Consider the following 57,671-nt stretch of genomic DNA (forward strand, 5'->3'; position numbering starts at 1 on the left):
GGCGGCAAGCTGCTCCTGGGAAGCTGCGGACATCGTTTGGGTGCCATCCACCGTTGTATTGGCTACATGCACGAGTTTTTCCATAGCTTCAACAATCAACTTGGAGTTCGCCGACAACTGACGTACGGTGTCCCCGACGTTTTCAACAGCTTCGGCGGAGTTTTTGGTGGACTTTTGAATCTCCTCGAACGATTTTCCGGCATTGCCGACAAGCTCGGCTCCCAGCTTCACTTCATGGGTAGCCGATTCCATCGTATCTGCGGTCAATTCCATCTGATTAATGATGAAGGTGATAAGTGCGGCGATCTGCTTGGCCGATTCCGCGGACCGCTCCGCGAGCTTCCGGACGGAGGAAGCGACGACTGCAAAGCCGCTGCCTTGTTCCCCGGCCCGGGCGGCTTCGATGGCGGCATTGATCGCAAGCAAATTCGTTTCTGCGGCGATCTCGGTGATGATATCGACAATACTCTGGATTTCCTTGGAGTGGCTGCTTAGTTGCTGTATGCCCGAGGAGAGCGTCACGATTTTATCCTCGATGGTATTCATTTGTTTTACGCCGAGATGAATCGATGTTACCCCTTCTTTTGCGGCGGATGCGGAAATTTGCGCTTCTTCCGACACGTTGTCGGTAGTGGCTACGATCCGGCCGATAAAAGAGGACATCTCCTGCAGTGCGGCGGAGCTTTCTTCCAGACTTTGCAGCTGTTTCTCGGCACCTCCCGCAAGTTCCTGGGTAATGTAAACGGTTTGCTCGCTGGCTTTTCCCGTTTGTTCGGCACTAGCGGACAGTTCTTGGGAAGAAGATGCCACCTGCATGGACGTTTCGTTGACCTCGGTAATCAGTTGGCGCAAGCTTATGGTCATATTGCCGAAGTCCCGCGCCAAGGTGCCCACTTCATCTTTACTGGAGATGGTCAAAGGCTGTACGGTCAAATCCCCTTGGGCGACCAGATTAACTTGGCGGGACAATCGCTCGATTGGGCCGACCATCCGGTGAATAAACAGATAGACGGCAACAATTGCCAGCAGGAAAACAATCCCGCCAATGATGAACGGCAGTGCGATAATATCCCAGACTCGTTCCTGGATGATGGAGGCATCGAAGTTGATTGCCATCAGCGCTACGATTTCCTTGGTCGGATCATGGTCTTTATAAATAGGGCCATAGCCTGTCAGGAGGCCGACTCCATCATAGGTGTATACTTTTGTATAAACGGAATGCTTCATGTGCATAATCATATCGCGATCTTTTTCGGCAAAATAGAATTCATCGCCGGCTTTGTAGCCGCGTTTCTTTATATTTTGGTCTGCTGCGAGGATTTTGCCGTCTAATGAAAGAATAAATACTTCCTTGAACAGCGATTTGTGATTCACTGTCCAATTGAGGCGTTCCTCAAGCGCTCCCAGATCGGAGGCATCGCCTTGAGCCAAACGTTCGATGGCTTCCGGATCCACAAGACCTGTCGTGATGTTGGCGCATCCTACCGTTTCGACGCCGACGGCCTCTTCCACTTGACGGTAGGCTGTTTGGTAGCTGAATACACCAATGATCGCACTGACAAGTAGGAGTACCCCTATAATGCCGGCGGTTATTTTTCTAGCGAATCCCATAGTCATTCCCCAATCATATTAGGTTTGTTGCCGTTACCTGCTGTAAGGTCTAAATCACATTATAGCTTACGAGTGTTTTGGGACTTTATTACCTTAATCATTCAAAATGTGACAAAAGGATGAATTATTCTATCAATTACTACATAAGAGGTGATGTTTTGTGGAAAATATTATCGAAACTTGGCGTATTTTTATAGCCGTCCCACTCCCTGGGGCTGTTAAACAAGCACTATCGGACTGGGTAGAAAAACAAAAAGTCGCTTTGAAATTCACCAAATGGGTAAATCCCGCAGATTACCATATTACGGTCCAATTCCTTGGCGATGTTACGCCGAACAAGTTCGATGACTTGAAGCAGCAATTGACGGAGACGGCCAAAAGGGTGAACGGTTTTAGCCTTCAAGCCAAAGAAATCGGCATGTTTGGACGTCCTTCCAACCCGCGCGTTCTTTGGGCCGGCATAGATGGAGACCAAGACAAGCTTAAATCGCTGTACCGGAGCGTGACGGAGGGGAACCGGGGATTGGGTTTCATTCCCGAGGAACGTCCGTATCATCCGCACATCACCCTGGCGCGCAAATATCGGGAGGATGCCAAGCTCGATCCGGAACCCTTGAACCTAAGTTCTCCGGACTTTGGTGAGTGGTCCGTAGACGCCATCGTCATTTATCGTACGCGAATGGGCAAAACGCCTATGTACGAAGAAGTATTCAGAACTCCATTAACTTCCCGCTAGCCTGTATACCGGGTATTTTCAACCCCGGCCTCTCCAAGCCTTCCGTCCTTCGGAAGGCTTATTTTGCTGAAAAAATAACTTTAAGTTATTCAAACGTCATTATTTCGGTTACATAGATGAAAGAATATGTCATCTCGCGTGAAGTACCAAGAAAATGCACATTAATAGAGAGAATTGTCGGGTAGGAGGTCAGTTATGTATATTTTTCGGCAAAACCGTTACGTCGCGCTCCTTGTAGGAGCCATTCTAGTTTGTCTTGGTGCGATTTGCTTGCTTGGGCAAAATTCCGAACCGGAGAGCAAGGGAAATCGGCAATTTTCCCAAAGTCGGCAGAATCTTCTGAAAGCGGACCTTGCGGCGAAGACCGTTTCATTTGCGCAGAGCGGAGCAGCGACGCAGAATGAGAGGCTTGGCAAGCAGTTTCTGCCTTTTTTAAACACGTTGGAGTTAAAAAAACAGAGCCTTGATACCGGCATCAGCAGCTCGGAACAGCTTCATGAACTTGCCGCTGAGGTAATTTGGCTCCGTAATCAGGCAGCGCAAACAATAACGGAGCCTGCTCCGGATAAATTCAATCCCCCCACCCAATTATTCTTCACGCGTACAGAGCTGCTAAGCCATGAGGACAAGGAAGAGGCCACATGGACGTACGCTTTGAACGAAGAAGAGCTGCTTCTCCTGCAAAAAATCGTCATGGCAGAAGCAGAAGGCGAACCGTACGAAGGCAAAGTGGCAGTTGCCAACGTTGTCTTAAACCGGCTGCGGTCCGCCAATTATCCCGATACCATTAAGGATGTCATTTATCAGAAATCCCAGTTCAGTCCGGTCCGCAACGGCCGGTTAAAGAAGGTTAAACCGAGCAAGGATACGATTCATGCGGTGAATGAAGCGCTGAACGGGAGAAAAGAAGTATCGGATGATACTTACTATTTCCTGTCCCTGAAACTCGCAAAGGATCTTACGATTGCCCGGACCAAAGACAAAGCGCATGTTATCGGCAATCATACCTTCTATAAATAAAACGCTAGTTCGCCGTCTGTCTGCTTTGCCCATGGACATACGTTTGATCCAAGGGAGAACGCAGGAGATCGGCGATTTTTCTGGCGCAACGGTCAGGCCGATAGAAGGAAGTGTCAGGATAGTTCCTGGTTTCGGAAAATCCTCCTCCGCCGATTTTACGGGCCGTGCTTATTTTGCCAAACCACAGATCCAGAATTTCTGCAGAGGACAATTCATCACCGCAGCCGATTTTGATGAAATACTCGCGGTTCTTATCTTCCTGTCCGGGAATGGATTCGTAAAACAGCATAGGAACGCCCTTGGCCAACCCTTCGGTACAGGTCATTCCGCCCGGCTTCGTAATGAGCAAGTCGGAAGCATCCATCCATTTGCTGATTTCCCGGGTGTAGCCGAGCACCGTGATATTGTGATGCTGTAGTTCGGGATGGCTCCGCAGTTTGGCGGCGAGCTTTTCATTGCTGCCCAAGCAGTAAACAATCTGAATTTTTTCTTTCCATTCGGATAATCTAGCCATAAGCTCGTCTTTAAAAAGCAAGCCCCATCCTCCGCCCATAACAAGGACGGTGGGAATGTTTGTGAGCCCGAGCTCGCGTCTGACGGAAGCTTTGTCCTGACGACTCCAGAATTCGGGATGAACGGGAATGCCGGATACTTGAATAGCCCCGGGCTTTACCCCGCGCTGGATCAGCAAGCTCCGGACTTCGGGAGTGGATACGAAATAACGGTCGACCTCCGGACTGATCCATGAACCGTGAGCATCATAATCCGTAATCAGCGTGTAAAGCGGAACGTCGAGTCCCGAAGCTTTCAGCCTTGAAATGACGGCTCCCGGAATGGGGTGCGTACAAATGATTAGATCAGGCTCCATTTGCTCGATCATCCGGGCAGCGTGATTGTAAAACAATTTATGAAGTGCAAGCCGCGCGAGGCGTCCGACCGGCTTTTCGTATTTTTTGCGATAAAACATGCCTACGAGCGCAGGGCTCGTGTTTACAGTGATCCGGTAAGCGGATAAGATCCACGGGGCTAGCGTCGGGTTAAGCACGGAACCAAGTTCCAACACTTGCGTACGGATTTGCGGGTCCACTTTTTTTAATCCGGCTGCCAGCGCATGGGCGGCTTGGGTATGGCCGCTGCCAAACCCCTCCGATAAGATCAGCACTCTTTTGAACGGCATGAGATCACCCTTTTCATAATCTGAATTTGCGGGAACGATGCATTTCTCGTAATTTCAGTTTATTTTTTTTTGCTGCTGGAAAAAAGAGGCCCGGGACTGGTCTGAGGCTGGACTTAAGTCGGGCCTGTATATGGAAAAGTGTGATGTAAGTCGCTATGAAAATTACTGAAAAAAAGAGCTTGCATTGTGATAAGGGAAGTGGTAAAGTGTTGATTGACCGAATGACCGAAATTGATTTTTAGTCATTTTTGTTGAGAAGGCACATATTATACGGTGAAGGAGGTGTTCGAAATGGCTGTGGTGGATCGCCGCAAACAAGTCATCGAGGCTGCGGAGAAATCTTTCGCGCTGTTCGGATACAAGGCGACGACGATGGACCACGTGGCGAAGATCGCTAATGTTGCCAAAGGGACGATCTATACGTTTTTTACAAACAAGGAGGAGCTTTTTGACGAGATTCTCCGTTCGGTCATCCTGGAGATGAAACGGATTTCGGAACTGGAAGTCCGGGACGACAGGCCGTTCTTCGAAAATTTGTATCACAGCATGGATTCACTCCTGGAATACCGGGGTGAGCACGAGCTGTTGATCAAGCTGTTTCAGGAAGTCCGTGATTTTGGAACTCCCCAGGCCCGGGAAGGGCTTGAGAAGATCGAAAGCGCGATTCTGAACTATCTGGAAAAACAGGTGGAGCGTGCCGCGCAGCGGGGAGAGATCCAAGGCCTCGATCCAAAGGTGTTGTCTTTCGTCCTTTTAAAGCTCTACATTGCGCTGACTTCGGACTGGAACAAGATTCACGATCCTTTGAGCAAAGACCAAATCAAGGAATTCATCCGCCGCTTCTTATCGGGCGGACTTTCACCGGCATAATGACTCGGGCCTTGAAGGAGCCTGGACGGTAGAACAAGATAATTAGACATATGGATACGAGGAGAGAATCAACATGAAATCAATGTCGGTGTTTTTTAAGGACATGGTTGCATCCTTCAAAAAACCAAAAGTAATCATCCCGATCATCGTCGTGCTGTTCATTCCGGTTTTGTATAGCGGAATGTTTCTGGCGGCGTTTTGGGATCCATACGGTAAAATGAATGAAATCCCGGTGGCTGTAGTCAACCAGGACACAGGGGCGGAATATGAAGGAAAGTCCCTTCAGGTCGGTAAAGACCTGGTGGAAGAGCTTAAGAAGGGGAATGACTTCTCATGGGAGTTCGTCTCCCGTGACGTAGCCGAAGAAGGGATGAAATCGAACAAGTATTACATGACGATCGTCATTCCCGACAATTTCTCTTCCCAGGCTACGACGCTGATGGATGAAAATCCGCAGCCGGCGCAGCTGGTTTATGAACCGAATGAAGGCTACAACTTCCTGGCTGCCCAAATCGGCGGCACGGCGGTAAAGGAAATCAAGTCGAAGGTATCCGCCAAAGTAACGGAAGCCTATACGGAGACGTTGTTTGATCAGGTGGAAAAAATATCCGGAGGCTTGGGCGATGCGGGTACAGGCGCCACGACGATTAACGACGGGGCTGTTCAATTGGATGAAGGCGCCCAGAAGCTGAAAGAGAACCTTGCCAAGCTGGTTGACGGAACAAACAAACTTGAAAACGGAATAAGCCCGCTTCAACAGGGCGCAAACTCTCTTAGCCAAGGCGCCGCGGATTTGAAAACCGGGGCCGATACGCTGGCAGGCGGTTTGAATCAATTGGCCGCTGCGGAAAAACAATTGGAGAGCGGAGCTGTGAAAGCTCACGAAGGCGGCGTACAGTTGAAAAACGGACTTGACGCTTCGCTGGAAGGAGCCAACAAGCTTAAAGACGGACTGACGGCTTCGGAACAAGGCAGCTCCAAGCTGGTAGCCGGCCTGGAATCTTCGCTCCAAGGCAGCACCAAAGTGACTGAAGGAGCCAAGGGCGTAGCTCAAGGGCTGGAACAGCTTGCTAAAGCAAGTCCCGAACTTGCGCAAAATCCGGCTGTTCAGCAGTTGATCGCAGCCAGCAAAGCGGTAGCTCAAGGCAGCGAACAAGTACAGCAAGGACAGGAACAACTTCTGCAAGGCAGCAAAGATTTGCACGGTGCACAACAGCAATTGCTCCAAGGCAGTCAGCAGTTGGCTCAAGGCCAGCAGCAACTGGCCCAAGGTGCATCCCAGCTGACGGCAGGGCAAGAAGAATTGAGCGGCGGTCTGAAACTGTTCGGCGGCAAATTGTCCGAAGCAGCTGCAGGCGGCAAACAGCTGGCCCAAGGCGCAAGCAAGCTCAGCGCCGGTGCTAAACAGATCGAAGGCGGCATGGGCCAATTGTCCGGCGGAGTCAAAACGCTGGCGAACGGCTCCAAGCAGTTGGATGAAGGTGCAGGAGAGCTTAAAACCGGTATGGATAAGCTGGCTGAAGGTTCGGGAGAACTGGCAAGCAAGCTGAACGATGCCGCAGAGCAAACATCCGGGGTCAAGAAAACCGACAAGCTGGTAAATATGTATGCGGAACCTATCGAAATCAGCGAGCAAAAGATGAGTGAAGTACCGAACTACGGTACGGGCTTTGCTCCTTACTTCCTGTCCCTCGGCTTGTTCGTCGGCGCATTGATCTCGACGCTGGTCGTACCGCTTCGCGGAACATCGGTGGAGGGGGCAACCGGTTGGAACCGGTTCGTCAGCCGCGCCCTTTCGTTCGGGGGCATGAGCCTGGTGCAGTCCCTGCTTGCAACGATGCTGACTTTATACGGCTTGGGACTCGAAGTGCAGAGCGTCCCAATGTTCTATCTGTTTAGTTTCATTACGAGTCTGTGTTATATGTTTATCATTCAGGCTCTGGTCACCTGGTTGGAAAATCCGGGCCGCTTCCTGGCGATTCTGATTCTGATCTTCCAATTGACCACCAGCGCAGGCACGTTCCCGCTGGAACTGATTCCGAATTGGATGAAAGCATTCAATCCGATTCTCCCGATGACCTACAGCGTCAGCGGCTACAAAGCGGTCGTATCGACGGGCGATTTGGGCCATGCTTGGCAGCAGCTTGGCGTACTGGCCGGCTTCGGCGTCGTCTTCCTGGCGATTACGCTCCTCTACTTCATCACTCATAAGCACAGCGATGATATAAGTGCAGAAGCGAGCATGAACGCTTAAATTTAGTATAATTGCTTTTCGTAAAATTGGAGAACCTGCAAGACCACCTCTAAGGCGGCCTTGCAGGTTCTTTTTTTCTAGGATGTAGAGTCCGGCATTTCATCCGGCAGCGGGAGCTCTATCGTCAGGCTGTCGATCTGTTGTTCCGTATAGGATTGATTCTCGTCCAGCGGAAACTTCATTAAAACGGGAATAATGGTCACTGAAGTCGACTGCTCGGGCACAGGCTCGGTAAACAAAACATAATCACTACGCCGAACCCACTGTTCCCTGGGAAGAGTACGGTCCATAATCCCGCCCTTGGACGATTGGGTAACGATTATTAATTCCTCTTGTTCTGGACCTGCCAGTATTTTGAATTTCAAGCCGTAGCGATATTTTTCATTATAAACATTCGCTTCATCCCATTTTGCCGGGTACTCCAGGCGGAGGTTCCATTCCGAAGAGCGGGGGGCTGACCGTGCGTTAATCGCCTGGAATGTAACGCCCTCGGAAGTTTTTAAATAATCGTCGCCGTAATCGCTGGCCTTGACAGAGCCCTTTTTTTCAACCTGAAGTGCGAAATTCCAGTTTCCGGACAGAACCTGGCCCGGCAGATCGGAGGAAACAGCGCCCGTATCGGTAATGGCGAGCTGGGGAACCCTCATTTTGAGCATGAATCGATCCGGTATATTACCGTTGAAATAATAGTTGACGATCCCGACTTTCCCGTCTTCCCAGGATCCCCCGGAGTCGGACATGAGTACGGGCGGCAAAGAGGCCTTAAATTCGGGGTCCAATTGAAAGGAAGGGGAGACGGTTTGGGACTTCTGAAACCCGGCTACGGCATTTAAAGAGTAGCTGAAAGTTAACCTTAAGCCGTCAAAGACGACTTCATGGATTCGGAGGGTATACCCTTGATCCGTTGCTTCGGCCAAGATTGGGAGGTCGCCTTTGGTCTCGGTAACCGACAGCCCCCGGTCGCCCATATTCATGAAAATGGAGCGGAGCCAAGGCTTCAAAGTATCGGCGAAAGTGTTACTTTCGGCGAACAGCAGGCACGCCAGAATAAGAAAGGTCCCGGTCGCCAGGACAATGGCCTTGGCGGCCCGTATTTTTGTCGGTCGACGCACCCTCCGGGGCGGCTGAAAATCCAGCTCATTCAAGGTTCTTTCGATAGTATCGCGAACCGGGTCGGGAACGGAACCGCGCAGCCGTTCAAAAGATTTTTTCATCCATTCATCCTCTTTTGGGTTCATTGGAGAGCCTCCTTTGACAAAGAATCGGGTTCGGCCGAGTTCATCCGATCTGCGCCCATTATCGCCGAAAGCTTGGCCCGGGCTCTGTGCAATCGCGATTTCACCGTGCCCTCGGAAATATCCAGAATCTGCGCGATCTCTTTTACCGGGATGTCCTGAATATAATAAAGGGCGATGATTTCTTTGTGGTCCAGGTCAAGATTTCTCAGTAGTTCGTCCAATACCAATCGGTCTTCAAAGCCGGCGATGTCTTGTTCGGCATGATAGGCCAAATGATTGACCGTTGAGGCAAAACGCCGATTCTGCCGAAGAATGGTCCGGCATTCATTGATCAGAATACGAATCAGCCAGGTGCGGAAATGGGCCGGCTCCCGCAGTTGGTTCAAGTTCCGGTAGGCTTTCAGTATAGTTTCCTGGATGGCGTCGGAAGCATCGTTATCCGTGTTCACAATTCCCCGCGCCACACCGTACATGATCCCCTCACTGTGCCGGATCAGCGACACAAAATCATCCTTGGATCCGTCGATAGCCCGTTTTACGATTTCACTAATGTCCATGGAGGAACTCCTTTCCATTAACTCGTCTATTAGATGGATGGAGACGGAGATAGGTTCCCTCACCCTGCAAATTTCTTAGCAAATAGGTCTAATCTGATATGTTCGGCTATAGGGAGACCGCTTTCAAAGGTAATGTACTTGATTCCTTCTAAAATTTATTAGCATTAGTGCAAAAGAAAGAGAAGATAGTGCAAAAACAGTCGAAGCGTTTTCCGTTAGAATAAAAATACTAAATGAAACCCGTCGTTTACAAGGTGACTTACTTTATTTATAGAAAGGTTGCGCTGAACATGAAACACACAGTTATACCACCAAAGCAGGGACTCTACGATCCCGCCTTCGAAAAAGACGCCTGCGGAATGGGTTTTGTTGCCCATATCAAAGGCAAGGCTTCGCACGCCATCGTCAGTCAGGCACTCACGATGCTGAGCAATATGGAGCACCGCGGGGGCCAGGGAAGCGAACCGAATTCCGGAGACGGCGCAGGTATTTTACTGCAAATCCCGCACCGGTTTTTTACCTCGGAAGCGAAGAAGCTGGGATACCGACTTCCGGAAGCGGGACAATACGGGGTCGGAATGCTGTTTTTGCCGCATGATGCGGCAGTCCGCAGCCGGCAAGAAGCCGAATTGACCCGGATCGTGGAAGAAGAGGGGCAAAAAGTGATCGGTTTCCGTACCGTCCCGACCCGGGACGATATGCTCGGTAAATCGGCCAGAGAAGCCAAACCGTTCGTCCGGCAAATTTTCATCGCCCGCAGCGGAAATCTTCAGACCGATTTGGACTTTGAGCGCAAGTTGTATGTAATCCGGCGCCGGGCGGAGCTGGCTATCCGTTACGGCGGTGCGGAAGAGGGCGATGCTTTTTACGTTTCCAGCATGTCCTGCCGTAAAGTTGTATATAAAGGAATGCTTACGACGGAGCAGGTCGGACAATTCTATCTGGACCTGAAGGATGAAACCCTGGAATCAGCCATCGCGCTCGTTCACTCCCGTTTCAGTACGAATACGTTCCCAAGCTGGGAACGCGCGCATCCTTACCGGTTCATGATTCATAACGGCGAGATCAACACGCTGCGCGGCAATGTGAACTGGATGCATGCCCGGCAGTCGATGTTCGAAACGGAAGCCTTCGGCAGCGATCTTGAAAAGGTGAAGCCGGTGATTAATCCGGATGGTTCGGATACGGCGATGTTCGATAATACCTTCGAATTTCTGTATTTGAGCGGCCGTTCGCTCCCGCATGTCGCCATGATGATGGTGCCGGAGCCATGGAGCAACCATGCCGAAATGGATGAGGACAAAAAGGCATTCTATGAATACCATAGCGCTCTGATGGAGCCATGGGACGGGCCTGCAGCCATGGGCTTTACCGATGGAATCCAGATCGGGGCGATTCTTGACCGGAACGGACTCCGCCCTTCCCGTTATTACGTAACCAAGGACGATCTGATTGTACTCTCCTCCGAGGTAGGCGTATTGGATATTCCTGCGGAAGATGTACTGTACAAAGACCGGTTGCGGCCTGGACGCATGCTTCTCGTAGATACGAAAGAAGGACGGATTATTTCGGACGAGGAAGTCAAAGCGTCGATCGCGAAGGAGAATCCTTACCGCGAGTGGTTGGATGAGCATATGGTAGTTCTCGAGGATCTTCCGGAAGCGCCGGAGCTGCCTTCGGAACGCCATGAGAATATTTCACTCCGCCAAATGGCGTTCGGATACAGTTTCGAGGATTTGCGCAAAGTGTTTGAACCGATGGCGCTGACGGGCGCGGAAGGCATCGCCTCCATGGGATACGACGCACCGCTGGCCGTACTGTCGGACCGGCCGCAACGGCTATACAACTATTTCAAGCAAATGTTCGCCCAAGTGACGAATCCGCCGATCGATGCGATCCGGGAAGAACTCGTAACATCTACGGCTACGATGATCGGTCCTGAACGGAACCTGCTGAACCCGGAACCGGAGAGCTGCCGTCAAATCCGGCTGGAATCCCCGATTCTGTCGAATGAGGACTTCGCGAAGCTGCGCCATATTCGCCGTCCGGGATTCAAAGCGATGACCATTCCGATTTTGTTCCCTGCGGATCAAGGTGCGGAAGGACTGCGTAAGGCGGTCGAAACGCTTTGCGAAGCGGCGGACCGCGTTATTGCCAAGGGCCATAACATTCTGATTTTGTCCGACCGTGGCGTAGATGCCGAGAATGCCGCCATTCCGGCCTTGCTCGCCGTGTCGTCGCTGCATCACCACCTGATCCGGAAAGAAACGCGCACCAAGGTCAGCATTTTGCTGGAATCCGGAGAGCCGCGGGAAGTGCATCACTTCGCCTTGCTGCTTGGATACGGCGTGAGCGCGGTGAATCCGTATCTGGCATTCGAGACGCTGGATGACATGATCAGCCAGGGAATGCTGCAAGGCATCTCCCATCAAAAAGCCGTGTACAATTTCATCAAAGCAGCTACAAAGGGCGTCATCAAAACTTTGTCCAAAATGGGTATCTCCACGATCCAATCCTATCGGGGCGCGCAAATTTTTGAAGCGGTCGGACTCAAGGAGGATTTCGTGAACCGGTACTTTACCTGGACACCTTCGCGAATCGGCGGGATCGGCCTCGAAGAGGTTGCCAAAGAGACGCTAAGTCATCATTTCCGCGCTTTCTCCAATCTGGACGGCAATGACCGGGTGCTCGACTCCATCGGGGAATATCAATGGCGGAGCGACGGCGAAGAGCATTTGTTTAACCCGCAAACGGTTCATTTGCTCCAGCAGTCGGTACGTACCGGGGATTATGGCATTTACAAAAAATTCTCCTCCATCGTTCAAGGGGAGAACGAGAAATATTTGACGCTTCGTTCGCTGCTCGATTTGAAACCTGCCGGGCCGAAAGTACCGCTGGAGGAAGTAGAATCGGCAGCATCGATTATGTGCCGCTTCAAGACGGGGGCCATGTCTTTCGGTTCGATCAGTAAAGAAGCGCATGAGACGATAGCGATTGCGATGAACCGCATCGGCGGCAAGAGCAATACCGGTGAAGGCGGAGAAGATCCTTCACGCTTCGTTCGGGATGCAAACGGCGATTTACGGCGCAGCGCGATCAAACAGGTCGCCTCGGGACGGTTCGGCGTAACATCGCACTATCTGGTCAATGCCGATGAAATTCAGATCAAGATGGCGCAGGGGGCAAAACCGGGCGAAGGCGGCCAGCTTCCGGGCAAAAAGGTATACCCTTGGGTAGCGGAAGTCCGCGGATCGACGCCTGGCGTCGGCCTCATTTCGCCGCCGCCGCATCATGACATTTATTCGATCGAAGATTTGGCTGAACTTATATTCGATCTCAAGAATGCGAATCCTCGGGCTCGCATCAACGTGAAGCTGGTGTCCGAAGCGGGTGTGGGCACGATCGCAGCCGGCGTGGCCAAAGGGCGTGCGGACGTGATCCTCGTAAGCGGTTATGACGGGGGAACCGGGGCGTCGCCACAGAGCTCGATCCGCCATGCAGGGCTTCCTTGGGAGCTTGGTTTGGCCGAGACGCATCAGACCCTGATGCTGAACAATCTTCGCGACCGCGTCGTCCTTGAGACGGACGGAAAGATGCTGACCGGACGCGATCTGGCCGTAGCGGCATTGCTCGGCGCCGAAGAATACGGCTTCTCTACGGCACCGCTCGTTGCGGTCGGCTGCATCATGATGCGTGTCTGCCAACTGGATACTTGTCCGGTCGGCGTGGCGACGCAAAATCCGGAACTGCGCAAAAACTTCACCGGCGATCCGCAGCATGTCGTCAATTTCATGACGTTCGTAGCGGAAAATCTTCGTGAATGGATGTCCGAGCTCGGCTTCCGCAGTTTGGAGGAAATGATCGGACGCACGGATTGCCTGGATACCTTCAAGGCGATCGACCATTGGAAGAAGAAGGGGGTCGATCTGTCCTCCTTGCTGCATATGCCGAAGGTGCCTGAAGGCAGCAGCCGGTTCTGCACACGCCGGCAGAACCATGGTCTGGAAGAGACGCTGGATCTCACGCATCTCCTGGGCCTGGCGGCACCGGCGCTGGAACGCGGCGAAGCCGTCAGCGCGGCGTTGCCGATCTGCAACGTGAACCGGGCTACGGGCACGATCCTCGGCAGCGAAGTGACGCGCATTTATGGCGCGGCCGGCTTGCCGGAGGATACGATCACGTTCCGGTTCGAGGGATCGGCGGGACAAAGCTTCGGCGCCTTCGTGCCGAAGGGCATGACGTTGACGGTGGAAGGCGACGCCAACGACTACACCGGCAAAGGCTTGTCGGGCGGCAAGGTGATCGTGAAGCCGTCGCCGCGGGCGACGTTCGCGGCCGAGGAGAATATCATCGTCGGGAACACCTCGTTTTACGGGGCGACCGGCGGGGAAGCCTACATCCGCGGCATCGCCGGCGAACGGTTCGCGGTTCGGAACTCCGGCGCGAACATCGTCGTTGAAGGCGTGGGCGACCACGGCTGCGAGTACATGACCGGTGGACGCGTCGTCGTTCTCGGCGGTACGGGCCGTAACTTCGCGGCCGGGATGTCCGGAGGCATCGCTTATGCGCTCGATTTGCAGGGCGACTTCATCAACCGCTGCAACCTGGAAATGGTGCTGCTGGAGCCCGTGGCAGACCTGTCGGAAGTCGATCAGCTCCGCACGCTGATCAGCCGCCATGTCCTGTACACGGAGAGCGTCGTCGGCCGCCGCGTGCTGGACAACTGGAACGAGCTGCTGCCGAAATTCGTCCGCGTCATTCCAAAGGATTACAAACGGATGCTGGAGCAAATCCGCAAGGTGGAGAACGAAGGCTTGAAAGGCGAAGACGCCCTTCTAGCCGCATTCGAAGCCAACACGCGGGAGCTGGCCCGCTCCGGTAACTAATGAATTGAATGGTTGCCCTGTTTCATTAATGTCTACTCCTACTGCTGCACTTGCTCCTACTCCTGCTCTTCGCAGGCCAACCGCCAGGTGTCACGGTTTTCCGTGGCACCCGGTTTTTTGTTTCGACATGGGCGTTTGCTGATTGGATAAATTCCAAGCGGATGACTGCTCTGGCGTCACATTTGTACTTTCGTTGGATAAAATCCAGTGAAAATCCCTAAGTAACCAATGTCGTGGCATAAAACTCACATTTTGCTGGAAATCTTCCAATCAAGCTACTTACGGAGAAATGTTAGCCCTAGTTCGTTGGATAAAATCCAACGAATCTTAGACGCAGCATATTATTGATAGTTGGAGGTGTGATTATCGGCCCAAGTTTCATATCGCACACATCGCACACATCGCACACATCGCACACATCGCACATTCGATCTTCAACTTGTTGAATATCTCCGGGGTGCCACTTGAAATGGTGTTTTTGAAAAACGCTAAAATATTCAAAATTCTTGCAATATGTAACGATCAGACCAGGTTGTGGACAGTTAATTTATATGGGAAAAGGAACTTCTCTCAAGTTCGTAATATCGTATAGGGCTCCAATTTGTACGGGGTTTAGTAAGTCTTTATCGGCTAACGATCTTAACCATCTGCGTGCTGTTCTAAAGTCCATGTGCATAAAATCGGCCACATCTTTAGGACGTATTTTTCTGCCTAAACTCCAGGCCAGCCGTAGAATTTCTTTCTCTATCGGATGGAGAGATTGGGGGAACTCGGCCCGAATTAAGTGGGGACTTATAACCAATTGGAGCAGCATCCTGCATATCTCGGGACGATATTGTACATCATCAAAAGAAAAATGGATCATCTTCCACCCCATGCCAGTGAGGAAGGTGTCTCGATTGAGTGCATAACAATGCTTCTCTCGATCCATATCTTTGATATGGCTTTGAAACCCGTCGCATTCCAAGCCGAATTTCCCGAACGGCGGAAGAAAGGCAAAATCCAGAAATTGCGATTTACGGTTCCTGTCGTATACCTCATATTCCGGATGTAAGTTTTCTAGCGTGCCGAATAATGGCCACCATACATTTTGCAGTAAGAGTTTTTCTGCATAATTATGTCCCCGGAGTAACCTTCCTTTTCTTTCACCGGTTCGGCGGGCCATGTGGTTCTTGATTAATGCCAGGTGAGCTTCCTCGAAATTCATTTTCTGCACCTCCTTAAAAATAAAGAACGTCCTTTTCCGTACAGGAAAAAGGACGTTCTTCGTCTGTGAAATTACACCACTAAAAGTACTCGTCTTCCAGGTTTTTTCGCTCCCCATCCCCACCTATGTTAAAATAGGGAAAACTCTGCCATTTAAAGATTGTTGAAACCCGAAAGGTTCCAGCAACTGCCAGCCAAAAGGGCAATTAAGGGAGTGAATGATATGACACAGGAACCTGTTGTGCGGATACAGGGCGTCAGCAAGGTGATCGGCGGCAAGACGCTGATTGATGATTTGACGCTGGATATTCCGCCGGGCCAGGTGTACGGTTTTTTGGGGCCGAACGGGGCCGGGAAGACGACGACGATCCGGATGATGGTCGGGTTGATGTCGATTTCGAAAGGGGATATCCTGATTCAGGGAGCGAGCGTGAAAACGGATTTCGAGCAGGCGATTTCCCATGTGGGCGCGATCGTCGAGAACCCGGAAATGTACAAGTTTCTTACGGGCTATCAAAATATGCTGCACTATGCCCGGATGTCGCCGGGGATTAGCCGGCAAAGAATGATGGAAGCGGTGGAACGCGTAGGGATGCAGCATCGCATTCACGACAAAGTGAAGACGTATTCCCTCGGGATGCGGCAGCGTCTGGGCGTGGCCCAGGCGATTTTGCACCGGCCGAAGCTGCTCGTGTTGGACGAGCCGACGAACGGTCTGGATCCCCAAGGGATCCGCGAGCTGCGGGATTATTTACGGATCCTGGCAAGGGAGGAAGGGACGACGGTGTTCGTTTCCAGCCACCTGTTATCCGAAATGGAGCTGATGTGCGATACGGTGGCCGTGATTCAGCAAGGACGGCTGATCGACGTGAAGCAGTTAAACCATGGAGAAACACCGGCAGACGGTCAGCGTGAAACGGCATTCGAAGTGGATGATCCGGCAAAAGCGCTGGAACTGGTGGGACATGGTCGGATCGAAGGCGGAAGCCTGATCGTTGCTGTAGACCGGAACGCCGCTGCCGGAATCAATGCGAAGCTGGTTATGGCCGGCATGTCTGTATACGCTATCCGCGTGGTTACCCGCTCGCTGGAAGATCAATTTTTGGAAATGACGGGAGGCGGGCATATTGGGTAATTTTTTGCAGCTGATTCAAAATGAAAATATGAAAATATACCGACGGCTGCGCACGTGGATCATGTTTGCCATATTGGTGCTGTTGACGATGCTGTTTGGCGTGTTATTTTACCTGGGCAGCGCTTCTCTTCCAATGGCCGCCTGGGATGCGGTGGATCAATTGTCGTTTCTTTATTTCCTGGTGTCGATTTTTTCAGTGATCGTAGCTGCCGATATCGTCGCGGGGGAGTTTACGTGGGGAACGATCAAGCTGCTGCTTGTCCGTCCCTGGACGCGGTCCAAGATTCTGCTATCCAAATTTCTGACGCTGCTGTTGTTTACGTTGGCCATGACGGCGGTTTATCTTCTTGCCACCCTGGCGGTTTCGTTTTTGCTTTTCCCGAATACTGTATCAGGCGTCTTTCCGCAAGGTTCAGGGCCGTTTGGATATATCATGGAGGATTTGCTTTATAATTATATCGATCTGCTGGTGATCGTTATCTTTTCCTTTATGGTTTCCACGGTATTTCGTACGAGCGGCCTTGCGATCGGGTTATCGATGTTCATCTTGTTTGCCGGCAATATTTTTACGATGCTGTTTCACCCGTCACGCTATGCCTGGGCGAAATATATGTTGTTCGTCAACATGGACCTCGGTCAATACCGGGGAGGGCAGATCGGTCCTGCGGGGATGACGCTGGGGTTCTCGGTTGCCGTTCTAGGCGGGTACGTACTGGCGTTTCTGCTCATTTCCTGGTTCGTTTTCAAAAAAAGAGATGTTGCTGCATAGTAAGTATCATTAAGTATCGAGTATCTCTATCATGCTTCACGCAAAAAGAACAAAAAGTTCCCGTTGCTCCAAAGAGCAATCGGGAACTTATTTTATAAGCTTCACTTGGATTACCCCGCTTCAGGCCGTGCCGACTTTTTGGGTGCCTTTTCCTTAACCGGAAGCACGGCGGGAGTAATCTTCTCCATCTGACTGGAGCCGTTCAACAGGCCGCCTTCCACAATGATCAGCTTGGCAACGTTGACATTCCCGTCAACTTGACCGCTGCCGGTGATCGTCAGACGCCCGTGGCTCATAATGTCTCCGATGACTTTTCCTGCTACGACGATGTCGGCACCCATAATATTAGACCTTGCTTCACCGGTTTCACCGACAACGACCTGTCCTACGCAGTGTATTTCCCCCTGGAATTTTCCTTCAATCCGAAGATTGGCCTCGCATTCGAGTTTGCCTTCGGCGGAACTGCCTTGGCCGATGAGCGTATCCGTAGTGCCTGCTGAAACTTTGCTTTCTTTGAACATCTTTTTTCAACCTCCATCAGTCGCAAAATGAATTATTTCAAATAAGGGAGCGGATCGACGGGCTTATCCTGCTTCACGATTTCAAAATGCAGATGCGGCCCGGTGCTGCGGCCGGTGCTGCCCAAGCTGCCGATTCTTTGTCCTTTGGTCACGGTATCGCCTTCGGAAACACTGATTTTGCTAAGATGGAGGTACCAGCTCTCCAAGCCGCCGGGATGCTCAACGACGATGTACTTGCCATGAGAGCCGTCTTTTGCCGTAGTAATCACTTTACCGGCTCCGGCAGCATAGACGGGATCACCGGTTTTACCGGCAATGTCGATACCGGCATGAAAAGAGGCCCGTCCTGTGAATGGGTCGGTTCGGTAACCAAAGTTGGAAGTCAGCCGTTTGGAAAGAGTGGGCCATTCCGTTGGCGTTCCCGAGAGCGTATATTGGGTTTGCCGGGCTTTTTTCAGAGTGACGGGGACGTTTTTCTCCATTTCATCAAGCATGGTGCTCATTTGGGAAAATTGATCCCGCGTATCCGTGGCCAATTGTTCGATTTCGTTCTCATGGACCGCGATAAATTCACCGCCCACTCCAAGCGGTTCATCCGCGTCCCAAGTCAGGGAGGACAGCTCCCCAAGCTCATCTCCGGGACCGTATTTGTCAATAAACCTCTGCAGTTCAGCTTCAAGCTCGGTTACCCGCTCCATCCGTTCCATCATCTCCTTGGACTGCCCGGACAAAGCGATGACCTCATTCTGCAGCCGCTCTATAGCCGCGTCCTTGTCGGTTACGACCGCTTCAAACCGGAGATCCTGGCCTTGGATTTGCCGTTCGAGCTTGCCGATCGTTTGGCTGGATTGAATTTGCAGGCTAATGATCAGGCCGGATATGGAAAGCAGGGCGATCAGCGGGACGGCGACAACAAGCGGCTTGGACACATGCAACTGCTTGACTGGCTGATTCGCATCCCTAAGGACGAGCAGAGTCATCCGCTGAGGGTTCGATAAGCCGATGCTGGCGGTTTTCATGGCGTCTCCTTTCCTCTCAATATGAGATTGCAAATGAAAGCCTTCTATAACTTATCTATTCCTATGACTCTTAAATCATGTCAAAAAAAGCGCCTTGTCTGATATATCACCTCTAGGAATTATGAATAAATTAGTTGCAGGATGGTTAATGCTGATTGAAGGGAAGGGTGAAAGATATGGTTTGGCTGGTGCTGATATTACTCGCTTTTATTTTTCAGATCGCAACGATTCTTGTATTGGAATTCCGCAGCCCCAGCAAGGCGGTAGCCTGGATGTTCATTCTGTTCGTAGTTCCGCTAATCGGCTTTATTCTCTATTATTTCGTGGCCCAGGACTACAAGAAGCGAAGAAAACTCCGGAGACGGGGAAGCCGTTTGTTTCAGGAAATGAAAGCCCGCTTGTGGCAGCAATCGGAAATCGTGGATTCGATCGGGAGCATGCATAACGGGGAATTTGCCGGCCATGAACGGTTATTCAGCTTGTTGACGCACCTGTCCGAAAGTCCGATAACGGGATGCAACGAGACGCAGGTGTTCAACAATGGGGGTGCGGCGTTTCATGCCATGCTGGCGGAAATGGATAAGGCCAAGGACCATATACATATCGAGTTTTATATTTTCCGGAATGACGGGATTGGGACTCAATTTCAAGAAGTGATGATGCGCAAGGCGAGGGAAGGGGTAAAGGTCCGACTGATTTGCGACGGGCTGGGCAGCTATAAATTGCCACGCTCCTTTATAAGGAAGCTGGAGGAAGCGGGCGTCGAGTTCTTCTTCTTTTTGCCGCCGCTGATTGCCACACTGGACCGCCGTGTAAATTACAGGAATCACCGGAAAATCATCGTGATCGACGGAACGGTCGGGTTTGTCGGCGGATTGAATGTAGGCGATGATTATCTCGGCCTGTATGAAAAAATGGGATATTGGCGGGATACGCACTTGCAAATTAAAGGTGATGCGGTGTACTTTTTGCAAAATACGTTTCTCGGAGATTGGCGGCTCGCTTCCGGGCAGCGCATCAATGATCCCGCTTTGTTTCCGGAGCACGATTGCCAAGGGGCGGAGCAGGTCCAAATTTTGACCAGCGGACCCGACCAGCATTGGAACGCGCTGCAGGAAATGTGCTTTGGCGCGATTTCGGTAGCCAAACGGCGGATTTGGATTGCGTCGCCGTATTTCATTCCCGATCCCAGCATTTATGCGGGGCTTAAGACGGCTGCAGTCAGCGGCGTTGAGGTAAAGATCATCATCCCGTATCATTCCGATAGCCGTCTTGTAAAGCTTGCTTCCCTTTCATATGTGGAGGATCTGATGCAGGCGGGTGTGGAATTTTATGAATATACGAAAGGCTTTGTTCATGCCAAAGTATTGATCGTGGACGATTTGCTGGCCTCGGTCGGCACGGCCAATATGGACATGCGCAGCTTCTTTTACAATTTTGAGATGACGGCGCTGCTATTTGATCAGGAGCCGATTTCCCGGCTTTCGAAGGATTTCGAGCAGGATTTAAGCGATAGCCGCATGATTGTACTGCGGGAGTTTGCCCGCCGGTCCCGTCTGCAAAAGGGCGCCGAGCTGGTGGCCAGGCTGTTGTCCCCGCTTTTGTGAGACATTGCGTGCCGGATTCGCGCCGCCCGGGTCACTTTTTTCCGGCAGGCTGCCGCAAATGCTGAAGGATCATTTCCACGGACTGGGGAGGAACGGCTTCAAGCAAATCACCCTTTTCATAAAGCCGACTGCCGATGTTCAAAAGATGAAAATCCGACGGGGACGGGTTGCGCCGGACTTCTTCCCAGGTCAGGGGAGTCGACACGCTGGCGGCCTGCCTGGCTCTCGGGGTATACGGGGCGGCAAGCGTTTTTCCGCCATAGTGCTGAAGGTAGTCGAAATAAATTTTGTCGCCGCGGTCTTTTTTCAGCCGTTCAATCGTAAATAACCGGGGGTATTTTTCCGTTACATAACGGGCGACGAAATGACCGATCAGGCGGAGGTCGTCGAAAGATACGCCATACTGGATCGGGACGATTATTTGCACGCCGGTAGCCCCGGATGTTTTCGGTACGGAAGACAGGCCTAATGAGGTCAAAATATCGCCGACATACGAAGCGGCCTCCATGATGCGCGGCTCTTCGTCCATCGACGGATCGAGATCGATCATCCACTCGCAGGGGAGCTGCTCTCCGACGTAGTGGAGGGAAGGATGGAATTCGATGGCTGCCAAATTGCCTAGCCACAGGAGCGCCGGAAGACTATCCAGCATGACATAGTTAATGCCCTCGTGAACCGCGGTTTGAACGAATGGCGGCCGTGGCTCCGGGGCGTTTTTCTGATAGAAAAACTTGCTGTGAATTCCTCCCGGATAACGGATCGTCGTAAGCAGCCGGTTCCGGCAGTACCGCAGCAGGTATGGGGACAGTTCTGCGAGTTTCTGCAAATACATCAGCTTTGTAATTCCGGCTTCCGGCCACAGCAGCTTGTCGGGATTGCTTACGGGGACTTCCTCCCCGTCGATGATAATGGTCCCTTTGATATTGCGTGCCATCTTGAAGTGATCCCTCCTTTCCCTGTTATCTTTGCCCGATTGTCCGAAACTGATGAGCCCGCTCAGGGAATGGTTACCGCAAGCAGAGGGAACACTTTGGGACAATAATATCCGGGATTAATTAAGAACCGGGATTAGAGTTTCTGTGATGAGCATCAGGAGGAGGCATTGTGAGTGAAATGAAACTGCAGCCGGTAATTCCCTTTGAGCCGGTCCGGGCCCATGATATTCCCCGTGGCGACGATTGGATCGCTCAGGTGAAGTGGGACGGAGTACGGATGCTTACTTATTACGATGGTCATGAAGTACGGCTCATTAACCGAAAAGGAAATGACCGTACGCTGCAATACCCGGAATTTACCGATGTTCCGGCTTATTGTAATGCAAAATCCGTAATCCTGGACGGGGAAATGATCGCGCTGGCCGGAGGGAAGCCTTCGTTTCACGAAGTAATGCGGCGCGACAGCCTGCGGCGGGAGCGGGAGATCACTTTTGCGGCATCGCGCATTCCGGCGATTTATATGATATTTGATGTTCTGTATTGCGACGGGGAATGGGTTAACGGTTTTCCTTTAAGCCGTAGACAGCAACTGCTGCAAGATATCATAACGCCGCACGAACGACTGCAGCTCGTTCCCAATGTGGCGGACGCGGAGAGCCTGTTCACCGTTATGAAACAACAGGGCTGGGAAGGCATTGTATGCAAACGGCTAGACAGCACCTACGCCATTGGCGGCAAAGATTCGCGCTGGTGCAAACTGAAGCTGGCCCATGATCTCTATGCCGCAATAGGCGGAGTGACTTATCGTGACGGAAGAGTAAATGCGCTGTTGCTGGGTCTATACGATGAGGAAGGCAGATTCATTTATATTGGACATGCGGGAACGGGAAAATGGAAAGCCGGAGAATGGATCCGTATGACCGAGGCGGCGTCGGCACTGAGAACCGGCACCCGTCCGTTCGCCAACACCCCGGAACGGATTAAGGGGGCGGAGTGGATCAAGCCGCAGCTTACGGTGAAGGTGCAATTTTTGGAATGGACCCCCGGGGGAACGATGCGTCATCCCGTCATACAGGGATGGGCGAATGTGCCGCCGGAGGCTTGTATCCTATCGCAGAGCATTTAGCTTAGCGGGCATAGACTGTCTGTTAGGAGATGGTCTTATTGGCGGTTTTGGTACTTTTCCGCTTCGGCTTCGGAACGACGACGGTTTCTGCCGGACCGCCTCCGGAACTGGCTGCAGCCGGGGTAGCGGCAGTCTTCTTCTTACGGGGAGCAGCTGTTCCTGTACCAGCCGCTCCCGTACTGTCGGTGGCTCCTGATGCTGCCGTATCCTCGACGGCGGTTCCCTTTTTGCCGCGGGTACCGGCAGCGGTGGCCGACGCCCCCCGGGTCCGCTTGGCTTTGCCCGGGCCGGGATCGGTAGCGATCGGTTTTACCGCTTCGATGCTGGCCTGGAGCGCGGCCATCAGATCGATCACGTTGCTCTCCGGCTTGGCCGGAGCCAGGCTGATTTCCTCACCGGCTACTTTTTGCCCGATCAACTGCAGCAGATTGTCGCGATAATCGTCATTGTACTTTTCCGGTTCAAACGGGGTCGATAACTGCTCGATCAACAGCTTCGCCATGGTCAATTCTTTATCATTGATGTTGACGTTCTCCGGCAGATTCGGCACCTGACTGATCGGCCGGATTTCATCCGGATAAAAGATCGTTTCCACCGCGAGACATCCCTCCATCACCCGGATGGCCGCCAGGCTGCTCTTGGAGCGGATGGCGATTTTGGCGATTCCGATCTTTCCCGATTGCCGCATCGCTTCCAGGAGAAGCTGATAGGCGTTCGACCCGGCCTGGTCGGGAGACAAATAATACGTCTTTTGAAAATAGATCGGATCGATATCGTGCAAATCAACAAAATCCAGAATAGTGATCGTTTTCTCGGTACTTGCCGACAGCTGTTCGAGCTCCTCTTTTTCAAACAGCACGTATTTCCCCTTTTCGTACTCATATCCGCGGGAAATATCCTCCCAATTCACATCAACGTCGCAGGCCGGACAGCGTCTGACGTAAGAAATCGGGCTGCCGCATTCCTTATGAATGTATTTCATGGAAATATCTTTGTCCTCCGTAGCGGAGAACATTTTAACCGGCACGTGGACCAACCCGAAGCTGATGGCTCCTTTCCAAACCGTATGCACCTGAAGGTTAACTCCTTTCATCGCTGCAGCGGCGGATACGCCTTGCAGTTTTTCCCTTAGTATGGATATAAAAATAAATTCTATGAACCCTGGTATAAGGGCCGTGTTCAAGAGTTCGGAATAGGATCCCTGAAAGGTTGCGTGTTGCGGGTGCCGGGGCGGACCGATATAATGGGGACATACGATTTTTGAATGTAGCGAAGTTTGGAACTGACGGCCGATCTTCCGGATTTTTGCACCGGACTTGAAAGCATAACGCGAAACCTCGACAAGATATCGATTAACTGGAAAATATACAGTTATATTTATGCCAAGCACTGAAATCTTTATATTAACTGTAAAACATGCTGCTAATTGAGCCGATATCACCTTACCAGTGGGAAAATCCCGAATTTAGATGTAGATTATCCAGTTATTTTGAGTTTGGGCGTGGTAAATGAAAAATTAACTGGAGAAAATCCAGTTAATTACGACTGCTAGCGCACGTGTTTGAGAGCTTGCAGGTGGCTGGGGATGGTTCAGGGAATAGTTACAAGCCGATAATGTCGGGTGCGATGTCGCATGCCAGTTGAGAATGCCAGTTGAGAATGCCAGCTGAGCAAGCCGGGTGCGTTGCGGATTGTTGGCTGAGGCCGGTCGATGAGATCAAGTTGTCTTGCAGGCTCACGTAAAGGAAGGGTAACCGATGGAATGGATATTTGATAAGGCAACTGCGGGGTATGTATGTAGGGTGGCGGATTTGAACGGGACGGACAAGCTCGCCGCTTATTTGGCGCGTCAATCGGTGCCGGGAACGGTAATTGCGCTGGATGGCGATTTGGGGGCAGGAAAGACGGCTTTTTCCCAGCGGTTTGCCAAGCATTTGAATGTGCTCGATACCGTTAACAGTCCGACATTTACGTTAATTAAGGAATATGAGGGCAGGCTGCCATTCTATCATATGGATGTTTACAGGCTGTCGCTGGAAGAGGCCGAAGAACTCGGGCTGGATGAGTACTTTTTCGGTTCCGGCGTTACTTTGGTGGAATGGGGAAGTCTGATTGAGGAAATTTTACCGCCGGAAGTACTTTATATTTACATAGAATCTTCGGCCGGAACGGAACGCACTTTTTACCTAAAAGGCTCCGGTCAGCCTTACGAAGCCTGGATCAACACCTTGAGAGAGAATGGAGCCTGACATAATGAATCATTTAGAGCATGGAAAACGGCCGCTGCAGCGGTTATTGGCGTTTGATACATCGACCTCTTCCCTGGCGGTTGCCGTCATGGAGAACGGCAAGCTGCTGGCCGAGGCGAACATTCACGCCGAACGTAATCATTCGGCGTACCTGGTCAGCGCCATCGGCGATGTCCTTGCCGCCGCGGGCATAGCGAAGGCGGAGCTGGACGGCATCGCCGTCGGAGTGGGCCCCGGTTCTTACACCGGGGCCCGGATTGCCGTTACGACGGCGAAGACGCTGGCCTGGTCGCTGCGCCTTCCGTTATTCGGCGTATCTAGCCTGGAGGCGATCGCGCTTGGAGGTTGGGCGCGCAGCGCGGGCCAGGACGCGGCTGAGCTTGGCGGCGCGCTGAGTGAATTAGCGGAGGCCGCCAAGTCTGACGCGGCCTCCGGGAACGGCGGCGGGACTGATGGACCCGCCGCCGCCGAACAAAACCGGCCAGCCGGGGATTGGATCATCCCGCTGGTTGATGCGCGGCGCGGACAGGCGTATACCGCGCTGTTTGCCGCAGAGGCCGGCAGGATGCCGGAGCGCCTGGAGCCGGATGGAATCCGGCTGATGGCGAGCTGGACGGAGCAGTTGGCCGGCCTGCTGAATTCGCTCGCGCCGGAGGATCGTCCGTCCGGCGTTTGGTTCGTTGGCGAAACGGCGTTGCACGAGCCGGCGGTCGAGGCGCTTCGGCCGATTTTGGGCGAAGCGCTGCATCTGATCCCCTATGAACTTGAGGGGATCTGGGTCGGCTTGACAGGCACCCGCCGAGCACTGCTGCGTGGCGGCGATGATGTGCATGCGTTGGAGCCGAACTATACTCAGTTGGCCGAAGCCGAGGCCAAGCGGCTCCGTGAGCGATAGGAGGGCCGGCGATGAACAGTTTGAACAATGCGGAATCGGAACGAGTGCAATTTCGTCCGATGAAACTTGAAGATATCCCGGATGTCATGGTGATTGAACATGAGTCCTTTACGCTGCCTTGGAGCGAAGAGGCCTTTCGTAACGAATTGACGTTGAACCATTTCGCCCGGTACATCATTATGGATGTGGACGGAAAACCGGCCGGTTATGCCGGAATGTGGACGATCGTGGATGAAGCGCACATTACCAATATCGCCGTCAGAACCGCTTATCGCGGACAGCATTTGGGAGAACGGCTGCTGCGTCAAATGATGGATTGGGCCGGCGAGTTGGGGCTGGAGCGCATGACGCTGGAAGTGCGGGCTTCGAACCAGGTGGCGAAATCACTTTACGCCAAGCTGGGGTTCGTGCCTGCGGGTGTACGTAAAGGTTATTATTCGGACAATCATGAGGATGCCATTATTATGTGGTGCGAGCTGCCGGAGCAGGACAACGGAAGCGGAGTAGAGGAAGGAAGGAACTGAAATTGCTGAATCAGGATTGCTATATACTTGCGGTGGAGACCAGTTGTGACGAGACATCGGCCGCGGTGATCAAAAACGGGACCGAAGTGCTTTCCAATCTGATCGCCAGCCAGATCGAGACGCATAAGGCTTTTGGGGGCGTCGTGCCGGAGGTCGCTTCCCGCAAACATGTCGAAAGCATTACGGTGATGCTGGAGGAAGCCGTGAACCAGGCGGGCATCTCACTTGAGCAATTGTCCGCGGTGGCCGTGACCGAAGGGCCTGGCTTGGTAGGCGCGCTGCTGGTCGGTATTATGGCGGCTAAAAGCCTTGCCTTCGCGCTGGACAAGCCGCTGATCGGCACGCATCATATCGCCGGGCATATTTATGCGAACCGGCTGGTAGGGGAGATTCAGTATCCTTGTCTGGCACTGGTCGTTTCCGGCGGGCATACGGAGCTGGTGCTAATGCAGAGTGAAGGAAGTTTTGAACTGATCGGGCGTACCAGAGACGATGCGGTGGGCGAGGCTTACGACAAAGTAGCGCGCGCTCTCGGCTTTCCGTATCCGGGCGGGCCGCATGTCGACAAACTGGCGCTTTCGTCAGAAGTAGCGGAAGAACTTCCGCGCGCCTGGCTTGAACCGGACTCTTACGACTTCAGCTTTAGCGGGCTCAAGTCCGCCGTGCTGAACGCGGTGAACCAGCACAAGATGCGGGGAGAAAACGGATATCAGGCCGCGATTGCCCGCGGGTTTCAGGAATCGGTGATCGATGTGGTGGTGGAGAAGGCCATCCGGGCGGTCAAATCAACCGGAGCGGTCCAGCTATTGCTCTGTGGCGGGGTCGCCGCCAACCGCGGGCTGCGAGCAGCCTTGAGCGAGCGCTGCGAAAAGGAAGACATCCCGTTGAGTATTCCGCCGCTGGCTTACTGTACCGACAATGCCGCCATGATCGGCGCTGCCGCCTACCTGAAATGGAAACATGGCGAGTTTTCCGGGATGGAGCTTAAAGCCGAGCCGTCCCTCTCGCTATCTTCCTGGTCGGTGAGACAGAACTGAGAAGTATGTGTTATAACTAAAAAAGAGTCGTAATCCGTGTACACATCTACACTCGGATTGCGGCTCTTTTCATATTTACATTTCTTCAATAGCCACCAAGTTTTACGAGCTTACCACGCTTTATAAGGTGCGGTGCCATCTTCCTGTTTCTGACGGTTGTCGGGAGCGGAAGACGGTTCGGCAGCAGCGGCGGATTCCTTTGCCGCGATTGGAGCGATAGACTCGGAGCCGCCCTCCATCCGGCTAGTTCCTTCAAAAGTACTTCCTTCCTCGATGGAGAGAGAGACGGCCGAGATGTTACCGTACAGCTTGCCTTTGGAGGTGATGGAAAGCTTCTGTCTTGCCTGGACGTTGCCGTTTACGACACCGGCGATAATGACGTTTCTGGCAATGATGTTGTTGGATTTAACGATCCCTTTTTCGCCGACGGTGACATCCCCTTCGCATTCGATATCCCCGATAATCTGTCCCTCGATGCGGACACCGGCGCCAGAAGTGATTTTGCCTTCAAAAGTACTGCCTTCCCCGATCAGGGTATCAGTCGTATTGGGATCCAGTTTGGCGGTTTTGTTGTTCTTGAACATTACAGTTTGTCATCCTCTCCAGGAATAGTTAAATAATTTAAAGGGTCGACGGCTACGCCGCCTTTGATAACTTCAATATGAAGATGGGGTCCGGTGCTTCTTCCGGTGGAACCCAGAAGTCCGATGGTATCCCCCTGATTAACGGCGTCTCCCTTGGAGGCGATATTTTCTTTCAAATGCATGTAGATGGTTTGAAGTCCCGACGGATGGGAGACCGTGACAAAGTTGCCCCGTGCGGAACTGTATCCCGTGTCCGTGACTTTACCGTTGGCCGCTGCGTAAACCGGGTCCCCGTTATTCCCGCCGATATCCAGGCCATTGTGTGAGGTGAGCCGGCCGCTAAAAGGATCGCTCCGCTTTCCGAAATGGGAAGTGATCCGCGTGGAGTCCGTAGGCCAATAGGTCGGTAGGATCTCCATCATTTCCTTGTATTTCTCCACGTTAACTTTCGTTTGTTCAAGCCGTTTCTGCAAATCGGGCATTTCGTTCAGGGAAACGGTGATGCTCTCCTTCGTTTCGGAGATCAACGCACGGACATCGTCATCCGATAAAGGGTTGGATTCGCCGCCTACTCCGCCATCTTGATCAAGGGCTTGCGCGGGGGGATTCGCAACAGCCGTATTTAAAGCGTTCGCTTGTCTGTTTCCGCTGGTAATCGACTTCAATTCGGCTTCCAGCGTTTCAAGTTCCAACATTTTCGACTCGATGGTTTTGGATTTTTCGGACAGCTCCAACAGTTCCGTAAGCAGTTTATCGATGGCCTGTTCTTTGTCGTCGACCGTACTTTGGAGACGGTCGGTTGACGACGTAAGCTCAGCTTCCAGGGAAACTATTCGGTTGGAGTGGCTCCGGTTCACCATGGCAAGAATCAGTAGCAGTAGAATGACCGCCGCCGTTGTAACGAGCATGGTCAACATGAGGGTGAAACGCATTTTAAACCGGAAAACGGGAGTGGTCCCTTCCGGCACGATGAGTATGGTATAGCGCTTGTTTGCAGGTTTGAATCTGAATTTCATGTGTTCCTCCCGAATCTAATAAGTAATTCGCAATTTTTGTATAGGGGCGAAAGTCTTTATTCCAAATGTACTAATTCGGCAAAACATTCCAAATCCCTCCCCTGTAAAAAAAATGTTCGAACATTCCTAGAACAAGAAGGATTTTGTCGGAAAAACGCGAACTCAGTAAAAGATTGGTAAATACGCAAAACGCGAATGTGCAAATACATGAAGTGGGCTAAGAGTACTATGCGTGCTAAGTCGCTAAGATTGTTAAATGCGCAAGATGAGTCAAGTGTACTAGGTATGGCAATGCGTCCCAAGCGCGTGAGCCCGCCAATACACCATTCACAAGCACAAAATGCGAGAATACCCAAAAAGTTGAGGAGGTAATTATGATTAAAGTTGCCGGTATCGATGTCGGAAATGACAGCGTTAAAGTTGTTGTTGACGGCTCTCCGCGTCCCATTCTTATTCCGAGTATCGTGTCCCCGGGCTACGACAGACACGTGCTGCAGGAGGAGGATTCTCCCCTCAAAGCGCTCGATGTGCAAATCCGCAGCCCTAAGCTGAAAAGAAACAATCAGCGCTATTTCGTAGGATTGCTGGCCATGGAAGATCAGGATAATTCCGAACTGGAAGAAACGGATAACAAGGCTACGAGCGACCAATCGCTGGTCGTAGCTTTAACGGCACTTGCCTATGCCGCAATTGCCGGACAAGCTTATCCCGCCGCAAGCGGGCTGGAGGAAGCGGAGTATATTATCGGAACGGGTCTTCCCGTTCGGACGTTCGTTGCTTTCCAGCATGTCTTTGAAGAGCGTTTGGTCGGAGAACATGAGGTTGCGTTTCTTTCAACTCCCGAACTGCGGGGCCGAACGGTTCGCGTAATCATTCGCCGGGCCGTAGTTTCCGTGGAGGGAGCTGCCGCTTTGTACCATCTTGCTACCAATGAACAACTGCAGGTAAAAAATGATGAGATACATAACGGTTGTATTGGCATCTGCGAGATTGGGGCGTTAACGACCGACTTCCCGGTTGTTAAACGGATGAATATCGATAACCAATTCAGTACCGGAGAGCAATTCGGGCTGGCGGGATATCTCGACTCCATCATCAGGGATGTCGAAGACCAGTTCGGGTATCATTTTCCAAGCCGCGCCAAGCTGATCGGACGGATCCGAAACCGGGAATTTACGGTGCAGCGGGTCGGCGAAGGCAAGGCTGACATTCGTCCGATCGTGGACATGTACTTCAGCCGTGCCGCGCAAAAACTGGTCGATCTCATCCGCAAACGGTGGAAAAAGTACCCGGATATCGAGTGCTTCTATGTACTGGGCGGCGGCGCTTCGGCGCTTCGTTCCTATATGCTGGAGGCCTCCGGAGGCATGCGGCTTCGGTTTGAGGATGACAGCGAAATGCTTAACGTGCACGGTTATTTGAAATTAGCGAAGAGCAAGACCGGACAAGCTCCGGTGCAATCCTGATTTGATATTGAACTAAAAACGGTTGGGCGGGGGAGTGAGTTTGAATTCCTTGTCCATCCGTTTTTGTTTTATTAGGAGTGTGTGGGATGCGGGGATGCGGGGATGCGGGGATGCGGCTGTCCAATCTATGTTTCGAATTAGCTGGAAAACATGTAGTTAATTGAACCGAAAACAAGACATTTACTAGATTAAATGGAAAACCTACAGCTAATTTTGCGGACCGCGCCTAATTGCTCATAAATGCCAAATAATAAATGGAGGTTTTCCAGTTATCTTTCAAATTGAGTCATTTTCAACTCAATTAACTGGAGGTTTTCCAGGTAATTCATTAAAATAAAATGATTCAAGCTGCAGAAAAGTCTTTATTTAGCGCTTCTTTTTTGGCAGAGAAACTGTGTATAATGTTGGAAACCACACCGCAACTTTGATATTCATTGATGATGTTGTAGTGCCTACTGGGGGGATTGATTTGAATCTGTTCCATTCGCTGAAACCGGTGCACAGATCCAAAGCAAGGGTATGGCTCGGAACGAGGTACTATCGGTTGAGGCCTTACTGTACCTGGTGGTTTGGCGGTGAAAAAATTGCTGCCGGAGTGAAAAGAGAACTCCTTTCCCATCAGGTAACGGCTCATCGAAGTATTCTGCTCCGTCAGCCAAAGGATGTCGGAAGGGGCTGTGAATGAGTGAGTTATAAAAATACGTTCATCCTGGTATCGCCGGATTGTCCGGCCGTTAAAGGGATTGTGCCGGTTTCGGCAAAAGAGAACAAGCCTGTTCATTTGATCCAGTACGAACTGTTGACCGAACATCCTTACCGTTATGATTATCCGGAATTGCTGCTTGAGACGCATATCCGGCATAAGCAGATTTCTTCCGAAGAGATGAACCGGCGCGGACAGGAAATCCGGGATGAACTGTTTGCGAAAAAACATGCTTGTCTTCGCGCCTCCGCGCTTCCGAAGAAATTCGGCTGGGGCGTCCATTATGACGATGACGGGAGAATTGCCATTTACGGCATGGATTCCCCGGAATATAAAAGCTTTGCGGATTCTGCCGATACCGGCATCCAATTATTGTTGGGCATGCGCAGCCGGAAAGCCTGACTAAGACAGGAGGAGATTTGATGGGAAAAAGATTTAAAGCCATGCTGCCTCAGCATATGGACTTTATTTCCCGGCAGCAGATATTTTTCGTAGGCTCCGCTCCTCTCAGCGGAGAAGGACATGTTAATTTGTCGCCGAAAGGGTATGATTCGCTGCGCATTCTTTCGGAGAATGAGGCGGTTTATCTTGATTTAACCGGGAGCGGCAATGAAACCGCCGCGCATTTGAACGAGAACGGGCGGATTACGCTTATGTTTGCCGCGTTTGAGGGTCAGCCCCTCATTTTGCGATTGTACGGTAAAGGCCGTGTAGTCCTTCCGGGTACGGAAGAATATGAGAGTCTGGAAGGGCGTTTCCCCCGGCTGCAGGGAGCGCGCCAAATGATTTACGTTACCGTGAATGAGGTCCAAACTTCCTGCGGGTACGGCGTTCCGCTGTTTCAATATGAAGGAGAAAGGGACACATTGATCCAATGGGCGGAGAACAAAGGAGAAGCTGGGCTGCATGAATACCGGAGACAAAAAAATGCGGTAAGCCTGGATGGCTTGCCGGCCCCGCAGGGTGAACAAGGCTAAGATTCAAGACATCATGAGAGTAAGAAGAGGGGGATTTACCCGAATGGAAGAGATTCAAGGAACACTTATAACTGTAGCCACATTGCGTGATGATCTTGCGGCTTTAGGAGTGGAGGAAGGGATGACGCTGTTAGTTCATTCCTCGTTTAATGCGCTCGGTAAATGGGTTGCCGGCGGACCGGTGGCCGTGATTTTGGCGCTGGAAGAAGTCCTTGGAGAAAGGGGAACCCTGGTGGTGCCTACCCACTCCAATGATCTTAGCGATCCTTCGGGATGGGAGAATCCTCCCGTTCCCGCCGAGTGGTGGGAGAGGATCCGCGAACAGATGCCGGCTTACGATCCTGACCTGACTCCCCTTTGGCATATGGGGGTTATCCCTGAGCTGTTCCGCAAGCAAGGCGGAGTAAAGCGCAGCGGACATCCGCATGTTTCTTTTGCCGCCAGAGGAGTAGACGCCGATCTGATCACCGGGGACCACGGCCTGGATTACGGCCTGGGGGAACGATCACCGCTGGCCCGGATTTATGATGCGGAGGGGTGGGTTTTGCTGCTTGGCGTAGGCCATGCCAATAATACTTCGATTCATCTGGCGGAATACCGGGCTGACTATCCGGGAAAAAAAGAAACCGTCAGTAAGGCGCCCATGATCGTGAACGGCCGGAGACAATGGGGCGAATTCCGCGATATTGAAACCGACTCCGGCGACTTTGAGCGAATCGGGACCGATTTTGAACAAGCCACGGGTAAAGTGATTCGCGGAAACATTGCCGGAGCCGCTGCGATGCTGATGCCGCAAAAGGCATTGGTGGATTACGCCACGGAATGGATGAAGCTTAATCGCTCATTCGAAAATCCCCATGCTTAAATATCTTTCCCCATTGTCCGGGGCGATGCATAGAACCGTTTTTCCTTTTCCAAGCTTTCGCGCAAGCTGGAGAGCCGTCCAGACGGACGCTCCGGATGACGGGCCTACGAGAATGCCTTCTTGGGCTGCAAGGCGGCGCACCGTATCGAGGGCATCTTCATCCTCTACCTGAACGATTTCATCGTAGATGTTCGTGTTCAGAATTTGGGGAATGAAACCGGGGCTGGTGCCGACGAGCTTATGCGGTCCGGGCTGTCCTCCGGACAGGACGGGAGAGCCTTTAGGTTCCACGACAATGATTTGGATCTGCGGGATATGCTCCCGCAAATATTCGCCGGTGCCCGTAATTGTGCCTCCGGTGCCCGAAGTGGCAACAAAGGCATCCAATTTGCCTTCCATTTGCCGGACAATTTCCGGTCCGGTCGTGAGCCTATGGATTGCGGGATTAGCGAAGTTTTGGAACTGCTGGGGAATGAAGCTGCCGGGAATTTCGGCTTGAAGTTCCAGGGCCTTTTCGATCGCGCCGGGCATCCGTTTTTCCGCAGGAGTCAGCACGACTACCGCGCCGTAGGCTTTGAGCAGGTTGATCCGCTCCCGGGTCATATTGTCCGGCATGACCAGTATCGCCTTATATCCTTTTGCGGCGGCGTTCATAGCCAGACCTATTCCGGTATTGCCGCTGGTCGGCTCGATAATGGTGGCTCCCGGACGGAGCAGTCCCGCTTTTTCCGCCTCGGCAATCATATGGGATGCGGCACGGTCTTTCACGCTGCCGCTGGGATTAAAGTATTCCAGCTTGACGTAAACGTAGGCGTCCTCTTCACCGGTCAGACGCCCTATTTTTACCACGGGTGTATCCCCAACGAGTTCGGTTATGTTGTTAACAGCCTTACTTGCCATACGATGCCCTCCGCTTTAGGAACCGGCCTATAGTTTAACATCCTCACCGGTCGTTTGTGTTTATTCTAACAAGGCTGCCGCTATGGTTTCAAGCAAGCGACCCAAGATGTTCAAACGGATGATCTTGTGATAAAGTAGGAATAACAACGAGATGAGACCGCAAAGGTTTCATCTCTCTTTTTATATACATATGTGAGATAAATCACAAAAGAGAAGAGGGAATTCGTATGAATAAAAAAGCAAACATGCCGCTCGCGATAAAGCTGCTAATTCTGCTTCACGGGGTGTTAGGGGCAGGGGCTGTTTTTGGAGGGGGAGTGCTGGTGATAGACCCCAGCGGGGATATGATCGGCATGCCTACGGACATGATGAAGGTGCCGATCTTTCCCAACTTCCTGATTCCGGGCGTAATCCTCATGATCGTTCTGGGAATCGGACCGCTGGCCATTATGGTTTCGCTGCTGCGGAGAAAGGAATGGGCACTGGGAGAGAAGCTGAATCTGTTCAGACCGATGCATTGGTCCTGGACATTCTCCTTGTATACTGCGTTTGCTCTGATCATTTGGATTATGGTGCAACTTTATATTATTAAAGAGACATCCATCATCCATATCATCTATATGGCGCTCGGGTTGGTGATTCAGGTTGTGACCCTTCTTCCCTCATCAAGAAACTATTATGAACTTCAGCAAGGCAGAGATGAGGAAAGCGGAAATGGCGTTACCATGACTTAAGCTCGGTCCGTTTCCACGTATCTTTGGCAATGCAAATGTAAATGTAGTTTTCGTCCCAGGCGATATCTCCCTGATTGCCGGGAGAATTAGCGGAAGCCGGCGTTTTGGATTCGCGGATGCGCAGGCTGTCGCCATTGACGTCGAGTTTGCTCTCGGGAGTGGTGGTTCCGATGCCCACATTGCCTTCGCTGCGGCTTACGGTCACGGCACTGTCTATGGCTTCGCCTTTATCGTCGTAACGAATGATATTGAAATCGGCTCCGGCATTTCCGCCTTTTTCCCCGCTGTTTGCACGGAGACTCCAGAGAGGCGTCGTAGCATTATCTTTGCCGGTTTTGGCAAATTCAAGGTTCCGATTGCCTTCGGCGGCTACTCTGAGAATGCCGTCCATCACATTAAAATTGGACGAATGGGTGCGAATTTCCGCCACATCGGTATCGTAGGGAATTTCAAGCCGGGTATATAATTGGTCTTTGTTCTCTCCGGTAGGAGACATCGTGGTTTCGATGGAAATATGCTTATGATCATGCTGCTCAGGATTATTTGCTTTGTCGTGGGAGACGATGGCCGTTTTGTCATTCCCTTTTTCGTCCGCCCATGAAATGGCGGGTTTTGCCCGGTCTGCGGTCCATTGCAACCGGATCAGGTCGGACAAATGACCTTCCGAAGCTACCCATTTTTGATCCGTCGACAGATGAATCCGCTCGTTGTGCGGGAATGCCACCCCACCGCCCGGCAAAGAGGATTCTTTGAAGGAGGGTGCGGAAGATGAAGAGCTTTCAGCAACGCCAAACAATTGACACCCTCCGACAAAAGCAAGACTAGCCCCTAATGCGGTAAGGGAGACGATTTTTACCAACTTCATTTCATAACTCTCCTTTTTTTACAGATTTTATTGAATTCCTATTGAAATAATTGTGTTTTTTTGCGGAAAAGACAATAGGTATTTCGAATGGTTTACGGTTCATGCGCAATCTGTAGATAGTAAAGGCGATTTTTTTGGGAGAATAGCATCAGAAGGAAAGGTCGTGAAATTTCATGTCGAATTCAGCGGAAACTAAGACATTTATCAAGTATGTGATTTTGCTCTCGATGAATCCTGGAAAAAGTTTCAATGAGGAGTTAATCCGCAGCCATGTCGCTTATTTAAGAGAGTTGGATTCAATGGGGAAACTGGTCATGTGCGGACCTTTTGCCGACGCTCCCGGTGGAATGGTCATTATTGAGGCCGAGAATCTGGAGGAAGCAAAGGCCTTGGCCGAGCGGGATCCGTTCGTAAAATCAGGAACTGAGAACTATGAACTAAGGGCCTGGGAAATTTCCTGCGAAGAGAACAATCACCTCGGGATGGGATGATAGGTTGCAGAGCTGCATACTATGAATCTATTTCTTTTGTCAAGTTGTGGACAAGGTTATCCACAGCTTGCTAGTCGGCTTCTTGAAAATAGTTTGAAAGCTTGCCTGCCAATGAATTGAGCGTCATCTCGAAAAATAAGTCATTTTTTTCTGAAAACTGTGGATAGTGTGCATAACCTGGTGGATAAATTGTACAATTTCTAAAAAAGTGCGGAAAAACGTCAAAAAAAACGACCCTGGAGGTCGTCTTTTTTGCGAATATCATATTATCGTTGTGGATATCGATGTGTATAAAGAATCATTTGTCTTTTTGAATTTTTTTAAAATTATTCCTCGGCGAGTGATTCCCATTCTTCATAGGTGGAGGCAAGTTCGGATTTGTTTTTATCGATGACGGATTGGCGCTCTTGTAGCGCTGTATAATCCTGATATACCTCGGGAAGCATCAATTCCGCTTCAAGGCTTGAAATTTCGCTCTCCAACCGGGAAATGATTTCTTCCAATTGCTCAAGTCTGCGTTGACGGGCTCTTTCCTGGCGTTTGGCTTGCTTATCGGCTTCAAACGTAGCCGCCCCGGCTTTTGCGGAAGAGTTTTCATTATCGACACTTCGATCATGCAGACTCGACTTCGAAACTTCTAAACCTGCCTGTTCGGCGGCCAAATCTTGCAATTCCTGTTTTTTCTCCAAATAGTCGTCATAATTACCCAGGAAATGTTCTGCGCCGCCGGGATGAAGCTCTTCGATCCGCTCCGCCATTTTGTTCAGGAAGTAACGGTCATGGGATATGAACAACAGCGTTCCGTCATAATCCAGCAGTGCCGATTCAAGCACTTCCTTACTGAACAGATCCAGATGGTTGGTAGGTTCATCAAGAATCAGCACATTGGCTTTTTGAAGCATGAGCTTGGAGAGCGCGATTCTTGCTTTTTCACCACCGCTAAGCGCCGAGATTTTCTTGAGCACATCCTCGCCGCTGAACAGAAAATTGCCGAGCACGCTACGGATTCGCGCTTCCTCCATATGGGGAAAAGCACTCCAGACTTCCTCCAGCACGGTGTTCTGCGGGTTTAAATGGCTTTGCTCCTGGTCATAATAACCTACCTTGACTTTGGCTCCCCATGTGATTGAGCCGGAAGAAGGCTGCAGATCTCCGGTTAATATTTTCAGAAGCGTCGATTTGCCGATGCCGTTCGGCCCGATCAGCGCGACCGTCTCTCCGCGCCGCAGATAGAAAGATACTCCCCGGAACAAAGGAGAGGCGCCGGGTTCAAAGGCATAGCTTAGCCCGTCGACATGAAGAACTTCTTTACCGCTCATGACCTCGGCTTCAAAAGAGAAGTGGGCTTTCTTCAAATCCCCGAGCGGCCGGTCCATAACGTCCATTTTCTCCAAGGCTTTGCGGCGGCTTTGCGCCCGTTTGGTGGTTGAAGCACGTACGATATTACGCTGGATGAAGTCTTCCATCCGGGCAATTTCGTCCTGCTGTTTCTCGTACAACTTCATCTGACTCTCATATTCCGCTGCTTTTAATTCAATGTAGCGGCTGTAGTTCCCGGTGTATCTGCGGGATTGATGCCGCTCGATTTCCACGATAGCCGTAACGAGGCGATCCAGGAAGTAGCGGTCATGGGAAACGACGAGCAGGGCGCCGGAGTAATTGCGCAAATAGTCTTCCAGCCAGGTCAGCGTCTGAATGTCCAAATGGTTCGTCGGCTCATCCAGCATGAGCAGGTCCGGAGCCTGTAGAAGAATCCTTGCTAACGCAAGCCGGGTCTTCTGGCCGCCGCTCAAGGTCGAAACGATCGTATCCGGCGGAAAAGAGCCGAAGCCCATGCCGTGCAGCACGCTGCGGATTCGGGTTTCTATCTCATAGCCGCCGTTGTCCTTGAACCAGTCCGATTTGGTGGCGTATCGGATCAGCAGTTCCTGATACGCCTTATCTTCATGAGGCAGAGACGGGTCGGCAATCTGCTGCTCCATCCGGCGGAGTTCCTGTTCCGCTTCGATCAGGTCGGAGAATACGTCAAGCATTTCCTCCCAAATGGTACGATCGGATTGCAAACCGCTATTTTGCGCAAGATAACCGACCGTGGTTTCCTTTGCTTTGAATATTTGACCGCCGTCCGGTGTCAATTCCCCCGCCAAAATTTGCAGGAAGGTGGATTTGCCGGCACCGTTTACGCCGACGAGACCGATCCGGTCCCGTTCAAGAACCTGCAGGCTAATTCCTCCGAGTATGGTGGTGACACCGTATAGCTTGGTAATGTCAGTAGCTTGAAGCAGCATATCTTATTCGATCCTCCTATATAACTCCCTATCTTTAAATAGTGTACATGAAATAACGCATAAATGCACCGCTCATTCCCGGAGGGCCGGGCTTTGAGGGATCCCGATTCAGTTTTCATTTTGCGTCAACAATGATACACTAAGGAAAGATATAGCAAGTCCCGTCATTGACGGGGAAGGAGTTCTTGAGATGGACATCAGGGATAGCAAAAGAGAGCTGAGAGCCCGGATGACCGGGGTTCGTTCGAGGATATCCCCGGAGTCCCGAAGCCGGCAATCGCTGGAGGCATGCATTCATGCCGATCGCGAGGTACTGCGGCCACTACGAGCCCGTAAAGGTTCCAACCTGACCGTATTCAGTTATTTGTCGTTTCGGGATGAGCCGGATACGCGCCCGCTCCTGCGGAATTGCCTGGAACAGGGCGACGTGGTGCTTGTGCCCAGAGTGACCGGAAACGATAGAATGACATTACATCTTTTGCCCGGAGAGCAGGATCTCGTACCCGGAATCTGGGGAATTTCCGAACCGGACAGCCATATTCCCGAATGGCCGGTTAGCCGCTACGGAGAGATTGATCTCGTCCTCGTGCCGGGCTTGGCTTATGACCTGCAGGGAGGCCGGATCGGATTCGGCGCAGGTTATTACGATCGTTTTATGGCTGAATTAATGAACGCGCTTGAAGCCCGGACGAAGGATGAGAAAGCCGTGTTAAGAGCCGCACTATCATTCAGGGAACAAGTGGTGTCCGGCTTGATCCCCATGGAAGAACATGATTTTAAACTGGACTTGCTGTTTACGGCGTCCGGTACCATATATATAGAAGGAAAGTAGTGAGACACTATAATGGATTCGGCAGAAGCTCAAGGCAAGATGACTCATTTTAATGAACAGGGAAGAGCACGGATGGTCGACGTATCGGGTAAGGAATCAACGGTTCGTATTGCTGTCGCGGAAACGGTGATCACTATGCTGCCTTCAACGTTGCTTGCGATCAAAGAAGGCAGAATCGGGAAAGGCGATGTGCTTGCCGTAGCCCAAATAGCCGGAATACAGGGAGCCAAACGGACATCGGACTGGATTCCGATGTGCCATCCTTTGCCGCTGACAGGCGTAAATCTCGTGTTTAGTGATAATGGGACAGACGAGCTTTATATCGAGGCTACCGTAAAGACCGAAGGAAAGACCGGGGTAGAGATGGAGGCGCTCACGGCGGTATCGTCCGCTGCGCTTACCGTTTATGATATGTGCAAAGCACTGCAAAAAGATATGGTGATCGGACCGACACAGCTTCGTTCGAAGAGCGGCGGGAAGAGCGGCGATTACGTACGGGGCAATTAGATACAGGCAGAAAGAGACGCCGATCAGTAATCGTACTGAGAATTGGATAAGGAGGGTGACTCATGGTTTGGAAAACTGCGATCCTAACGGCAAGCGACAAAGGAGCTAGGGGCGAACGTGAAGACACGAGCGCCCAGGTGATCCGGGAACTGGTGGAAGAAGAACTCGGCGGCGAAATTGTGGAATATCGGATTGTTCCTGATGAACCTGATGAAATTATTGCTGCGTTGATCGAGATGACCGATTATTTTCAAGCGGATTTGGTGCTGACGACAGGCGGTACGGAGCTTGCGATCCGCGACGTAACTCCGGAAGCGACACGTAGAGTCATTGAACGGGAAGTTCCGGGGATGGCGGAAGCGATGCGTTCTACGACGATGCAAAAAAACAGAGGAGCGATGCTGTTTCGCGGCATTGTCGGTATCCGTGGCCGCACCCTGATCGTGAATTTGCCGGGAACGCCGAAAGGCGTACATGAAAACCTGGCGGCCATTATGGATCAACTTCCGGAGGCCTTATTGATGGTAACCGGCCAATTCCGTCTTTAATTTAGAACGGCTCATTTAATTTGACGCAATATTATTGGATGGATGGACTAATTTTGTGATATAGGTTATGGTATTACTATATTGAATGAGGTTTGAGATCCTATTTTTGCGGAGGGAGAGTCGAGCATGACAGCCGGATTTCTGTTAATCGTTATCGCGGCATTGCTGCTGTTCGGACCGAATAAATTGCCGGAGCTGGGACGGGCGGTTGGCCGTACGTTCCGTGAATTTAAAGAAGCTACCCGGGATATTGTGGATGATCAACCCGAGGTGAAGAAGGCGGAGGCGCCAGCAGTTTCGACTCCATCGCCTGAGAAAACCGATCATCGGCGTTTACCCGAATAATATTTTGAGTCCGTGAAGAATATAAATGGCTGCGATCCCTTCCTAGTCCGGGAGGGATTTTGTATGTAAGGTTTGCACTTGGATGGCGGGGAGGCTGGCCTGTGGCGGAGGAAAAAGATAATCAAAGTGTATTCGATCATTTGTCGGAGCTGAGACGCAGGCTGTTTTATGTCTTGTCCGTATTCGTCCTTGTTCTGGTCGCCGCATTTTTTGTCGTGGATCCGATTTATCATTATCTGACCGTGAATGCTCTCTCAGGCGTCCGGATTGAATTGAACGCGTTCTCCTTCTGGGACGGGGTTGGCGTCTACATGAAAATCGCTATGGTTGTTGCCTTGGGGATCACTTTGCCGTTCACGTTGTACCAGGTTTGGGCATTTGTGAGTCCGGGACTGAAGCCTGCGGAACAAAAGGCCACGCTCAGATACATTCCGTTCGTCTTTATTTGTTTTTTGGCGGGACTCGCTTTTGGCTATTTTGTCGTATTCCCTCTAGCGATGTCGTTTACCGGTTCGCTTAATAAACAACTGGGGCTGATTGAAACGTATGGGATGGCGGACTACTTCAAATTTTTGATGAACATCGTTCTGCCGATTTCTCTGCTGTTTGAATTGCCGCTTGTGATTTTGTTCCTGACCCAACTACGGATTTTAAACCCGATTCGACTGAAGAAGATGCGGCGGGTTGCCTATTTTATTCTGGTAGTCATCTCGGTCATGATTACGCCGGCAGATTTCTTTTCGGCTTTTCTTGTGCTGATCCCCCTTGTGCTTCTGTATGAACTGAGCGTGATGCTTTCTAAACGGGTATACAAAAAACAGCTGGCCGCCGATGCGGAGCGGGAATTGAAATATAAATAGCGAATGGTTTGAGACACGTCTGCATTAGCGGGGGTGTCTTTTTTGACGGCGAATGCAGGTCAAAGGACGGCTCGCCAGCTTCCGGTAAAGGATGGAATATTTTTGCTTGCCGGAGGATAGAATGGTGAGGGTGTGTTCGTCCATTTTTTTTCGCAATCGGAAACAAAAATTGGATCAGGGACTTGAAATCTGCGGTTAAGTTGAGTATCATAAAAGTGGTTATTAGCACTTGAGGATGTCGAGTGCTAATACATAGATTACTTCAATCCATTAACACAACATATTTAAAGGAGGCTATTTTTTCATGATCAAACCTTTAGGTGAACGCGTATTGGTAGAACCGATCGAACAAGAGGAGACAACCGCTTTTGGTATCGTGCTTCCGGACACGGCTAAAGAAAAGCCGCAGGAAGGTAAAGTAGTCGCTGTGGGCAGCGGCGCATTGAAGGACGGAGTCCGCGTACCTCTGGAAGTGAAGGAAGGCGACCGCGTGCTGTTCTCCAAATATGCCGGCACGGAAGTTAAATATGAAGGCAAAGAGTATTTGATTATGAAAGAAAGCGACATTCACGCCATCGTCGGCTAAGACGAAAACAATTATATCAACCGTGTTGTTCAGCAAGCACGGCATCAACTAATTCTTTACCATTCATATTAACCAGGGAGGTAATTTAACCATGGCAAAAGAAATCAAATTCAGTGAAGACGCACGCCGCTCCATGCTTCGTGGGGTCGACACTTTGGCTAACGCAGTTAAAGTAACGCTCGGTCCGAAAGGCCGCAATGTGGTATTGGAAAAAAAATTCGGCAGCCCGCTCATCACGAATGACGGCGTGACGATCGCTAAAGAAATCGAGTTGGAAGACGCTTTTGAAAACATGGGCGCTCAACTCGTTAAAGAAGTAGCTACCAAAACTAACGATGTTGCCGGTGACGGTACGACTACAGCAACGGTTCTGGCTCAAGCCTTGATCCGCGAAGGTTTGAAGAACGTGACTGCAGGCGCTAGCCCGATCGGACTCCGTAAAGGGATCGATAAAGCGGTTCGCACTGCTGTAGAAGAATTGAAAAAGATCTCCAAAACGATCGAAGGCAAACAATCGATCGCACAAGTTGCCGCAATTTCCGCAGCCGACGAAGAAGTTGGCGAATTGATCGCCGAAGCGATGGAAAAAGTGGGCAAAGACGGCGTTATTACCGTTGAAGAATCCCGCGGCTTCGCAACCGAGCTGGAAGTAGTTGAAGGGATGCAATTCGACCGCGGTTACGTCTCCCCGTATATGATTACCGATACGGACAAAATGGAAGCCGTTCTCGACAATCCTTACATCCTGATCACTGACAAGAAGATCAGCAGCACGCAAGAAATTCTGCCGATCCTCGAGAAGATCGTTCAACAATCCAGACCGCTGCTCATTATCGCCGAAGACCTCGAAGGCGAAGCGCAAGCGATGCTGATCGTGAATAAACTGCGCGGTACGTTCAGCGCGGTAGCCGTTAAAGCTCCTGGTTTTGGCGACCGTCGCGAAGCGATGCTGCAAGATATCGCGGCTCTGACCGGCGGCCAAGTCATTACCGAGAAACTGGGTCTCGACCTGAAGAGCACATCCGTGGAACAACTGGGTAACGCTCGCCAAGTTATTGTTACTAAAGAAAACACTACGATCGTTGACGGCAGCGGCGACAAGAACGACATCAACGCCCGCGTTAACCAAATCCGCGCTCAACTGGAAGAAACGACTTCCGAGTTCGACAAAGAGAAGCTGCAAGAACGTTTGGCTAAACTGGCCGGCGGCGTTGCGGTAATCAAAGTCGGTGCAGCTACGGAAACCGAACTGAAAGAGCGCAAACTGCGCATCGAAGACGCCCTGAACGCTACGCGTGCAGCGGTTGAAGAAGGTATCGTATCCGGCGGCGGCGTAGCCCTCGTGAACGTATACAGCGCTGTGGCTTCCTTGAACTTGGAAGGCGACGAGAAAACCGGTGCCGAAATCGTACTCCGCGCTCTGGAAGAGCCTGTACGTACTATCGCTGCCAACGCTGGCGAAGAAGGCTCCGTTATCGTTGACCGTCTGAAGAAAGAACAAGTAGGCATCGGCTATAACGCCGCTACCGGCGAATGGGTCAACATGTTTGACGCAGGGATCGTCGATCCGGCGAAAGTGACCCGCTCCGCATTGCAATATGCCGCTTCCGTAGCAGGCTTGTTCCTGACCACTGAAGCCGTAATTGCCGACAAACCTGAACCCGAAAAACCGGCTATGCCTGACATGGGCGGAATGGGCGGCATGATGTAATAAAGGGTTGGAAAACCCTGTAATACAATACCGCAATACGAAAGGCTCCCGAGAGGGAGCCTTTTTTACATAAAATCAAGCAAAACCACGTTTCTTGCAAAACCGACTCTGTTTTGAGTAAGTGCTCTATATGAAAAACGGAAGCAAAAACAAGTTGATGATAAAAGGAAATGGTATGCGTCTCGAAAAAAAGCGACGGCGCGGGAAAAAACCCGGATGGAATCCGAATTGTCTGTACGTTGATGCATTGACGGGCATTCCGTGCATGTCGGACGAAGGAATTGCAAGAGTAATGTAATCCTGGTCAACATGTGCAATAAACCCGTCATGAGACTGTCCGTCAGTAGTGGTTATACCAACATATTTATTCATGCAACTCAGTGCGATTTGTTGATAATTGGTATCCATGGATAACCTCCTCAATATTATTACTCGACTACAGTCTATGGACTTCAACCCATTCCGCTCGCGGCAAAAGCCTAAAGATAAAAAATAACTTTAACGCGTGTCATAGGAAGCAGGCTCTCTTTTTTCCACAGTATCAAAATGCATTCGGCAAATTAAGTTTGCCCCGGTCAATTTTTTTTGTTCTCTATTAAACTCTTTCGGCCGTCAGATTATGTTTCGCTGGCGTCAAAACGTTTCTCTAGACCCACTTTATATCCGGGTGATACCATTGAACGAGGGTAGGAAATATAGAGAACGGTGGAGGATTCGGCTGGTGGATCAACTTAAATATAGTAATTTGAAATTGGGCGAAAACGGAGCAATCATAAGTATAGTTGCTTATGTTTGCCTATCGGCCATAAAATTGATAATCGGTTTTATGTCCAATTCTGAAGCATTAAAAGCTGACGGGTTTAACAATGCTACCGATATTGTAGCTTCCCTGGCGGTCTTAATCGGTTTGAGGCTTGCGCAACGACCGGCCGATGATGATCATATGTACGGTCATTGGAAAGCTGAGACGGTCGCTTCATTAGTGTCTTCATTTATTATGATGGCGGTTGGCCTACAGGTACTATTTGGAGCAGTTCCATCCATGTTTGGCGGAAAGAGTGAATCCCCGGATCTTATAGCGGGATGGACAGGCATTTTCTGTGCCGCGGTCATGTATTTTGTCTATCGATATAATAAAAAGCTTGCAACCCAAATCAAGAGTCAGGCTGTTATGGCTGCCGCAAAAGACAATATTTCGGATGCTTGGGTAAGCCTCGGTACGGTTGCCGGAATTATTGGTTCTCAATTTGGCCTGCCCTGGCTGGACCCATTGACGGCAGTGGCAGTAGGGTTGTTGATTTGCAAGACCGCTTGGGATATCTTTCGTGAAGCTACCCACCATCTCACGGATGGTTTTGATGAAGAATTAATTACAGTTTACAAAAATGAAGTCGCGAATATTGAAGGCGTGGATGATGTTAAAGATTTAAAGGCTCGCAACTACGGCAACAATGCAGTTGTCGATGTCGTTATAACGGTCAAATCGGACTTGGGTATTGAACAGGCTCATGATATCTCGACTAATGTGGAAGATGCATTATTGAACAAGCATGATGTTTATGCCGTACATGTCCACGTTGAACCGGAGCACGCATAACAGGAAAACAACATGAAGCGAACCTTAACATTAGCAATCGGGCATAATGATACAAGAAGAGTCCTATGCGATCTTGAGAAAAAATCCAGTTCGAAAAAGACTTCCCCAAGGATGATTCGCCTTGGGGAAGTCTTTTCTTGTATTCTCTTGGATTTTTTAATCGTATTTTTGTTGCTCTGCCGGATAACTTGCAAAAAAAAGGTGATTTTCGACATTTAATACTATTCATATTGGACAGGTTATATTATAGTTTTTTTGAAGATATTAAAATTTTTATATTTAAATAATAAGGAGGTGAGGCGTGTTGCAACGGAGACAATTATTTATTTCCGCTCTATTATTTTTTGTGTTATTCTCTTGGCTTTCTCCGCAAGCCTCCGCAGCGGCCGATATCGATTTCGGATCCGTCCGGGTGGATGTGGAGACTAATGATGTTCAAGATGGTTATGCGCCTCTGAAACCGGTGCTGTTGGGGGACAAGCTCCTTGTGTATTGGCAGGACTATTCCATTCCGGAGGACCATCAGATTCTTATGAATCCTGACGGTTCTTTCGAATCGCTGCCCGCTCCGGCGATTGGACCCAGAACCAATGACCAGAGCGATACGATTGTTTACGAGGGGCTTTCGAACGGCAATATCCTCGTATATTGGTATAGCGGCAGCTCAGGTAAGGGATTTACGGATACTTACTTTAAGATCATTAATCAAAGCGGTACGGAAGTCGTCGGGGCGACCAAAATCAACTCCAGTCCAGGCGAATTGAATCGCTTTACGAAGTTTGCCGAGCTGTCCAACGGCAATTTGGCGTTTGTATGGGCGACGAACGGCAGTAATTATGCTTTAAGAAAATTTCAGCCGGACGGGAATCCCGTGGACGCCGCGCAGCTTTCCGTCACTTCTTTGGCGGGGATTTCGGGATCGCAGTATACCCATGATATTGCAGCCCAGGAGAACGGCAAGTATATGATTATGATTTCATATTATAACCCCAACTACGTCGGAATGATTTTTAATAACGATTCATCGACCCCAATCCAGGTCAATGGACAGAACTCCTTCGTCATTTCAAACCGGGGTGAGAACGGAAATGAGGTTCAATGGCTGAAAGCCCTGCCGGACGGAAGGTTCTTGGCTATCTATCAAAAGAAGACGGGAGCCGATACCAGCTCCAGGAGCGCGGCACTCCAAATTTACAATTCCGACGGCACTACATACAAAGAGGAGACCGTGATACGGAATCTAAATTCATGGGGAGGCATATCCGAACCGATCCTGCTTCCGGAAGGAGGATTTTTACTCGGAACTTCCTATTTGGACTATAATACCGAACCTGATACTTATCATTCCTATTTCGAAATTTTCGACGATACGGGGGCATATCAAGGCGATGTATCGTCCAGCTTGCCGACGTTGAATGATGAATATGGCACAAGTATTCCTTTTTTGGATGTGGACGGGAAGCTGTCCGCCTTGATTAACGATAAAGAAGCCGGTCGCAGTACTTATGACGTCTGGCTTTTAAGGCACAGTCTTGCCGCGACTTACCAGGTCACCTTCCAGGACTGGGACGGGACCGAATTGAAGACAGAGCCGGTGAACCATGGATCAGGTGCCACCGCACCTGCGGCGCCTTCGAGAATCGGCTACACCTTCACGGGCTGGGACAAGGATTTTACGAACGTGACCGGAGCCTTGACGGTGAAGGCGCAATACGAAGCGAACCAATATACGGTGAGCTTTAATAGTAATGGAGGCAGTCCGGTAGCCCCGATTACGGCGGATTTCGATTCGAAAATCGCCGCACCTGGTGAACCGACGCTGGAAGGCTCCACTTTTGACGGTTGGTACAAGGACCCGGAATGGACGCAGGCGTGGAACTTTGCCGCGGATACCGTTCCTTTGGACGGGATTACCTTGTATGCGAAGTGGAAGGTTAACGTTTACCAGGTCACATTCGAGGACTGGGACGGGACCGTACTGAAGACGGATCCTGTGAACCACGGAGCGGATGCCACCGCGCCAGCCGCTCCTTCGAGAGCCGGCTACACCTTCACGGGCTGGGACAAAGAGTTTACGAACGTAACCGGAGCTTTGACGGTGACAGCTCAATATGAAGCGAACCAATATACGGTGAGCTTTAACAGTAATGGAGGCAGTCCGGTAGCGCCGAATACGGCGGATTTCGATTCGAAGATCGCCGCACCTGGTGAACCGACGCTGGAAGGCTCCACTTTTGACGGCTGGTACAAGGACTTGGAATTAACGCAGGCGTGGAATTTTGCCGCGGATACCGTTCCGTTGGACGGGATTACCTTGTATGCGAAGTGGAAGGTTAACGTTTACCAGGTCATGTTCGAGGACTGGGACGGAACCGTACTGAAGACGGATCCTGTGAACCACGGAGCGGATGCCACCGCGCCAGCCGCTCCTTCGAGAGCCGGCTACACCTTCACGGGCTGGGACAAAGAGTTTACGAACGTAACCGGAGCTTTGACGGTGACAGCTCAATATGAAGCGAACCAATATACGGTGAGCTTTAACAGTAATGGAGGCAGTCCGGTAGCGCCGAATACGGCGGATTTCGATTCGAAAATCGCCGCACCTGGTGAACCGACGCTGGAAGGCTCCACTTTTGACGGTTGGTACAAGGACTCGGAATTGACGCAGGCGTGGAACTTTGCCGCGGATACCGTTCCGTTGGACGGAATTACCTTGCACGCGAAGTGGAAAATCAACGTTTACCAGGTCACATTCGAAGACTGGGACAGAACCGTATTGAAGACGGAGCCGGTGAACCATGGATCAGGTGCCACCGCACCTGCGGCACCTTCGAGAATCGGCTACACCTTCACGGGCTGGGACAAGGATTTTACGAACGTGACCGGAGCCTTGACGGTGAAGGCGCAATACGAAGCGAACCAATATACGGTAAGCTTTAATAGCGGCGAAGGCAGTCCGGTAGCCCCGATATCCGCGGATTTCGGCTCGAAGATCGCCGCCCCCGCAGAGCCGACGTTAGAAGGCTTCACCTTTGACGGCTGGTACAAGGACTCGGAATTGAGGCAGGCGTGGAACTTTGCCGCGGATACCGTTCCGCTGGACGGAATTACCTTGTTCGCGAAGTGGAGTATTAAATTGCCTTCGGTACCCTCCAATCTCAGGGTAACAACAGGGGATCGCCAAGTCACATTAAACTGGGATTCCGCATCGGGTGCGGCCTATTATGACGTTTACATGTCTACGACGCCGGGACAGGCCGGCAAAACGTCTATCGCCACCGTAACGGAGGCAACCTATCAAGCATCCGACCTGACTAACGGCACAACCTATTATTTTGTAGTGAAAGCGGGAAATGCCGGCGGTTTAAGTGCCGAATCCAACGAAGCGAGCGCAACTCCGCAGATTCCGGCACCGGGCACACCCGTATTGCAGCAAGCAATCGGGGGCAACGCAAAAGTACAACTGACATGGAGCCCGGTTAACGGCTCTGAGGGATATCAGATTTATCAAAGTACTACCCCTGGCATCTATGGTTCCGAGACGGCTACCGTCACTGAGTCGGTGTACAGTTATGAAATGACGGGATTAGCCAACGGGACGGTTTATTATTTTGTGGTTAAAGCAATTAATGAAGGCGGTCTAAGCGCTGAATCCAATGAAATGAGCGCAAAACCGGCAACCGTTCCGACAGCTCCCACGCATATTGCAGCTGTAGCCGGAAACGGTCAGGCAACAATCACCTTTACGCCTCCTGCCGACAACGGCGGCAGTTCTATCACTAGATATGAGGTGACATCATCACCAGGTAATATTGTAGCGACAGGAGTTGGGGGACCGATCGTCATTACCGGCTTAACTAATGGAACAAGTTATTTCTTTACGGTTAAAGCCATAAACGAACAGGGCGGCAGTGAGTCATCAGCAGCTTCCAACACAGTGACGCCGTTTGCGTCTTCAAGCAATAATAATAATATTAATGGTCCTTACAGTCCGCCGACCCAATCAATACCTTCAAATCCGGCAGCAACCCCGGCGAACAAGAACGTGAGTATTCTCGTAAACGGCAAAGTGGAGAATATCGGAACGCAATCGATGGACGTAGTGAATGGGCAACAAGTTACCACCATTAAAGTAGATGAAGCGGAATTACAAAAACGTCTTGAAACAGCAGACAATCAAGCTGTTATTACTGTTCCGTTTACAGAGCAGAATGAAGTGGTGATTGCCGAACTTAACGGTCGTATATTGCAGAACATGGAGGCCAAGCAGGCGATAGTTGAAGTTCGTACGAATCAGGCAGCTTACAGGCTCCCTGTGCAACATCTAGACATGGAGTCCATATCTGAGCAGTTTGGAACAAATATGGAACTTCAAGACATTATTCTCCGCATAGAAATCGAAATTCCGTCAAATGAAACTATTCAAGCGGCAGAAAAAGCGGCTTCTGCCCAAGGGCTGCAGATGGTAGTTCATCCATGGAATTTTAGCGTTAAGGCAGTTTACGGTGGCCGCACGTTGGAAGTGACGAAGTTCAATGCTTTCATAGAACGTTCTATTGCGATTCCGGATAACGTAGATCCGAACAAGATCACAACGGGCGTAGTCGTGGATCCGGATGGGGCAATACGTCATGTGCCTACAAAAGTCGTAAACCAAGAGGGTACGTATTTTGCGAAGATTAACAGTTTATCGAACAGTACGTACTCCATTGTGTGGCATCCTTTGGAATTCGCGGACGTGGAGAATCACTGGGCGAAAGATGCGGTAAACGACATGGGATCAAGAATGGTCATTAACGGTACAGGAAACGGGATGTTCCAGCCGGATCGTGACATCACCCGCGCCGAGTTTGCGTCAATCGTAGTTCGTGGCTTGGGACTCAAGCAAGAAAATGTTTCTGAGTCGAAGGCATTCTCTGATGTTCTCGCCTCGGATTGGTTCAGCGGTGCAGTCAACACGGCATCGGCCTACCAGTTAATCAATGGATTCAATGACGGTTCATTCCGTCCGAACGACAAAATCACACGGGAACAGGCGATGGAGATCATCTCTAAAGCAATGAGGATAACGGGAATGCAGTCAACAGGTTCGGCTCTGAATTCCGATTCGGCACTACGTCCTTTTGCCGATAAAGAAGCGGTATCTGATTGGGCCAAGAGTGGCGTGGCCGTTAGTGTTCAAGCAGGTATCGTATCTGGAAGAAGCGTTAACGAACTTGCACCGAAATCCTTCATCACCCGTGCAGAGGTATCGATGATCGTACAGCGTTTGCTTCAAAAGTCCAATTTGATTAATTAGCCAATATGATTCTGATATGTTCCCCTGGAAGTAGGCAGGTTAAAGTTTAACCGGCTTTTTCCAGGGGAGCTTTTTTTATTCCAAAATATTTCGTGCAAATCTGTTTACATGGGAAATAAAGTAATAGTTTGGTAATATATTGATGGACTAAATTTATTCAATCTGGTACTATGATCCTAGTAAAAATAACCTAAAGATTGGAAGGGATAAAATGACAGGTTCACGTATTTTAAAATGGGTTACAGGTTCACTGGAAATTTTCTTGGGAATTCCGATTATCGGCGGCGCAATTATCATGGGGACATACTACATACCTTTGGGCTTAATGCTTATCCTACATATCGTAACGCTTGTACTTTCGTCTTCCAATAAAGAAGTAAAATATGGATCCATTCTCGGTATCGTAACATCTCTGGTTGCCTGGATCCCAATCGTAGGCATGATTCTTCATATTATTACTGGCATCTTGCTGATGGTTACGGCCGCCAAAAAACCTGCTCAAGCCGTTCAAGCACCGCCTTTTCAAGCATAACTAATACATAACTGATTTGAAGGAGCCCTAAGTGGGCTCCTTTTCTTTATCGCAAACTGTAAAGATGAAGCGGAATTTGCAGACCCCAATTCTGAAGCAAACAATAATATTCAATAAAATAGAAGCAGCCCCCAAGCGAAGTTGCTTGGGGGCTGCTTTTACTATTTGGATATATTATTAAATCAGGGCAATGGCCAGCAGGGTGAACAGGCTTAACGTCAAAATATCGTTTCCGTAAAAACCGGCTCCGCCATAAGGTCCCCCGTACGGTCCGCCGGGGTAAAATGCCGAGGTATAGACATTTCCTCCCCGATCCGGGCGCAAATATACGTACTGGTGATCCACGTCTACGATCGTTCCGCAATAGTGCTTTCTGTCCATCGTCATAATGCGGACCTTCTTGTTTTTCAAGCGCAAACAATTATAATAAGCTTCCACTTGGGCGTTCCTCCTCCTTTTTTTATAAGCTATGTGAAACAGGCCACCCGGGACACGGCGGACGCCGGGATATTCATTTGTTTCATGAAGAAGGTAGCCGTTTATAGACATTTGAAGGAGTTTAGCTAAGGCAAATTGCACATTTTCATGGAGGGGATTACCATGGCGAAATTATTGACGGGCATCATGAATACGAGACAAGATGCCGCCTTGGTCATTGAGGATTTGAAAGAGGCCGGTGTCAAAAAAGGAGAGATTTCCGTCATATCTAAAACCGAGGAAGCGTTGGGGATCATCAGCCGGGATACCGGTCTTCCTAAACCGGAGCGAGGGGACGGAAATCATGCGCTGTTTCACCCGTTAATCGAGGTTGCCGCCATTTTGGAAGAGCAGCCGGCTAATGTAGCGGTGATCGGACCAGCGGCAAAATCGCTGGCTGGAGCCGAGATCGGAAAAGGCAGCGACGATTTCGTCGTCGGACTGATTGGAGCGGGAATTCCTGAGGAAGACGCCAGAAGAATAGAGGAGAGCCTGCTGGCGGAAAAATTCGTAGTATTCGTGGAATGCGGGGATCAACAGGTCCAAGACTTGGAAAATATTATTTCAGCCCGGGAGATGGGGGAGTCTATATCAAATAAATCTTAAATTAATCTGATTTTCAGGTTTCTGTAAGGTTGCATTAAGGAAGTGATGGTAGATTTAATATACTCCCTCTTCTTAATATAGATGTAGCAAAGAAACCATCCCAGCCAGAGGGATGGTTTCTTTTTATCATTCACTAGAGATTATTTCAAATCTTCGATCGATTTCAGATCCACATAGGATGGAACGACCAGACCTGTCTTAACGCCGGTCATGTTCGGACCGAGATCCTCAAGCTTGTCGCCGTATTCCGTCCAATAATCGGCATGCGTTAGCGGCAACCATGCAGCTGGAGTAGCATCGACATCGCCGCTGGCAACGCCCGTCCACATGGGTCCGGCTTCGACTTGAAGCGCTGTGACATCGTAGCCAAGCTTGCTCTCAAGGATATACTCCAGCAGATTGGTGCTGGCAATTTCCGAATCCCAGGCTACATAGCTAAGCTTGAATTTGTCGCCGCTGACCGGCTTCAAATCCTTTGTCCAGCTGTCCACGCGGTCACTGTGGCTGTCGGCCCAGGTCTTCGCGGCTTCCATCGGATCTTTGCCTTCCTGGATGGCAGTCATGATTTCGCCCATTTCATCGGAAGTCCACTCAAACCGGTCGAGAAATTCGTAAGCGACGGGTTGGTCTTCTTTCAAGCCTTTGCGAACGAGGGTATGAATCTCTTCCGCTTCGCCGAATACTTTTTTCGGATCCTCCAGATATTTCAGATCATATTTCGAAAACATCCAATGCGGCGTCCAGCCGGTAATGATGATCGGCTTCTCCGCTTTCACGGCTTTGTCGAGCATGGCGGTCATGGCTGCACCGGAGCCTTCGATCAGCTTCCAGTCGCCTAGATCATATTGGTCCAATGCATCTGCGGCAGCTTTCATGATTCCCGCACCCGGGTCAATGCCGATAATCTCATGTTTCACCTGGTTTCCGATAGAGTCGGATGTTCCTGCTTGACCATTGTTCCCCGTGTTAGCGGCATTGCCGCCGGAACCCGAACCGCAGGCCGACAGCGCCAGAACCCCTGCTAAACCCGCAAGCATCAGTAGTTTCTTCGATATCTTCATATTTTATCCTCTCCCTTTATTCGATTTGAAAAGATTTTGGGTAAACCGGTCCAGCACGATCGCCAGCACGACGACAGCGAGGCCGGCTTCAAAGCCTTGTCCGATTTTGAGCTGGGTAACGGCACGATATACGGTAGCGCCAATCCCTTGGGCGCCGATCATCGAGGCAATGACGACCATGGACAAGGACAGCATGATCGTCTGGTTGATCCCCGCCATCATCGTTGGCATGGCGAGAGGCAGCTCGACCTTGATCAGTTTTTGCCAGGACGTGGAGCCAAATGCATCGGCCGCTTCGGCCAGTTCGCCGGATACCTGCTTGATCCCGAGATAGGTCAGCCGGATTGTCGGCGGGATCGCGAAAATGACAGAGGCGATAACGCCCGGGACGACGCCGAGGCTGAAGAACGTTACGGCAGGCAGCAAGTAAACAAACGCCGGCATGGTCTGCATGAAATCAAGCAGAGGCGAAATAATACGGTGTGCTGTCTTGCTGTACGCGCTCCAGATGCCAATCGGGATCCCGAATACAATCGAAATCAGTCCTGACGTAATGACCAGTCCCAGCGTGTTCATCGTCTCCTGCCAGTAGCCGAGATTATCGATGAGCAGGAATCCGATCACGGTAAACAGAGTCAGTCTCCATTTTCCGACCAGATAGGCAAGTGCGCCAAGAATCACGATAAAGAGCAGCGGATGGGGAAGAAGAAACAGGCCGGAGAAAAAGTTGACGATGGCTTCGATCCCTTTGGATATCCCGTCAAACAAGCCTCCCAGATTCTCCGCCATCCAGTCGACGATGGCTTCGATCCAGTCCGCAAGCGGCAGCTTAGGAATGAAGTTCATGTCCGCTCACCTCCTTGTTTTCTACTTCACCGGCTAATGCGCCAAGCACGGCTCCGCGCACGATGACTCCTAGCAGCCGGTCTTGTTCATCGACAACCGCAAGCGGCACTCTGGCAGAACTGGTCACTTCAAACAATTCGTTCAACAAGGTGTCGGGTGCCACCCGAGGACCGTCCACGATCAGGATATCCTGTAGCGTGCCTCCGGTTTTTAACGCCTGGGAGGCGTCTTCCGCCGTAATGACCCCCAGCAGCCGTTTGGCCCGGTCGATGACGAACAAGTTGGAGATGCCCCGTTCTCGCATCAATTGCAGGGCGACACGCGGCCCGCGGTCCAGCGTTACGGTTTCCGGACGGCGCATGACGCGGGAAGCGGTCAGTACTTTGGACAAATCGACATCTTCGATAAAACGTTCGACGTACCGGTCTGCCGGCTGCGTCAGCATTTCCTCCGGCGTGCCGATTTGAACCACTTCGCCATCTTTCATGAGCGCGATCCGGTCGCCGATCCGCAGCGCCTCGTCCAGATCGTGAGTAATGAAGACGATTGTTTTCTTCATCTTTTCCTGCAGCTCCAGCAATTCGTCCTGCATATCGCGGCGAATAAGCGGATCGAGGGCACTGAACGCTTCGTCCATCAGCAGAATTTCCGGATCGTTAGCCAATGCGCGTGCCAAACCGACGCGTTGCTGCATTCCGCCGCTGAGCTGGTCGGGCAGAACATGTTCCCAATTCTTCAAACCGACAAGTTCCAGCGATTTTTGTGCTTTTTCCCGGCGCTCCGATTTGCTTACCTTTTGAACTTCCAAGCCGTACTCAACGTTTTCGAGCACAGTGCGGTGGGGAAAAAGAGCGAATTTTTGAAAGACCATACTGATCGTTTTCCGGCGAACCTCGCGCAGTTGGGCCTTGTTCATTTTCCGCAAATCCTGCCCATGGATCAGAACTTCACCCGAAGTAGGCTCGATCAAGCGATTGAGCATCCGCACCAGGGTCGATTTTCCGCTGCCGGACAAACCCATGATGACAAAGATTTCACCTTCATTGATGCTGAGACTTACGCGATTTACGCCGACCATGATACCCTTTTCCTTGGCGAGCCTCTCTTTCGTATAGCCTTGCTTCAGCAGCTCGATGCCTTGCTCGGTACCGGGTCCGAACAGTTTGCTTAGTTGGTTTACTTTTAGGATTTCATTTCCCATACATTCACCCCTTTTGAATTCTGTAACTTTCATTTCTCTATATGGACACGGTATATTCTGTGCCGTCCGCGCCAATCCATGCTCCAAGTGTAGCAAAAGAGCAAGTGATTGATCAAACGTTAAAACCGTACGTAAAGAACGTACAGAAAAAACTGTACGTAAAGATTCTCCTGATAACTGCCGGATTCTCCAAAATGCTGCCCGGTTCACTTCTTTACTTTTGGACATCCTTTTCTTAATATAGAATAAGCATCTCTCCGCCTGCGAAAAAAATGCGGCGCAAATAAATGAATTCAGTCCAGATTTAACGTAGTGCGCAATGATAGGAGGACAAATGCATGAGTTTGGACCAGCTTTCAGACGAACAACATGCCGAGTTATTAAAAGTGCGTAAGCGTGTTATAGAAGCGATTGGCAGAAACATGGACTTATACGGAATCTCATTGTCGACGGGCCATTTGTACGGGCTGCTTTTTTTTGCAGATAAGCCGATGACTTTGGATGAAATGGGACTGGAAATGAAAATGAGCAAGACGAGCATGAGTACGGGGGTCCGTACACTGCTTGACTTGAAAATGGTGAATAAAGTATGGGAAAAAGGATCGCGTAAAGATTTGTACGAGGTGGAATACGACTGGTATCAGACGTTTACCGACTTCTTCGCAATCAAATGGAGAAAAGCGGTGGAAACCAACATTGTGATTCTTCGCCGAGCCATGGAAGAACTGAACAAGTCGCTATCGCGGGAGGAGGGCCCAGAGGAACCTTTCCGGGCTATTCTTGAAGAAGATCGGCGTAAGATGGGCGAAGCCGTCAAGTATTATGAATGGCTGGACCGGCTGATCGATGTAATGGAAAGCGGCGAAATATACAACCTGGTGCCGAAAGAGTAGTAGAAAAGCGAGATTCCGCTAAGGAACCTCGCTTTTTTTCTACTCTTAAAATGTTTAACGGACATGAGGGCGTTAATCGATGCAAATATCTAAATAACTGGATTTCCTACAGTTAATTAAGTCCAGATGAGTTGTCAGAGTGAATTAGATGGAAAACCTCCAGCTAATTTTACGCTTTTCCGCCAAAGTGGCTCAAACCCACCGAAATAGCTGTACATTTTCCAGTTAATTGTCCCAAAGAGGCCATTTCCGCGAAATTAACTGTAGGTTTTCCAGTTAGTTTGTGGCTTGAAGTTACTGAATAGCAAAAGAGCACACCGAGGTTATCGGCAGTAACGGCTCCTGTGTCCGTTAGGGTCAGCGAGCTCCCGCTTAGGCTATCCGCATAGATTGCCGGCATACCGTCTGCCGTCCGGTCCGATGGTACGTTTTAATAAACCCCGATATCGTCCAGCATTACGCGGCCGGGTCCGCCGGTGAGGCGGAAGGTCAGCTTCCGGATACCGGAAGCCGGATGAAACCGGGCATTTACTTCGCTAAAGGCCGACAGCGGAAGCTGGTAAGTTTGAAAGACCGCTTCCGTAGGATTCTTGTATTTGCCGTCCGACAAATGAAGATCCAACCAGGGGTGTAGCGTGTAGCTGGTTTCGGGCAAAGGCAAGATCGGCATAAAGTCCGACAGGGGAAGCCGTACGGCGACGCCGTCCAGGCTCTCCAGTTCCACTTCGATATCAAGCTCTCGCGCTGCTGAGGTCTCCCTAGTCCCCCCTGAATCTTTGCCCTCCGCCGCTATCTCGTAACTCCGATCCGACAGAGAGAAGGATAGAAACTGCGCCGAACCCGGCTCCGGCGATGGCGCGGCTTTCTTCCAACTTAAGCTGTAAGTGGAAACGTCATCGCCATCGCCGGTTCTTTCAAGCACGGCGCCGCGCGTGCCTTTCCCGGACTTGCGGCGATTCTTGGCTTCTTCTTCTTTCCAGACGAGATCCTGTCCCTCGGCGACGCCTCCGCCAAGCAGGGTCATCCGGTTCATGTCCTCGTCAAATTTGGCCCAGGAAGTCATCTTTCCGCTTTCAAACCGGTTAAAGTAGACCGTCTCCGGCAACCAGGACAAGCCCGACCGGTAGTCGCTGAATAGCGGAAGATACTGTTCCTGCTGATGGAGCGTGGACTCGAGAAACGCGGAAATGTACACCTTGGCGATACTCCGCTGCTCGGCGGCCGGCAGCATTCCCTTTCTGCTCAGCAGAATTCCCTTCGGGTAACTGACATCCCGTCCGCCCCAGCCGGTATTGAACTGGCTGTGATTGGCATCGGCGATGTACAGGGAAGCTTTGAAGGAGGAGTTGCCGGCCGAAAACGATGTCCGGGCATATTGGCGCTCCCCGTCAAAATCGTTGACATCGCCGTCGCGTGCGCCCTGCAGCGTCAAATAACTGACGTCTTGCAGCTTGGCGTAGCTGTCGTCGACTTTTTTGTCGGTCGGCGCTATAGCCGCGATCGCCCGGA

The 57,671-nt window shown here is 50.9% G+C and carries 50 protein-coding genes and 1 pseudogene (2 of these 51 cut by a window edge); 31 read left to right on the forward strand and 20 right to left on the reverse strand.

All coding sequences use genetic code 11. The annotated features are described in order from the left end of the window. On the reverse strand, positions 1-1,611 hold the 5' portion of the coding sequence (locus ACLB09_RS20645) for a methyl-accepting chemotaxis protein (protein ID WP_410771737.1). 84 nt of this gene lie to the left of the window's left edge; only the first 1,611 of its 1,695 coding nucleotides appear in the window; its start codon is at positions 1,609-1,611; its stop codon lies off the left edge, out of view. Positions 1,612-1,771: 160 nt separating this feature from the next. On the opposite strand from ACLB09_RS20645, the gene thpR reads away from it, so the two are divergent. Both thpR and ACLB09_RS20655 read left to right on the forward strand, forming a co-directional pair. Then, the gene (gene thpR, locus ACLB09_RS20650; protein WP_410771738.1) at positions 1,772-2,347 is read left to right on the forward strand and encodes an RNA 2',3'-cyclic phosphodiesterase; all 576 of its coding nucleotides are present in this window, start codon (positions 1,772-1,774) and stop codon (positions 2,345-2,347) included. Positions 2,348-2,542: 195 nt separating this feature from the next. Then, positions 2,543-3,367, forward strand: a complete 825-nt coding sequence (locus ACLB09_RS20655) for a cell wall hydrolase (RefSeq protein ID WP_410771739.1) — start codon at positions 2,543-2,545, stop codon at positions 3,365-3,367. Between the two features lie 4 nt (positions 3,368-3,371). Here ACLB09_RS20655 and ACLB09_RS20660 read toward each other — a convergent pair whose 3' ends face one another. Further along, the gene (locus tag ACLB09_RS20660; RefSeq protein WP_410771740.1) at positions 3,372-4,544 is read right to left on the reverse strand and encodes an MGDG synthase family glycosyltransferase; all 1,173 of its coding nucleotides are present in this window, start codon (positions 4,542-4,544) and stop codon (positions 3,372-3,374) included. Positions 4,545-4,835: 291 nt separating this feature from the next. Here ACLB09_RS20660 and ACLB09_RS20665 point away from each other — a divergent pair, with 291 nt between their 5' ends. Both ACLB09_RS20665 and ACLB09_RS20670 read left to right on the forward strand, forming a co-directional pair. After that, positions 4,836-5,414: a TetR/AcrR family transcriptional regulator gene (locus ACLB09_RS20665; RefSeq protein ID WP_410771741.1), complete on the forward strand. Its 579-nt coding sequence runs from the start codon at positions 4,836-4,838 to the stop codon at positions 5,412-5,414. A 73-nt stretch (positions 5,415-5,487) separates the two neighbouring features. Further along, positions 5,488-7,668 (forward strand): YhgE/Pip family protein, encoded by a 2,181-nt coding sequence (locus tag ACLB09_RS20670; protein WP_410771742.1) that lies wholly within the window; start codon positions 5,488-5,490, stop codon positions 7,666-7,668. Between the two features lie 77 nt (positions 7,669-7,745). On the opposite strand, the gene ACLB09_RS20675 is transcribed toward ACLB09_RS20670, so the two are convergent. After that, positions 7,746-8,906 (reverse strand): DUF4179 domain-containing protein, encoded by a 1,161-nt coding sequence (locus ACLB09_RS20675; protein WP_410771743.1) that lies wholly within the window; start codon positions 8,904-8,906, stop codon positions 7,746-7,748. Then, on the reverse strand, positions 8,903-9,463 hold the full coding sequence (locus ACLB09_RS20680; protein WP_410771744.1) for an RNA polymerase sigma factor: 561 nt from the start codon (positions 9,461-9,463) through the stop codon (positions 8,903-8,905). The genes ACLB09_RS20675 and ACLB09_RS20680 overlap by 4 nt, the downstream gene beginning before the upstream one ends. A 290-nt stretch (positions 9,464-9,753) precedes the next feature. Here ACLB09_RS20680 and gltB point away from each other — a divergent pair, with 290 nt between their 5' ends. Beyond that, complete coding sequence (gltB, locus tag ACLB09_RS20685; protein WP_410771745.1) at positions 9,754-14,349, forward strand: glutamate synthase large subunit; 4,596 nt, start codon at positions 9,754-9,756, stop codon at positions 14,347-14,349. Between the two features lie 547 nt (positions 14,350-14,896). Here the strand turns inward: gltB and ACLB09_RS20690 are convergent. Then, positions 14,897-15,556, reverse strand: coding sequence for a PDDEXK family nuclease (locus ACLB09_RS20690; protein ID WP_410771746.1), 660 nt, complete (start codon positions 15,554-15,556; stop codon positions 14,897-14,899). A gap of 222 nt (positions 15,557-15,778) precedes the next feature. Here ACLB09_RS20690 and ACLB09_RS20695 point away from each other — a divergent pair, with 222 nt between their 5' ends. Further along, positions 15,779-16,690, forward strand: coding sequence for an ABC transporter ATP-binding protein (locus ACLB09_RS20695; RefSeq protein WP_410771747.1), 912 nt, complete (start codon positions 15,779-15,781; stop codon positions 16,688-16,690). Beyond that, complete coding sequence (locus ACLB09_RS20700) at positions 16,683-17,459, forward strand: ABC transporter permease (protein ID WP_410771748.1); 777 nt, start codon at positions 16,683-16,685, stop codon at positions 17,457-17,459. Before ACLB09_RS20695 ends, ACLB09_RS20700 begins: the two co-directional genes overlap by 8 nt. 110 nt (positions 17,460-17,569) lie before the next feature. Here the strand turns inward: ACLB09_RS20700 and ACLB09_RS20705 are convergent, their stop codons facing one another. Further along, positions 17,570-17,980 carry a bactofilin family protein gene (locus tag ACLB09_RS20705; RefSeq protein ID WP_410771749.1) on the reverse strand — a complete coding sequence of 137 codons (411 nt, stop codon included), beginning with the start codon at positions 17,978-17,980 and terminating at the stop codon, positions 17,570-17,572. 32 nt (positions 17,981-18,012) lie between these two features. Next, positions 18,013-18,999, reverse strand: coding sequence for a peptidoglycan DD-metalloendopeptidase family protein (locus ACLB09_RS20710; RefSeq protein ID WP_410771750.1), 987 nt, complete (start codon positions 18,997-18,999; stop codon positions 18,013-18,015). A 176-nt stretch (positions 19,000-19,175) separates the two neighbouring features. Between ACLB09_RS20710 and cls the strand changes: the two genes are divergently transcribed. Then, positions 19,176-20,606 carry a cardiolipin synthase gene (gene cls, locus ACLB09_RS20715; protein WP_410771825.1) on the forward strand — a complete coding sequence of 477 codons (1,431 nt, stop codon included), beginning with the start codon at positions 19,176-19,178 and terminating at the stop codon, positions 20,604-20,606. A gap of 31 nt (positions 20,607-20,637) precedes the next feature. On the opposite strand, the gene ligD is transcribed toward cls, so the two are convergent. Beyond that, on the reverse strand, positions 20,638-21,540 hold the full coding sequence (ligD, locus tag ACLB09_RS20720) for a non-homologous end-joining DNA ligase (RefSeq protein ID WP_410771751.1): 903 nt from the start codon (positions 21,538-21,540) through the stop codon (positions 20,638-20,640). A gap of 179 nt (positions 21,541-21,719) precedes the next feature. On the opposite strand from ligD, the gene ACLB09_RS20725 reads away from it, so the two are divergent. After that, positions 21,720-22,667, forward strand: a complete 948-nt coding sequence (locus ACLB09_RS20725) for an ATP-dependent DNA ligase (RefSeq protein ID WP_410771826.1) — start codon at positions 21,720-21,722, stop codon at positions 22,665-22,667. A 22-nt stretch (positions 22,668-22,689) separates the two neighbouring features. Here the strand turns inward: ACLB09_RS20725 and ku are convergent, their stop codons facing one another. Beyond that, a complete protein-coding gene (gene ku / locus ACLB09_RS20730) occupies positions 22,690-23,739 on the reverse strand; it encodes a non-homologous end joining protein Ku (RefSeq protein WP_410771752.1) in 1,050 nt (349 codons plus the stop codon). A gap of 685 nt (positions 23,740-24,424) precedes the next feature. Here ku and tsaE point away from each other — a divergent pair. Genes tsaE through tsaD form a run of 4 tightly spaced genes read left to right on the forward strand, consistent with a single transcriptional unit; the run spans position 24,425 to position 27,372 of the window. Continuing rightward, on the forward strand, positions 24,425-24,916 hold the full coding sequence (gene tsaE / locus ACLB09_RS20735; RefSeq protein WP_410771753.1) for a tRNA (adenosine(37)-N6)-threonylcarbamoyltransferase complex ATPase subunit type 1 TsaE: 492 nt from the start codon (positions 24,425-24,427) through the stop codon (positions 24,914-24,916). Next, entirely contained in the window at positions 24,906-25,811 is a 906-nt protein-coding gene (gene tsaB / locus ACLB09_RS20740) for a tRNA (adenosine(37)-N6)-threonylcarbamoyltransferase complex dimerization subunit type 1 TsaB (RefSeq protein ID WP_410771754.1), read from the forward strand. Before tsaE ends, tsaB begins: the two co-directional genes overlap by 11 nt. A gap of 11 nt (positions 25,812-25,822) precedes the next feature. Continuing rightward, the gene (rimI, locus tag ACLB09_RS20745) at positions 25,823-26,335 is read left to right on the forward strand and encodes a ribosomal protein S18-alanine N-acetyltransferase (protein ID WP_410771755.1); all 513 of its coding nucleotides are present in this window, start codon (positions 25,823-25,825) and stop codon (positions 26,333-26,335) included. A 2-nt stretch (positions 26,336-26,337) separates the two neighbouring features. Continuing rightward, a complete protein-coding gene (gene tsaD / locus ACLB09_RS20750; RefSeq protein WP_410771756.1) occupies positions 26,338-27,372 on the forward strand; it encodes a tRNA (adenosine(37)-N6)-threonylcarbamoyltransferase complex transferase subunit TsaD in 1,035 nt (344 codons plus the stop codon). 110 nt (positions 27,373-27,482) lie between these two features. On the opposite strand, the gene ACLB09_RS20755 is transcribed toward tsaD, so the two are convergent. Beyond that, positions 27,483-27,956, reverse strand: a complete 474-nt coding sequence (locus ACLB09_RS20755; RefSeq protein ID WP_410771757.1) for a bactofilin family protein — start codon at positions 27,954-27,956, stop codon at positions 27,483-27,485. After that, on the reverse strand, positions 27,956-28,972 hold the full coding sequence (locus tag ACLB09_RS20760) for a M23 family metallopeptidase (RefSeq protein WP_410771758.1): 1,017 nt from the start codon (positions 28,970-28,972) through the stop codon (positions 27,956-27,958). Before ACLB09_RS20760 ends, ACLB09_RS20755 begins: the two co-directional genes overlap by 1 nt. A 374-nt stretch (positions 28,973-29,346) precedes the next feature. Between ACLB09_RS20760 and ACLB09_RS20765 the strand changes: the two genes are divergently transcribed. The 4 genes from ACLB09_RS20765 (at position 29,347) to ACLB09_RS20780 (ending at position 32,983) form a co-directional block, all read left to right on the forward strand. Next, positions 29,347-30,438 carry a ParM/StbA family protein gene (locus ACLB09_RS20765; RefSeq protein ID WP_410771759.1) on the forward strand — a complete coding sequence of 364 codons (1,092 nt, stop codon included), beginning with the start codon at positions 29,347-29,349 and terminating at the stop codon, positions 30,436-30,438. A gap of 685 nt (positions 30,439-31,123) precedes the next feature. Then, complete coding sequence (locus ACLB09_RS20770) at positions 31,124-31,543, forward strand: DUF6157 family protein (RefSeq protein WP_410771760.1); 420 nt, start codon at positions 31,124-31,126, stop codon at positions 31,541-31,543. Between the two features lie 20 nt (positions 31,544-31,563). Continuing rightward, a complete protein-coding gene (locus tag ACLB09_RS20775) occupies positions 31,564-32,118 on the forward strand; it encodes a pyridoxamine 5'-phosphate oxidase family protein (protein ID WP_410771761.1) in 555 nt (184 codons plus the stop codon). 43 nt (positions 32,119-32,161) lie between these two features. Continuing rightward, positions 32,162-32,983 (forward strand): AAC(3) family N-acetyltransferase, encoded by an 822-nt coding sequence (locus tag ACLB09_RS20780; protein WP_410771762.1) that lies wholly within the window; start codon positions 32,162-32,164, stop codon positions 32,981-32,983. On the opposite strand, the gene cysK is transcribed toward ACLB09_RS20780, so the two are convergent. Then, the gene (gene cysK / locus ACLB09_RS20785) at positions 32,960-33,883 is read right to left on the reverse strand and encodes a cysteine synthase A (protein WP_410771763.1); all 924 of its coding nucleotides are present in this window, start codon (positions 33,881-33,883) and stop codon (positions 32,960-32,962) included. The two genes, ACLB09_RS20780 and cysK, sit on opposite strands and share 24 nt — an antisense overlap. Before the next feature lie 227 nt (positions 33,884-34,110). Between cysK and ACLB09_RS20790 the strand changes: the two genes are divergently transcribed. After that, positions 34,111-34,617 carry a hypothetical protein gene (locus ACLB09_RS20790; protein WP_410771764.1) on the forward strand — a complete coding sequence of 169 codons (507 nt, stop codon included), beginning with the start codon at positions 34,111-34,113 and terminating at the stop codon, positions 34,615-34,617. Here the strand turns inward: ACLB09_RS20790 and ACLB09_RS20795 are convergent. Further along, on the reverse strand, positions 34,604-35,482 hold the full coding sequence (locus ACLB09_RS20795; RefSeq protein ID WP_410771765.1) for a hypothetical protein: 879 nt from the start codon (positions 35,480-35,482) through the stop codon (positions 34,604-34,606). The genes ACLB09_RS20790 and ACLB09_RS20795 overlap by 14 nt on opposite strands. Before the next feature lie 173 nt (positions 35,483-35,655). Between ACLB09_RS20795 and ACLB09_RS20800 the strand changes: the two genes are divergently transcribed. Beyond that, positions 35,656-35,973, forward strand: coding sequence for a YciI family protein (locus ACLB09_RS20800; protein ID WP_410771766.1), 318 nt, complete (start codon positions 35,656-35,658; stop codon positions 35,971-35,973). A 326-nt stretch (positions 35,974-36,299) separates the two neighbouring features. Here ACLB09_RS20800 and ACLB09_RS20805 read toward each other — a convergent pair whose 3' ends face one another. Beyond that, on the reverse strand, positions 36,300-38,261 hold the full coding sequence (locus ACLB09_RS20805; RefSeq protein ID WP_410771767.1) for an ABC-F family ATP-binding cassette domain-containing protein: 1,962 nt from the start codon (positions 38,259-38,261) through the stop codon (positions 36,300-36,302). A gap of 190 nt (positions 38,262-38,451) precedes the next feature. On the opposite strand from ACLB09_RS20805, the gene ACLB09_RS20810 reads away from it, so the two are divergent. From ACLB09_RS20810 to groL, 7 genes are all read left to right on the forward strand, one after another. Then, complete coding sequence (locus ACLB09_RS20810) at positions 38,452-39,093, forward strand: 5-formyltetrahydrofolate cyclo-ligase (RefSeq protein ID WP_410771768.1); 642 nt, start codon at positions 38,452-38,454, stop codon at positions 39,091-39,093. A 12-nt stretch (positions 39,094-39,105) separates the two neighbouring features. Continuing rightward, positions 39,106-39,600 carry a cyclic pyranopterin monophosphate synthase MoaC gene (gene moaC / locus ACLB09_RS20815; protein ID WP_410771769.1) on the forward strand — a complete coding sequence of 165 codons (495 nt, stop codon included), beginning with the start codon at positions 39,106-39,108 and terminating at the stop codon, positions 39,598-39,600. 62 nt (positions 39,601-39,662) lie between these two features. Further along, the gene (locus ACLB09_RS20820; RefSeq protein WP_410771770.1) at positions 39,663-40,148 is read left to right on the forward strand and encodes a MogA/MoaB family molybdenum cofactor biosynthesis protein; all 486 of its coding nucleotides are present in this window, start codon (positions 39,663-39,665) and stop codon (positions 40,146-40,148) included. Positions 40,149-40,274: 126 nt separating this feature from the next. Beyond that, positions 40,275-40,493: a twin-arginine translocase TatA/TatE family subunit gene (locus tag ACLB09_RS20825; RefSeq protein WP_410771771.1), complete on the forward strand. Its 219-nt coding sequence runs from the start codon at positions 40,275-40,277 to the stop codon at positions 40,491-40,493. Between the two features lie 101 nt (positions 40,494-40,594). Beyond that, positions 40,595-41,353: a twin-arginine translocase subunit TatC gene (gene tatC / locus ACLB09_RS20830; protein ID WP_410771772.1), complete on the forward strand. Its 759-nt coding sequence runs from the start codon at positions 40,595-40,597 to the stop codon at positions 41,351-41,353. 304 nt (positions 41,354-41,657) lie between these two features. After that, a complete protein-coding gene (gene groES, locus ACLB09_RS20835) occupies positions 41,658-41,939 on the forward strand; it encodes a co-chaperone GroES (protein WP_114496573.1) in 282 nt (93 codons plus the stop codon). Between the two features lie 91 nt (positions 41,940-42,030). Next, complete coding sequence (gene groL, locus ACLB09_RS20840) at positions 42,031-43,650, forward strand: chaperonin GroEL (protein ID WP_410771773.1); 1,620 nt, start codon at positions 42,031-42,033, stop codon at positions 43,648-43,650. Positions 43,651-43,776: 126 nt separating this feature from the next. Here the strand turns inward: groL and ACLB09_RS20845 are convergent, their stop codons facing one another. After that, positions 43,777-44,058 carry a phosphatidylinositol kinase gene (locus ACLB09_RS20845; RefSeq protein ID WP_410771774.1) on the reverse strand — a complete coding sequence of 94 codons (282 nt, stop codon included), beginning with the start codon at positions 44,056-44,058 and terminating at the stop codon, positions 43,777-43,779. 313 nt (positions 44,059-44,371) lie between these two features. On the opposite strand from ACLB09_RS20845, the gene ACLB09_RS20850 reads away from it, so the two are divergent. The 3 genes from ACLB09_RS20850 (at position 44,372) to ACLB09_RS20860 (ending at position 51,078) form a co-directional block, all read left to right on the forward strand. Beyond that, positions 44,372-45,247 carry a cation diffusion facilitator family transporter gene (locus ACLB09_RS20850; protein ID WP_410771775.1) on the forward strand — a complete coding sequence of 292 codons (876 nt, stop codon included), beginning with the start codon at positions 44,372-44,374 and terminating at the stop codon, positions 45,245-45,247. Between the two features lie 301 nt (positions 45,248-45,548). Further along, complete coding sequence (locus tag ACLB09_RS20855) at positions 45,549-50,546, forward strand: InlB B-repeat-containing protein (RefSeq protein ID WP_410771776.1); 4,998 nt, start codon at positions 45,549-45,551, stop codon at positions 50,544-50,546. Between the two features lie 211 nt (positions 50,547-50,757). After that, on the forward strand, positions 50,758-51,078 hold the full coding sequence (locus ACLB09_RS20860; protein WP_410771777.1) for a hypothetical protein: 321 nt from the start codon (positions 50,758-50,760) through the stop codon (positions 51,076-51,078). A gap of 177 nt (positions 51,079-51,255) precedes the next feature. Here the strand turns inward: ACLB09_RS20860 and ACLB09_RS20865 are convergent, their stop codons facing one another. Continuing rightward, positions 51,256-51,516 (reverse strand): hypothetical protein, encoded by a 261-nt coding sequence (locus ACLB09_RS20865; protein WP_410771778.1) that lies wholly within the window; start codon positions 51,514-51,516, stop codon positions 51,256-51,258. A 162-nt stretch (positions 51,517-51,678) separates the two neighbouring features. Between ACLB09_RS20865 and ACLB09_RS20870 the strand changes: the two genes are divergently transcribed. Next, entirely contained in the window at positions 51,679-52,161 is a 483-nt protein-coding gene (locus ACLB09_RS20870) for a hypothetical protein (protein WP_410771779.1), read from the forward strand. A 140-nt stretch (positions 52,162-52,301) separates the two neighbouring features. Here ACLB09_RS20870 and ACLB09_RS20875 read toward each other — a convergent pair whose 3' ends face one another. The 3 genes and pseudogenes from ACLB09_RS20875 to ACLB09_RS20885 all read right to left on the reverse strand — a co-directional run bounded on the left by ACLB09_RS20875 (position 52,302) and on the right by ACLB09_RS20885 (position 55,269). After that, a complete protein-coding gene (locus ACLB09_RS20875) occupies positions 52,302-53,222 on the reverse strand; it encodes a glycine betaine ABC transporter substrate-binding protein (protein ID WP_410771780.1) in 921 nt (306 codons plus the stop codon). Positions 53,223-53,236: 14 nt separating this feature from the next. Further along, positions 53,237-54,068 (reverse strand): annotated as a pseudogene (locus tag ACLB09_RS20880) (ABC transporter permease); the annotation flags it as partial. Beyond that, complete coding sequence (locus tag ACLB09_RS20885; protein WP_410771781.1) at positions 54,052-55,269, reverse strand: quaternary amine ABC transporter ATP-binding protein; 1,218 nt, start codon at positions 55,267-55,269, stop codon at positions 54,052-54,054. The pseudogene ACLB09_RS20880 and the gene ACLB09_RS20885, both read right to left, overlap by 17 nt. Positions 55,270-55,607: 338 nt before the next feature. Here ACLB09_RS20885 and ACLB09_RS20890 point away from each other — a divergent pair, with 338 nt between their 5' ends. Further along, entirely contained in the window at positions 55,608-56,162 is a 555-nt protein-coding gene (locus tag ACLB09_RS20890; RefSeq protein WP_410771782.1) for a GbsR/MarR family transcriptional regulator, read from the forward strand. 430 nt (positions 56,163-56,592) lie between these two features. Here ACLB09_RS20890 and ACLB09_RS20895 read toward each other — a convergent pair whose 3' ends face one another. Continuing rightward, on the reverse strand, positions 56,593-57,671 hold the 3' end of the coding sequence (locus ACLB09_RS20895) for a poly(ethylene terephthalate) hydrolase family protein (protein ID WP_410771783.1). Its footprint extends 1,198 nt past the window's final position; the window shows 1,079 of its 2,277 coding nt (coding positions 1,199-2,277); the start codon falls outside the window, past its right edge — the gene reads right to left on this strand; its stop codon occupies positions 56,593-56,595.

The sequence above is a fragment of the Fontibacillus forbon genome (assembly GCF_046559655.1).
Lineage (GTDB): Bacteria > Bacillota > Bacilli > Paenibacillales > Paenibacillaceae > Fontibacillus.

Excerpts from the sequence above, each read along its gene's own strand:
- ACLB09_RS20655 (WP_410771739.1), top strand. The coding sequence starts at position 2,543 with ATGTATATTTTTCGGCAAAACCGTTACGTCGCGCTCCTTGTAGGAGCC.
- ACLB09_RS20660 (WP_410771740.1), bottom strand. The coding sequence starts at position 4,544 with ATGCCGTTCAAAAGAGTGCTGATCTTATCGGAGGGGTTTGGCAGCGGC.
- ACLB09_RS20665 (WP_410771741.1), top strand. The coding sequence starts at position 4,836 with ATGGCTGTGGTGGATCGCCGCAAACAAGTCATCGAGGCTGCGGAGAAA.
- ACLB09_RS20670 (WP_410771742.1), top strand. The coding sequence starts at position 5,488 with ATGAAATCAATGTCGGTGTTTTTTAAGGACATGGTTGCATCCTTCAAA.
- ACLB09_RS20675 (WP_410771743.1), bottom strand. The coding sequence starts at position 8,906 with ATGAACCCAAAAGAGGATGAATGGATGAAAAAATCTTTTGAACGGCTG.
- ACLB09_RS20680 (WP_410771744.1), bottom strand. The coding sequence starts at position 9,463 with ATGGACATTAGTGAAATCGTAAAACGGGCTATCGACGGATCCAAGGAT.
- gltB (WP_410771745.1), top strand. The coding sequence starts at position 9,754 with ATGAAACACACAGTTATACCACCAAAGCAGGGACTCTACGATCCCGCC.
- ACLB09_RS20690 (WP_410771746.1), bottom strand. The coding sequence starts at position 15,556 with ATGAATTTCGAGGAAGCTCACCTGGCATTAATCAAGAACCACATGGCC.
- ACLB09_RS20695 (WP_410771747.1), top strand. The coding sequence starts at position 15,779 with ATGACACAGGAACCTGTTGTGCGGATACAGGGCGTCAGCAAGGTGATC.
- ACLB09_RS20705 (WP_410771749.1), bottom strand. The coding sequence starts at position 17,980 with ATGTTCAAAGAAAGCAAAGTTTCAGCAGGCACTACGGATACGCTCATC.
- ACLB09_RS20710 (WP_410771750.1), bottom strand. The coding sequence starts at position 18,999 with ATGAAAACCGCCAGCATCGGCTTATCGAACCCTCAGCGGATGACTCTG.
- cls (WP_410771825.1), top strand. The coding sequence starts at position 19,176 with ATGGTTTGGCTGGTGCTGATATTACTCGCTTTTATTTTTCAGATCGCA.
- ligD (WP_410771751.1), bottom strand. The coding sequence starts at position 21,540 with ATGGCACGCAATATCAAAGGGACCATTATCATCGACGGGGAGGAAGTC.
- ACLB09_RS20725 (WP_410771826.1), top strand. The coding sequence starts at position 21,720 with ATGAAACTGCAGCCGGTAATTCCCTTTGAGCCGGTCCGGGCCCATGAT.
- tsaE (WP_410771753.1), top strand. The coding sequence starts at position 24,425 with ATGGAATGGATATTTGATAAGGCAACTGCGGGGTATGTATGTAGGGTG.
- tsaB (WP_410771754.1), top strand. The coding sequence starts at position 24,906 with ATGGAGCCTGACATAATGAATCATTTAGAGCATGGAAAACGGCCGCTG.
- rimI (WP_410771755.1), top strand. The coding sequence starts at position 25,823 with ATGAACAGTTTGAACAATGCGGAATCGGAACGAGTGCAATTTCGTCCG.
- ACLB09_RS20755 (WP_410771757.1), bottom strand. The coding sequence starts at position 27,956 with ATGTTCAAGAACAACAAAACCGCCAAACTGGATCCCAATACGACTGAT.
- ACLB09_RS20760 (WP_410771758.1), bottom strand. The coding sequence starts at position 28,972 with ATGAAATTCAGATTCAAACCTGCAAACAAGCGCTATACCATACTCATC.
- ACLB09_RS20765 (WP_410771759.1), top strand. The coding sequence starts at position 29,347 with ATGATTAAAGTTGCCGGTATCGATGTCGGAAATGACAGCGTTAAAGTT.
- ACLB09_RS20775 (WP_410771761.1), top strand. The coding sequence starts at position 31,564 with ATGGGAAAAAGATTTAAAGCCATGCTGCCTCAGCATATGGACTTTATT.
- ACLB09_RS20780 (WP_410771762.1), top strand. The coding sequence starts at position 32,162 with ATGGAAGAGATTCAAGGAACACTTATAACTGTAGCCACATTGCGTGAT.
- cysK (WP_410771763.1), bottom strand. The coding sequence starts at position 33,883 with ATGGCAAGTAAGGCTGTTAACAACATAACCGAACTCGTTGGGGATACA.
- ACLB09_RS20790 (WP_410771764.1), top strand. The coding sequence starts at position 34,111 with ATGAATAAAAAAGCAAACATGCCGCTCGCGATAAAGCTGCTAATTCTG.
- ACLB09_RS20795 (WP_410771765.1), bottom strand. The coding sequence starts at position 35,482 with ATGAAGTTGGTAAAAATCGTCTCCCTTACCGCATTAGGGGCTAGTCTT.
- ACLB09_RS20800 (WP_410771766.1), top strand. The coding sequence starts at position 35,656 with ATGTCGAATTCAGCGGAAACTAAGACATTTATCAAGTATGTGATTTTG.
- ACLB09_RS20805 (WP_410771767.1), bottom strand. The coding sequence starts at position 38,261 with ATGCTGCTTCAAGCTACTGACATTACCAAGCTATACGGTGTCACCACC.
- ACLB09_RS20810 (WP_410771768.1), top strand. The coding sequence starts at position 38,452 with ATGGACATCAGGGATAGCAAAAGAGAGCTGAGAGCCCGGATGACCGGG.
- moaC (WP_410771769.1), top strand. The coding sequence starts at position 39,106 with ATGGATTCGGCAGAAGCTCAAGGCAAGATGACTCATTTTAATGAACAG.
- ACLB09_RS20820 (WP_410771770.1), top strand. The coding sequence starts at position 39,663 with ATGGTTTGGAAAACTGCGATCCTAACGGCAAGCGACAAAGGAGCTAGG.
- ACLB09_RS20825 (WP_410771771.1), top strand. The coding sequence starts at position 40,275 with ATGACAGCCGGATTTCTGTTAATCGTTATCGCGGCATTGCTGCTGTTC.
- groES (WP_114496573.1), top strand. The coding sequence starts at position 41,658 with ATGATCAAACCTTTAGGTGAACGCGTATTGGTAGAACCGATCGAACAA.
- groL (WP_410771773.1), top strand. The coding sequence starts at position 42,031 with ATGGCAAAAGAAATCAAATTCAGTGAAGACGCACGCCGCTCCATGCTT.
- ACLB09_RS20845 (WP_410771774.1), bottom strand. The coding sequence starts at position 44,058 with ATGGATACCAATTATCAACAAATCGCACTGAGTTGCATGAATAAATAT.
- ACLB09_RS20860 (WP_410771777.1), top strand. The coding sequence starts at position 50,758 with ATGACAGGTTCACGTATTTTAAAATGGGTTACAGGTTCACTGGAAATT.
- ACLB09_RS20870 (WP_410771779.1), top strand. The coding sequence starts at position 51,679 with ATGGCGAAATTATTGACGGGCATCATGAATACGAGACAAGATGCCGCC.
- ACLB09_RS20875 (WP_410771780.1), bottom strand. The coding sequence starts at position 53,222 with ATGAAGATATCGAAGAAACTACTGATGCTTGCGGGTTTAGCAGGGGTT.
- ACLB09_RS20885 (WP_410771781.1), bottom strand. The coding sequence starts at position 55,269 with ATGGGAAATGAAATCCTAAAAGTAAACCAACTAAGCAAACTGTTCGGA.
- ACLB09_RS20890 (WP_410771782.1), top strand. The coding sequence starts at position 55,608 with ATGAGTTTGGACCAGCTTTCAGACGAACAACATGCCGAGTTATTAAAA.